This is a genomic window from Streptomyces sp. NPDC001980 (genome assembly GCF_040296885.1).
Classification (GTDB): domain Bacteria; phylum Actinomycetota; class Actinomycetes; order Streptomycetales; family Streptomycetaceae; genus Streptomyces.
Genome location: NZ_JBEOYD010000010.1, coordinates 115,344 through 173,014 on the forward strand (window position 1 = coordinate 115,344; position 57,671 = coordinate 173,014).

The 57,671-nt window shown below is 68.7% G+C and carries 38 protein-coding genes (2 of these 38 cut by a window edge); 18 read left to right on the plus strand and 20 right to left on the minus strand.

Translation table 11 applies throughout. The features are described 5' to 3' along the window. On the plus strand, nucleotides 1-94 hold the 3' portion of the coding sequence (locus ABT137_RS17740) for an McrC family protein (RefSeq protein ID WP_351709498.1). 1,166 nt of this gene lie to the left of the window's left edge; only the last 94 of its 1,260 coding nucleotides appear in the window; its start codon lies off the left edge, out of view; the stop codon is at nucleotides 92-94. 40 nt (nucleotides 95-134) lie between these two features. Next, the gene (locus tag ABT137_RS17745) at nucleotides 135-2,279 is read left to right on the plus strand and encodes a UvrD-helicase domain-containing protein (RefSeq protein ID WP_351709501.1); all 2,145 of its coding nucleotides are present in this window, start codon (nucleotides 135-137) and stop codon (nucleotides 2,277-2,279) included. Here ABT137_RS17745 and ABT137_RS17750 read toward each other — a convergent pair. The 3 genes from ABT137_RS17750 to ABT137_RS17760 form a co-directional block, all read right to left on the minus strand. Next, nucleotides 2,263-3,915 carry an N-6 DNA methylase gene (locus ABT137_RS17750; protein ID WP_351709504.1) on the minus strand — a complete coding sequence of 551 codons (1,653 nt, stop codon included), beginning with the start codon at nucleotides 3,913-3,915 and terminating at the stop codon, nucleotides 2,263-2,265. The genes ABT137_RS17745 and ABT137_RS17750 overlap by 17 nt on opposite strands. A gap of 283 nt (nucleotides 3,916-4,198) precedes the next feature. Continuing rightward, nucleotides 4,199-5,017, minus strand: coding sequence for a hypothetical protein (locus ABT137_RS17755; RefSeq protein WP_351709507.1), 819 nt, complete (start codon nucleotides 5,015-5,017; stop codon nucleotides 4,199-4,201). 399 nt (nucleotides 5,018-5,416) lie between these two features. Further along, entirely contained in the window at nucleotides 5,417-6,073 is a 657-nt protein-coding gene (locus ABT137_RS17760; RefSeq protein ID WP_351709510.1) for a TetR/AcrR family transcriptional regulator, read from the minus strand. A gap of 120 nt (nucleotides 6,074-6,193) precedes the next feature. Here ABT137_RS17760 and ABT137_RS17765 point away from each other — a divergent pair, with 120 nt between their 5' ends. After that, nucleotides 6,194-6,982, plus strand: coding sequence for an SDR family NAD(P)-dependent oxidoreductase (locus ABT137_RS17765; RefSeq protein WP_351709513.1), 789 nt, complete (start codon nucleotides 6,194-6,196; stop codon nucleotides 6,980-6,982). 174 nt (nucleotides 6,983-7,156) lie between these two features. On the opposite strand, the gene ABT137_RS17770 is transcribed toward ABT137_RS17765, so the two are convergent. The 4 genes from ABT137_RS17770 to ABT137_RS17785 form a co-directional block, all read right to left on the minus strand. Continuing rightward, nucleotides 7,157-7,588: a GlcG/HbpS family heme-binding protein gene (locus ABT137_RS17770; protein ID WP_351709516.1), complete on the minus strand. Its 432-nt coding sequence runs from the start codon at nucleotides 7,586-7,588 to the stop codon at nucleotides 7,157-7,159. 106 nt (nucleotides 7,589-7,694) lie between these two features. Then, a complete protein-coding gene (locus tag ABT137_RS17775) occupies nucleotides 7,695-8,666 on the minus strand; it encodes a hypothetical protein (protein ID WP_351709519.1) in 972 nt (323 codons plus the stop codon). A gap of 22 nt (nucleotides 8,667-8,688) precedes the next feature. Then, nucleotides 8,689-10,041 carry an MFS transporter gene (locus ABT137_RS17780; RefSeq protein WP_351709522.1) on the minus strand — a complete coding sequence of 451 codons (1,353 nt, stop codon included), beginning with the start codon at nucleotides 10,039-10,041 and terminating at the stop codon, nucleotides 8,689-8,691. An 80-nt stretch (nucleotides 10,042-10,121) separates the two neighbouring features. Then, complete coding sequence (locus tag ABT137_RS17785; RefSeq protein WP_351709525.1) at nucleotides 10,122-10,940, minus strand: FadR/GntR family transcriptional regulator; 819 nt, start codon at nucleotides 10,938-10,940, stop codon at nucleotides 10,122-10,124. A 193-nt stretch (nucleotides 10,941-11,133) separates the two neighbouring features. Here ABT137_RS17785 and ABT137_RS17790 point away from each other — a divergent pair, with 193 nt between their 5' ends. Next, on the plus strand, nucleotides 11,134-11,622 hold the full coding sequence (locus ABT137_RS17790; protein ID WP_351709527.1) for a nuclear transport factor 2 family protein: 489 nt from the start codon (nucleotides 11,134-11,136) through the stop codon (nucleotides 11,620-11,622). Nucleotides 11,623-11,631: 9 nt separating this feature from the next. Here ABT137_RS17790 and ABT137_RS17795 read toward each other — a convergent pair whose 3' ends face one another. Beyond that, entirely contained in the window at nucleotides 11,632-13,137 is a 1,506-nt protein-coding gene (locus ABT137_RS17795; protein ID WP_351709530.1) for a carboxylesterase/lipase family protein, read from the minus strand. Nucleotides 13,138-13,269: 132 nt separating this feature from the next. Then, nucleotides 13,270-14,085, minus strand: coding sequence for a FadR/GntR family transcriptional regulator (locus ABT137_RS17800; RefSeq protein WP_351709533.1), 816 nt, complete (start codon nucleotides 14,083-14,085; stop codon nucleotides 13,270-13,272). Between the two features lie 125 nt (nucleotides 14,086-14,210). Here ABT137_RS17800 and ABT137_RS17805 point away from each other — a divergent pair, with 125 nt between their 5' ends. Together ABT137_RS17805 and ABT137_RS17810 are read left to right on the plus strand one after the other, a co-directional pair. Beyond that, nucleotides 14,211-15,668 (plus strand): ADP-ribosylglycohydrolase family protein, encoded by a 1,458-nt coding sequence (locus ABT137_RS17805; RefSeq protein WP_351709536.1) that lies wholly within the window; start codon nucleotides 14,211-14,213, stop codon nucleotides 15,666-15,668. Nucleotides 15,669-15,740: 72 nt separating this feature from the next. After that, nucleotides 15,741-15,941, plus strand: coding sequence for a hypothetical protein (locus ABT137_RS17810; RefSeq protein WP_351709539.1), 201 nt, complete (start codon nucleotides 15,741-15,743; stop codon nucleotides 15,939-15,941). Between the two features lie 19 nt (nucleotides 15,942-15,960). On the opposite strand, the gene ABT137_RS17815 is transcribed toward ABT137_RS17810, so the two are convergent. Next, nucleotides 15,961-17,169: a prolyl oligopeptidase family serine peptidase gene (locus tag ABT137_RS17815; protein ID WP_351709542.1), complete on the minus strand. Its 1,209-nt coding sequence runs from the start codon at nucleotides 17,167-17,169 to the stop codon at nucleotides 15,961-15,963. A 296-nt stretch (nucleotides 17,170-17,465) separates the two neighbouring features. Between ABT137_RS17815 and ABT137_RS17820 the strand changes: the two genes are divergently transcribed. The 8 genes from ABT137_RS17820 to ABT137_RS17855 all read left to right on the plus strand — a co-directional run bounded on the left by ABT137_RS17820 (nucleotide 17,466) and on the right by ABT137_RS17855 (nucleotide 25,158). After that, the gene (locus tag ABT137_RS17820) at nucleotides 17,466-18,146 is read left to right on the plus strand and encodes a response regulator transcription factor (RefSeq protein ID WP_351709545.1); all 681 of its coding nucleotides are present in this window, start codon (nucleotides 17,466-17,468) and stop codon (nucleotides 18,144-18,146) included. Between the two features lie 10 nt (nucleotides 18,147-18,156). Next, nucleotides 18,157-19,578 (plus strand): sensor histidine kinase, encoded by a 1,422-nt coding sequence (locus ABT137_RS17825; RefSeq protein WP_351709548.1) that lies wholly within the window; start codon nucleotides 18,157-18,159, stop codon nucleotides 19,576-19,578. A 132-nt stretch (nucleotides 19,579-19,710) separates the two neighbouring features. Next, entirely contained in the window at nucleotides 19,711-20,337 is a 627-nt protein-coding gene (locus ABT137_RS17830; RefSeq protein ID WP_351709551.1) for a nucleotidyltransferase family protein, read from the plus strand. A 732-nt stretch (nucleotides 20,338-21,069) separates the two neighbouring features. Next, nucleotides 21,070-22,404, plus strand: coding sequence for a transcriptional regulator (locus tag ABT137_RS17835; protein WP_351709554.1), 1,335 nt, complete (start codon nucleotides 21,070-21,072; stop codon nucleotides 22,402-22,404). Beyond that, nucleotides 22,386-22,973 carry a helix-turn-helix domain-containing protein gene (locus ABT137_RS17840; RefSeq protein WP_351709557.1) on the plus strand — a complete coding sequence of 196 codons (588 nt, stop codon included), beginning with the start codon at nucleotides 22,386-22,388 and terminating at the stop codon, nucleotides 22,971-22,973. Before ABT137_RS17835 ends, ABT137_RS17840 begins: the two co-directional genes overlap by 19 nt. Before the next feature lie 165 nt (nucleotides 22,974-23,138). After that, nucleotides 23,139-23,855 (plus strand): ParA family protein, encoded by a 717-nt coding sequence (locus ABT137_RS17845; RefSeq protein WP_351709560.1) that lies wholly within the window; start codon nucleotides 23,139-23,141, stop codon nucleotides 23,853-23,855. Continuing rightward, nucleotides 23,852-24,721: a hypothetical protein gene (locus ABT137_RS17850; RefSeq protein ID WP_351709563.1), complete on the plus strand. Its 870-nt coding sequence runs from the start codon at nucleotides 23,852-23,854 to the stop codon at nucleotides 24,719-24,721. The genes ABT137_RS17845 and ABT137_RS17850 overlap by 4 nt, the downstream gene beginning before the upstream one ends. Before the next feature lie 125 nt (nucleotides 24,722-24,846). Beyond that, nucleotides 24,847-25,158, plus strand: a complete 312-nt coding sequence (locus ABT137_RS17855) for a hypothetical protein (RefSeq protein WP_334580665.1) — start codon at nucleotides 24,847-24,849, stop codon at nucleotides 25,156-25,158. Nucleotides 25,159-25,266: 108 nt separating this feature from the next. Here the strand turns inward: ABT137_RS17855 and ABT137_RS17860 are convergent, their stop codons facing one another. Further along, nucleotides 25,267-30,483 (minus strand): sacsin N-terminal ATP-binding-like domain-containing protein, encoded by a 5,217-nt coding sequence (locus ABT137_RS17860; protein ID WP_351709566.1) that lies wholly within the window; start codon nucleotides 30,481-30,483, stop codon nucleotides 25,267-25,269. Between the two features lie 552 nt (nucleotides 30,484-31,035). Here ABT137_RS17860 and ABT137_RS17865 point away from each other — a divergent pair. Then, nucleotides 31,036-34,206 (plus strand): DEAD/DEAH box helicase, encoded by a 3,171-nt coding sequence (locus ABT137_RS17865; RefSeq protein WP_351709569.1) that lies wholly within the window; start codon nucleotides 31,036-31,038, stop codon nucleotides 34,204-34,206. After that, nucleotides 34,184-34,369, plus strand: coding sequence for a hypothetical protein (locus ABT137_RS51030; protein WP_502984531.1), 186 nt, complete (start codon nucleotides 34,184-34,186; stop codon nucleotides 34,367-34,369). Before ABT137_RS17865 ends, ABT137_RS51030 begins: the two co-directional genes overlap by 23 nt. A 187-nt stretch (nucleotides 34,370-34,556) precedes the next feature. Here the strand turns inward: ABT137_RS51030 and ABT137_RS17875 are convergent, their stop codons facing one another. Together ABT137_RS17875 and ABT137_RS17880 are read right to left on the minus strand one after the other, a co-directional pair. Further along, entirely contained in the window at nucleotides 34,557-34,739 is a 183-nt protein-coding gene (locus tag ABT137_RS17875) for a hypothetical protein (RefSeq protein ID WP_351709572.1), read from the minus strand. A 462-nt stretch (nucleotides 34,740-35,201) separates the two neighbouring features. Then, entirely contained in the window at nucleotides 35,202-35,429 is a 228-nt protein-coding gene (locus ABT137_RS17880; protein ID WP_334580661.1) for a helix-turn-helix domain-containing protein, read from the minus strand. Nucleotides 35,430-35,652: 223 nt separating this feature from the next. Between ABT137_RS17880 and ABT137_RS17885 the strand changes: the two genes are divergently transcribed. Then, nucleotides 35,653-36,966, plus strand: a complete 1,314-nt coding sequence (locus tag ABT137_RS17885) for a tyrosine-type recombinase/integrase (RefSeq protein ID WP_351709576.1) — start codon at nucleotides 35,653-35,655, stop codon at nucleotides 36,964-36,966. A 199-nt stretch (nucleotides 36,967-37,165) separates the two neighbouring features. Here the strand turns inward: ABT137_RS17885 and ABT137_RS17890 are convergent, their stop codons facing one another. Next, nucleotides 37,166-37,828: a hypothetical protein gene (locus tag ABT137_RS17890; RefSeq protein ID WP_351709579.1), complete on the minus strand. Its 663-nt coding sequence runs from the start codon at nucleotides 37,826-37,828 to the stop codon at nucleotides 37,166-37,168. A 355-nt stretch (nucleotides 37,829-38,183) separates the two neighbouring features. Here ABT137_RS17890 and ABT137_RS17895 point away from each other — a divergent pair, with 355 nt between their 5' ends. Further along, entirely contained in the window at nucleotides 38,184-39,458 is a 1,275-nt protein-coding gene (locus ABT137_RS17895; RefSeq protein WP_351709582.1) for a hypothetical protein, read from the plus strand. 378 nt (nucleotides 39,459-39,836) lie between these two features. Here ABT137_RS17895 and ABT137_RS17900 read toward each other — a convergent pair whose 3' ends face one another. The 6 genes in view from ABT137_RS17900 to pglW are tightly spaced (at most 14 nt apart) and all read right to left on the minus strand, a layout consistent with a single transcriptional unit that may run on beyond the window. Beyond that, complete coding sequence (locus ABT137_RS17900) at nucleotides 39,837-41,969, minus strand: DEAD/DEAH box helicase (protein ID WP_351709585.1); 2,133 nt, start codon at nucleotides 41,967-41,969, stop codon at nucleotides 39,837-39,839. Then, nucleotides 41,966-43,294: a BREX system ATP-binding protein BrxD gene (brxD, locus tag ABT137_RS17905; protein ID WP_099504558.1), complete on the minus strand. Its 1,329-nt coding sequence runs from the start codon at nucleotides 43,292-43,294 to the stop codon at nucleotides 41,966-41,968. The genes ABT137_RS17900 and brxD overlap by 4 nt, the downstream gene beginning before the upstream one ends. Then, the gene (gene pglZ / locus ABT137_RS17910; RefSeq protein ID WP_351709589.1) at nucleotides 43,291-46,101 is read right to left on the minus strand and encodes a BREX-2 system phosphatase PglZ; all 2,811 of its coding nucleotides are present in this window, start codon (nucleotides 46,099-46,101) and stop codon (nucleotides 43,291-43,293) included. Before pglZ ends, brxD begins: the two co-directional genes overlap by 4 nt. Further along, nucleotides 46,101-50,039 carry a DUF6079 family protein gene (locus ABT137_RS17915; RefSeq protein ID WP_351709592.1) on the minus strand — a complete coding sequence of 1,313 codons (3,939 nt, stop codon included), beginning with the start codon at nucleotides 50,037-50,039 and terminating at the stop codon, nucleotides 46,101-46,103. The genes pglZ and ABT137_RS17915 overlap by 1 nt, the downstream gene beginning before the upstream one ends. A gap of 5 nt (nucleotides 50,040-50,044) precedes the next feature. Next, nucleotides 50,045-53,860, minus strand: coding sequence for a BREX-2 system adenine-specific DNA-methyltransferase PglX (gene pglX / locus ABT137_RS17920; protein WP_351709595.1), 3,816 nt, complete (start codon nucleotides 53,858-53,860; stop codon nucleotides 50,045-50,047). Between the two features lie 14 nt (nucleotides 53,861-53,874). Continuing rightward, nucleotides 53,875-57,671, minus strand: the 3' portion of a protein-coding gene (pglW, locus tag ABT137_RS17925) for a BREX system serine/threonine kinase PglW (protein ID WP_351709597.1). Its footprint extends 646 nt past the window's final position; 3,797 of the gene's 4,443 nt are visible here — the last part of the coding sequence; the start codon falls outside the window, past its right edge — the gene reads right to left on this strand; the stop codon is at nucleotides 53,875-53,877.

A 57,671-nucleotide genomic window follows, 5' to 3' on the forward strand; every position in this document is an offset into this window, starting at 1 on the left:
CCAGGAACCGTACGCGCTGCTCGCGGACATCGCGGCGGTGGCCAGCCGGATGACGGACACAGGCATAGGAACGGCGAACACCCCGCGCGTATGATCGACTGCGGAGTGTCCGTCCAGGGTGGGGAGTGCACCTCGTGCCGCAGCTCGCGTTCGCCAACAGCTTCTGGGAGAGCTACGACGTCCTGGAGAAGCCCGTAAAAGCCGGCGTACGCAAGGCGATGCAGAAGTTCCAGCTGCTCACCGTGTCCCAGCTGCAGGCGGACAAAGGCCTCCACCTGGAGTCCGTGCACAATGCGCAGGACACCCGGATGCGGACCATCCGTATCAACGACTTCTGGCGTGGCGTCGTCCTCGCGCCCGACGACGGCAGCGATGTGTTCCTGCTCGTGAACGTCGTGCGGCACGACGACGCGTACTCCTGGGCGGCCAAGCGGCTGTACACGACGAACTCCGCGACGCGGGCGCTCGAAGTCCGGAACGTGGTGGCCATCGAGCAGCTGACTCCAGCCCTGGAGAAGGCCGCGGAAGCCGCCGACTCCCTGCTCTTCGCCAAGTACTCGGACACCGTGCTGCGCGAACTCGGCATCGACGACCAGGTGTTGCGGGCGGTGCGGACCATCATCGACAAGGCGCAGCTCCAGGCGTTCGAGACGCTGCTGCCGGAGGACCAGTGCGAGGTGCTCCAGTACCTCGCGGAGGGATTCAGTCCCGAAGAGGTGTACCGGGACGTGGTCGCCGTACGCCGCCCGGTCGACGCGGGACCTGACCCGGACAAGAGTCTCGCCGTCGCCATCGCCAACACCGCCAGCCGTATCACCCTGGTCTCGGGCCCCGAAGAGCTGGCGGGCATCCTGGAGAAGCCGTTCGCGGCCTGGCGGGTGTTCCTGCATCCGTCGCAGCGCCGCGTCGCCTACCGGGTGTCGTACGGCGGCCCGGTCCAGGTCACGGGCGGTCCCGGCACCGGCAAGACGGTCGCGGCCCTGCACCGGGTCAAGCATCTGCTCGCGCGCTCGCCCGACACCCGGGTGCTGCTCACCACGTACACGAACGCCTTGGCCGCCGCACTGCGCGAGAACCTGTCCCTGCTTCTGGACGGCGACGACACCCTCCTCGCCCGCGTCGACGTGACCACGGTCAACGCCCATGCGCACGGTGTGGTGACCCGCCTCGACGGCAAGTCCCCCTCCCCCCTCAACGACCGGGAGGAGCGGCAGCTGTGGCAGCGGGTCGTCAAACAGCTGGGGCTGCCGTGGTCCGAGCAGTTTCTGGCTCAGGAGTACCGGCATGTCATCCTCGCCCAGGACCTGCGGACCCCCGAGGCCTATCGCACCGCCGTCCGGCGAGGCCGCGGGAGTGCTCTGCCGTCGGCGCGACGCAACGAACTGTGGACCGCCATCGAGTTGTTCGAGTCGATATTGCGTAACCAGAGAACCACCACCCACTTGAAGGTGTGCGCGCGGGCGGCCGACCTGCTGGTCGGCTCGGCGCCCACGCACGACCATGTCGTGGTCGACGAGGCCCAGGACCTGCACCCCGCCCAGTGGCGGGTCCTGCGCGCCTCGGTGGCGTCCGGCAGCGACGACCTGTTCATCACGGGCGACCCCCATCAGCGCATCTACGACTCGAAGGTCTCGCTGGGCTCCCTTGGTATCTCGGTGACCGGACGCACTCACCGTCTGCGCGTCAACTACCGTTCCACGGAGGAGATCCTCGTCTGGTCGACGGGCATCCTCAGCCCTGTGTCGGTCGACGACCTGGGTGGAGAGGGCACCGACAGCCTCGCCGGCTACCGCTCTTTGCTGCACGGCCGAAGGCCGCACACGGACGGGTACGGCTCCGAGCAGGCCGAGGTCACGGCTCTCGTCGAGCGCGTCCAGGGCTGGCTGGCCCAGGGCATCCGTCCTTCGGAGATCGGCGTGTGCGCCCGTTTCAACGTGCTGCTGGACAAGGCGTACGACAAGCTGGCCGCGGCCAAGGTGCCGGTGGTCCGGGTCAGGGACAACCCGGGGGCGGCCGTCGACGGGGTGCGGCTGGCCACCATGCACGCCATGAAGGGGCTGGAGTTCCGCTGCGTCGCCGTTCTGGGGGCGACGGCTGGTGCCGTGCCGTTCGCCCGCGAGGTGACGCCTGCCTCCGTGGACGCGCTGCAGCACGACTCGGATCTGCTGCGGGAGCGGTGCCTGCTGTTCGTGGCCTGCACGCGAGCGCGGGAGGCATTGGCAGTCTCATGGAGCGGGGCCGCCAGTCCGTTCCTGCCGGCGATCAGCTCTCGGGCTTGAGCGCCCCGTTGCCGAGACCGTCCCTGGCCAGGCTGGCCACGTCCCGGCTCAGTTCCGCCACCCTGCGCGCCCGCTCCTCGAACTCCTGGAGCGCACGAAAGGCCGCACCGTACCGGCGTTGATCGGTGATGGTCATCTGCGGAACGCGAGCACCCTTGCCGTCGACGCGAAAGGTTCCGCTGGCACTCGTGGAGCGCCGGATGTTGGCGGTACTGCGGAGAAAGCCCTGAAGATAGTCGGTGTCGAGCTGGTCGCTGACCGAGACCGGTTCCGGATCTCCGTACTGGACGAGCCCGGCGCGGGCAAGGTCGGCCACACTGACGGTGGGCGCCTCCAGGGATCCAGGGCTGTCACCGGCGGCCAATACCGGCAGCAGTTCCGCCAGGAGTTGCAGGTTCTCAGTCAACTCCCTTCGCAGCGACCGGTATTCAAGCGTGTAATCGCGATGTGACTCCTCGACATGACGGCCGGGTGTGAGATCCACTGTTTCGTCGAGCAGATCGATCAGGGGAACCTCCGCCAACTGGCCGGGGTCGGGTTCCAGGGAGCCATCCAGGTCTCCGGCCGTCAGATCGACCATGCGGACGACGGTGACGCCATCGCCCAGAGCCCGCGGGCGGCGCAGGTGCCAGAGGTGGACCGGGAGGGCGTGTGAGGCCGCGGTGCCCGGCGGAAGGGCGGTCACCTGAGTGAGGACGCCCCGTCGGACCAACTCGGCGCGGATGCGGCGGCCCGCCTTGCGGTAGGCCACCGAGGCGGGCATGACCATGAGAACGCGACCACCGGGCGCGGTGTGCGCGTAGGCGTGCTGGAGCCAAGCGAGTTCACCTTCGGCACGCGAAGGGATGCCGAATTCCCAGCGGGAATCGAGCAGCAAGTCCTCGCGCCCCCAGTCGGGTTCACTGACCGGCGGATCGCAGACGACCAGGTCGGCCCTCAGCTCCGCCCATCGGTCGTCGCGCAGCGAGTCTCCGGCGGCGACGACCACATCGATACGTCCGGTGAGATCGGCACGTCGCTGCGCGAACAGGGCGCTGCGGGCATCCGACTCCTGTCCCCGGCGTGTGAGCCCGTGCTCAGGGCCGACAGCCAACAGCAAGGTGCCGATGCCGCAGGCCGGGTCGAACAGGGTCGCGTCGGCGGCCACCTCGCCGACGAAGTGGCGTACGGCACGAACCATCCGCGGTGACGTGACCTGGTCGGATCCAGCCCTGCGCACAGAGTCGGTGAATCTCTCCGCCAGGGCATTCACCACCTCGGCCGCGCCGGTGCTCTCGGCCAGCTCAAGCGCGAGGCCCGCGACATCGGCCGGCAGCTCTGCCGACACCTCCCTCTCTGCGAGGAGACGGGCGACGTCCGCGAGCCCGCCGATCATGTCCTCACCGTAGACTCCACGCAGCGCCTGCCAGAGCTTCACGTCCACCGCGACGTCCTGCCCCTTGCGCTGCTCGTCCAGCCAGGCCTGCACCTCGGCCAGGTCGAACAGCGGACTGTTGACGCCACCGGCAGCGGGTGCCGGGAAGTCGTCGTAGCGTCGCCGCCAGTTCGAGACGGCCGCGCGGGTGACGCCCGCCAGCCTGGCGATCTCGGAACCGGTGACCAGTGGGCCAGCGGACGAGGCGGAATTCTCCGTCATGCAGGCAACCGTACACAAGAGCGATCACACCATCAACATGTACATTTGTTGACGACGTCAACGTGACTCGTCGAAAAGTAGTAGTTGCTCGTCCTCGTCGACGGGTTCCCGTGCCTCGGGTTCCTCCTCCAGTCCGGCCGCGGGATACTCCGCCGGATCAGGATCCGTAGCCGGAGTGACGTCGTCCCCCGCCTGGGCGTCCTCCTGCCCACGCGTCGGCAACACGTACTGCTGGCCATCGATCTACGCCGGCGTCCTCAGCACGGAAGGACACCCCGGTCGTTCAGCGAGCCTGGCCGGCGTCCCGCGGCACGAAGCGCGTGGTGGGATGGGCTGGATCCGCCTGGGGTTCGCCCTCGGGCAGCACCCGGGCGAGCGCGGTGAACACCCCTTCCATCACCTCGTCCGTGTACCCGGCCACCGTCTCCGAGGCTTGCAGCAGCACCCCGCCGGCTCCGAGCGGAACGACTCGGTGGAACGCCCCGGAAGCAGACAATGCCGCTGCGCCGCCCAGTCGCTGCGCCAACTCCCCAGGGCACACCGTCACCCAGGCATAGCCGCGCAGGAACTCCCGGTCCTCAGGCAGGGACTCGTCGAGGTCACGGTTGAGGACGGCCTCGATGTTGGACCAGTCCGAAAACACGTCTCGCTCAATGCGGGCGAACGCTGGATTGAGGGCGTCGAGCGCCAGCGCAAGGAATTCCACGAGTCCTGTGCAGTACGTCGGATCGGCGAGGCGCGCGGGTCCTGCCTGGAGCGCGACGACGAACTTGGACCATTCCCCCTCCACCGGGAAGTAGGAGGACTGCACCCGGCCAAGGGTGTCGTCACCGTAGAACTCCGTGACGACCCAGTCCGGGCTCTTCTCCAGTTCTTCCTTCAGTCGCGCGCGATTCCTTCCGAGGTGGGAGAGATGGAGACGCCGGCTCCCCTCGGACTGTCGAATGGAAGTCCCGGAGTGCACACCGTGTTCAGTGCGCTCCTCCTGGTACGAGAGTTCGGCGAGCGGCCCGGAAAACGCCTTCTCGAACCAATCGGCCGCAGCCGCCCCCCGTTCGGCCGCACCGAGCGGATCGAGGGTCGCCTCGACGTACACGTCCATTCGTCGTCCATCCTTCTCACACGACTTCAATCCTCCGGGGCGCCCCGCCCCATCGTCCGAAGCTCCTCAGCACCTGCCGCCCAAGACGCGGGCAGGTCCCTTGGACAGGATGTTCCCCAAGCCCACCACGATGGAAGTGAACGTCACGGCACCGTCGACCACGGCGACTTCGCCGCTGTAGTCGGTATCGAGTGACCTCGGGCCGTAGGTTCCGGTCGCAGACGGAGTGGGTTCGGACGTCGGGGTCCGCGTCGGCTTCGATGGATACCGCGCGCGCATCCGGAGCGGGGCCGAGGCATCGGGATCGACCCGGTGGTTCGCGCTTGCCGATGATCCGTGGCCTGCTGCCCGCCGAGCACAGGGTTGCAGCTCGGACCGCGGCGGGCCCGGGCGGTCGCGTCAGTGCGATCGAGGGCGCCCGTCGGCGTCGGAACCGGAGGGGCCGACTCCCATGACCGGGCCTCGCGGCAAGGTCTGCACCGGTGGCCCGAATCCGTGCAGCAGGGTGTCCAACACGCGGGCGGCCAGCTGGTCGACGGCGCCGATGTCGACCACGTCCCGCCCTTCTTCGGACGCCTCGTGGATCAGGGCGTAGTAGACCCGGCGGGCCCACTTGAGGTCGGTGTCCGCGGACAGCAGGCCGGCCTCCTGTGCGCGGCGGAGGAGCTGATCGCACTGGGCCAGGACGTCGGCATGCACGCGCGCCGCCTCGGGGTCGGACGGAGCGGTCCGGCTCATCGCGAAGCTCCAGCCGATCTTCACCTGAAGGACGTTGGCGGTCACCTGGTGCAGGGCGACCAGCGGCGGGGAGGTGAGCGGGCGGGCGGCCTCCACGGCCTGGTGGAACCGCTCGGTCGCCCAGGTCGCGAGCGCCTCGACCAGTGCCTCGCGGGTGGCGAAGCGCCGGTGCACGGTGGTGCGGGCCACCCCGGCCGCCGCTGCGATCTGCTCCATGGTCGCCGCCGGGTCGGCGGCCAGCACGCGTTCCGCCGCCTCCAGGATCGTCCGCACCGTCCGCTCCGCATCGGCACGCAGCGCGCGCCCCCTCGTCTCCATGGACCAGACAGTACATCGAGGACGCGGATCACTGACTACTTGCATCATTATGTTGCAGTTAATAGCTTTAGGGCGTCAGTGGAGTTGCGAGAAGCTCATTGTCACGACAGGAGTGCATCCATGGATCTGCAGCTGACGAACACCACCGCCGTGGTCACCGGCGCGAGCCGCGGCATCGGACTGGCCATCGTCCAAGCGCTCACCGCCGAGGGCGTTCGCGTGGCGGCCGCCGCCCGCACCATCACCCCGGAGCTGAAGGAGACCGGCGCCCTGGCCATACCGGTGGACCTGCTCGACCCGGACGCCCCTGCCCGGCTGATCGACCGCGCCACCACCGAACTCGGCGACCTCGACCTGCTCGTCAACAACGTCGGCGGCGGCGACGGCGGAGAGGGCCGGACCGGTGGCTTCCTCTCCTTCACCGACCAGCAGTGGCAGCACTCCCTCGACCTGAACTTCCTGGCCGCCGTGCGGGCCAGCCGGGCGGCGCTGCCCAGCCTGCTGCGCCGCCGCGGGACACTCATCAACATCTCCTCCAACAGCGCCCGGATGCCGCACGCCGGGCCCGTCCCCTACTCCACCGCGAAGGCCGCGCTGACCGCCTTCGGCAAGGCGCTGGCGGAGGAGTTCGGACCGCAGGGTGTGCGCGTCAACACCATCTCGCCGGGCGCGGTGCGTACCGCGATGTGGGAGAGCCCGGATGGCTACGGCGCGGAGCTGGCCCGTTCCATGGGGGTCACCCAGGAGCAGTTGCTGGTCCAGCTCCCGGCCGCGACGGGCATGACCATCGGCCGCCTGCTGGAACCGTCCGAGGTCGCCACGGCCGTCACCTACCTCGCCTCACCGCCGGCGGCCGCCATGTCCGGCACGGACCTGCTGATCGACGGCGGATCCGTCAAGACCGCCTGACACGACGTCCGGGACGGCAGCGGCGGTGTCGGGCACCGGTGGCGCGTATCCGGAACCGACTCCCCTGAGCTGCGATGTCGGCGAGCAGATTTCGTTGTCGTCGAGGCGCGATCTGTCAGGAGGAGCTCGTGCCCGACCCCCCTGTGCGTGCTGGTACGCCAAGGCGTCGCCGTCTCAGCCGGCATCGGCCACGCGCCCGGCACTCTCGATCGCGTGCACCGCACACGCCTCGTCCCGGTCGGGATGGTCCCCGCTGACGCCCACCGCGCCGATGACATGGCCCTCGCCGTCGCGGACGAGGACGCCGCCGGGGACCGGTGCGATGCGGCCGTCGGAGATGGTGGTGAGGGACTGGAAGAACGCCGGTGCCTCGGTGGCGCGGCCGGCCAGGTTGCGGCTTCCGGCGCCCATGCCGAGCGCGCCCCATGCCTTGGCCTGGGCGATCTGCGGACGGAGGATGCCGCTGTTGTCCTCGCGTTTGAGGGCGAGGAGGTGGCCGCCGGCGTCGAGGACGGCGACGGTCAGGGGGTGGCAGCCGAGTGCGCGGCCGTGTTCCAGCGCGCTGTCGACCATGTGTGAGGCGTCCTTGAGGAGCAGGGGTTCCATGTGTCCGTTTCTGGCTCGGTGGTGGTGCGTGCGGTGCGACGCGGACGTGCGCACGGCACCGTAGGGGAAGCGGTGCCGTGCGCACGGGATGACGGGCCGCGAGTTGTCAGGCCGCGGGCTGAGGTTGTTGCGGCTGTGCCGATGCCTGTTCCGCTTCCGGCTGCTCGGGCATCTCGTCCAGGTCGTACTCCGCGGACTCGGTCCGCGGCAGCACGATCGGCGGCAGGCCGATCACGAAGGCCTCCAGTGCGGAGGAGGCGGAGAGGTGGAGCGTCTCGCCGGGGTCGGCCTGGATGGCCGTCAGGGGGGCGATGCCGGTGCCCTCCGCGGAGCCGGTGCCCGTGCCCGTGCCCGTGCCCGTGCCCGTGCCGGACAGTATGACGAGCAGGCGGCGGGCCCGGTCGTCCTGGCTGGTCCACTCCGCTCCGTTCGTCATGCGGATCAGTTCGATCCAGACGCCGCGTTCGGAGAAGGCGCCCATGAACTTGCGCTCGACGCCGTCGGCGCCCTGCACCGGCAGCCAGTTGAACCGCTTCGGGTCGGCGATCTGGACGTTCTTGTAGCGCGGCCTGGGGTACTTCAGATGCTCGCCGAAGACATGCTCCCAGATGGTGTTGAGGCCCCACTGCACCTTGCCGTTGTCGAAGTGGTAGTAGGGCCCGACGAATGTGCCGTGCTCCAGGAGTTCGTCCCAGGCCTTGCGGCGCTGTTCGATGCTCATGAAGCCGTATCCGGAGGCGCCGCCGAACTGCAGGACCAGCTGGAGGCGTTCGCCGGGCGCAGCCTTGCCGAGCGGGTCGTCCTGGGGGCCGTAGGAGAGGCCTTCGGGGAAGTAGCCGATCTGTCCCTCCCCCAGGACCAGACCGCGGCCGAGGTTCATGTCGCCCTTGACCGGGAGCCTTATCTGCTCGAAGTTGTGGCGATGCCGCGGCATGTGGAAGTCGGCGTCCTGCCGGCCCAGGGTGTACATGAAGTTCTCGGGCGTGCCGGGTTCGCCCTTGAGCATGTGCTGGAACAGCACGGCTCCGGTGGGGTGGTCCTTCGTCCAGTTGGTGTCGTCGAAGGGGACGATCTTCATTGCTGTTCTCCAGACGTTCGGTTCAGGAGGTGACGACCCTGTTGTCGAGGGACGCCGGGGCGGGGGCCCGGCCGTCGGCATGGCGTCGCACCAGGCTGAGGGCGAAGAGCACCAGGCCTGTTGCCGCGGCGGCCGCTCCGGCGAGGAGGAAGAGGGTGGGGACGGTGACCCCGGCGCCGATGAGCGCACCGCCCGTCGTCGGACCGAGGATGCCGCCGATCCGGCCCGCCCCGATGCCCCAGCCGACGCCGGTGGCGCGCAGCCGGGTCTCGTAGAGCGTGGCGCCGAGGGCGACCGAGCACAGTTGCGCGCCCACGGCGAACAGGCCGCCGACGAAGGTGGCGACGAGCAGCGTCGTGCCGGACGATCCGGCCCTGCCGATGAGGGCGACGGCGATCGCTCCCAGCACGTAGGCGCCGGCGATCACGCGGGCCGCGTTGTACCGGTCGGCGAGCCGGCCGATCAGCACGCAGCCGATCACGCCGCCGAGGTTGAGGGTGGACACGGCCAACAGGGCGTTGCGCATGCCGGCGCCGGTGGCGAGGCTGGGCAGCCAGGTGGTGAGGAAGTAGGCCATGAGCAGGGTGAGGAAACTCGCCAGCCACAGCAGCAGCGTGGTGGCGGCCCGGCCCTGCCGGAACAGGTCCGCCACCGGGGAGCGTGCGGAGTCCGTGCCCGCCTGCGGGCCGCTGTCCTCGGCCTGGACGCCCAGCCTTGCGAGGGTCCTCGACGCGGCCGTCGTGTCACCGCGCACCTGGAGGAAGCGGGCGGACTCCGGGAGGCGGAACCAGAGGAGCAGCACCACCAGGAGGGGGACCACGCCGCCGACGTAGAACAGGCTCTGCCAGCCGTGGTCGGGGATCAGCCAGGCGGCGAGGACGCCGCCGATCACCGCGCCCATCGGGAAGCCGCACCACATCAGGCCCACCACCGAGGCCCGGGACTTCGCGGGTGTGTACTCGCTGGTGATCGCGATGATGCCCGGCACGGCGGCGCCCAGCCCCAGACCGGTGAAGAGCCGCAGCACCTCCAGCGAGCCGATCGACGTCGCCAGCGCCGGTGTCAGAAGGGTGAGGACGGCGAACTCCAGGACCCCGGCGAGCACCAGCGGCCGGCGCCCGACGCGGTCACTGATGACACCGGCCACGACGGCCCCGATCAGACCGCCGAAGAGTCCGATGCCGAAGACGGTGCCGAAGACCGACGGCTCCTGCTGCCAGGCGGCGCCGATGTCCGGGGCCGCGAGGGAGATGGCCTGGGTGTCGAATCCGTCCAGCAGCGCGACCAGCGCGCACAGGACGATGACGAACATGACGGGGCGCGGCATGCGTCCCGTGGGGAGAGCGGAATCGTCGTTGATTCTCTGCTGGTTCATGGGTCTCCTCATGACCTGGACGTGCGGGGTTGTACCGGCCGGCGCTCCTCAATGGACGGGAGAACGGGGAAGGGGACGTGTTACCGCGGCCCGGCGGCGGGCTGTGTGTGGAGGAGGGACGCGATGACCTGGGAGTAGCGCAGGTCGGCGATGCGGATCTGCTCGGCCTGCGGGGCGGCCGTGACCAGTTCCAGGGCGCGCTGGTGATACGTCTTCACCAGCTCCGCCGCCCGGTCGCCGTCCCTGGCCTCGATGGCCTCCACGACGGCGAGACGGTGTGCGTAGAGGGCGCCCGCGATGCGCCGCCACTCGCTCAGCTTCCGTCCGCCCGAGATGGCGATGCCGAGTTCCACCTGGATCTCGTCGAAGAACTTGCACAGCGTCGCCAGCAGCGCGTTGTGGGAGATCTCGGAGAGCAGGTGGAGGAACCGCTTGAGGGCGTGGACGGACTCGTCCACGGAGTCGATGGACGCCAGCTGTTCGGCGGCCGCGCGCAGTGCGGCGATCTCCTCGTCCGTGGCGTGGACGGCGGCGGCCTGGGCGGCGTGGGCGTTCAACGTGCCCAGGATGTCGAGGACTTCGGCGGCGCCGACGTTCTTCAGCTGGATCGCGGAGGCGATGGACACGGCGATCATCCGGTCCGCCGAGGCCGTCACGAACGATCCGCTGCCGTGCCGGACGCTGACCAGTCCCATCGCGGTCAGGGCGCGTACGGCCTCGCGCACGGTGGCCCCGCTGACCCCGTACTGCTCGGCGAGGTCCCGTTCCGCCGGCAGGCGGGATCCGTCGGGCAGCGCTCCGCGCAGGATCTGGTCCCGGAGGTCCTCCATGATGCGGTCGGCGACCCGACCGCGCTCGAACTTGCGGAACGCCGGGTCGCTGTGTGGGGCATCCGTCATGACGTGCATCCTCGACGCTTGGGGAGCGTACGGCCGTGAGCCGGAGGCTTCGTCCGGCATTGGTTCGCGGGCTCTCGGGCGGTAACCTACTGGGACAGTAAGTCACTAGGTGACTAGGGGTCAACGGTCGGGACGGCACCTTCTGCGGCGACCCGCTGACGCCCCGTCAGCTGTTCGAGAGAGGACGACCGGCATGGTTTCCACGTCTCCCAGCCCCCGGCCCACCGCTCCCCCGCCGCTCACCGGCGGCCCCGTGCACGAGGGCGTCGCCACCCTGCTCACCCGGTTCGGCGCCGCGATCGACGCCGGGCGCGCGGACGGCGTCGCCGAGTTGTTCACCGCCGACTGCGCCTTCGTGCCGCCCACCGGCGAGGTCCTGCGGAACCCGGCGGCGGTCGAGGCGTTCTACCGGGCGAGGTTCGCCGACACCCGGCGGCGGACCTGTCACCAGTGGGCCAACCTGCAGGTGTTTCCCGACGGGGAGCGCGGCGCCGGAGCCGAGGCGGTCATGACCACCTACGCGTTCGAGCCGGCGGTGTCCGAGACCCACACGCAGCTGCGGGTGGGCCGGGTCCACGCCCGGTGCGAGAGCGGCGCGGACGGGGTGTGGCGCTTCGCCGAGCACCGGTTCGAGATGGCCTTTCCGCTCAGCGTTCCGCTGCGCACCGAGGGCCGGACATGACAGAGAGACTCACTCGGCAGAGGCTCCGCTCCGCAGGGAGTTGAGCAGTTCGGTGACCGGGCCGGCGGCCGGCGGACCGCTGTGCGCCTTGTCGTCGATGACCGTCACCTGGGGCGCCGTCCCGTCGGCGGCGGGCCAGGGTGTGCCGTCGGGGCTGCTCGGTACGCCGGTGCGGGCGAACTCCGTCCAGGCGTGTGCGAGGGTGTCGGACACCTGGGCGTCCACCTCGTCGTAGTCCTCGTCCCCGGCCGGGGTGAGGTGGCCGAACACGTACGGGATCTCGGCGCAGTGGAAGGCGAGCATGCCGGTCCGGCGGTGGCCGGGTGAGACACGATCGAACCGGTACGAGTAGGCCGTGCGGCCCAGTTCGGTGAAGCGCCGGTACGAGGCCAGCGCCGGCTCGGCCCAGATCGCGGCGGTGAACAGCTCCGCCAGCGCCTCGTAGGGGCTGCCCGTGAGCTCGGCGGCGATGAGCGCGGCGCGGTTCCCGCCGAGCGCGGTGGTCATGTTCGCCAGGGTCTCGGGGGTGTAGATCAGGGCCGGATCCGCCGCCGCCCGCGGGGCTCCGTACGTACCGCCCGGCCTCACGAAGAAGCGCGCCTCGTCGGCGGTGTGGCCGAACAGCACCGGAACGTCCTCCGGCCAGCAGGACAGATCCGCGCCGACCACCTGCCCGTCCTCGGTGGGGCGCCAGACCAAGTTGGCCGGGGTGTGCACCTCGCCGGGGGCCGGCCTGGTGCCCGACAGCAGGCGCGACGCCCCGAGCACCTGCTCCGCCGGCGCCCGGCGCAGCAGTTCGAGGTCGCTGCCGCCCAGCTGCTCGAACAGCCGGGCGCCGGCCTCGACGACCCCCTCGTGCCCCGTGTCGGCAACGGCCGCGGGAGGTTCGAAGCCCGCGCTCTGCAGGATGACACGGTGGAACAGCCCCCGGGCGCTCGGGGTGGAGAGCAGGGTCCGCCCCGCGACCGCGCCGGCGGACTGGCCGAAGACCGTGACGTTGCCGGGGTCGCCGCCGAACGCGGTGATGTTGCGGGACACCCAGTCGAGCGCGGCGACCCAGTCCTGGACCGCGGCGTTGCCGCCCGCCTCGGGGTGGTGGAGGAAGCCGAACGCACCGAGCCGGTAGTTGACCGACACATAGGTCACGCCGCGCAGGGCGAGCGCCGTGCCGTGGTAGTCCGCCATGGACGCGGCCCCGTTGAGGAAGCCGCCGCCGTGGATCCAGACCATGACGGGCTGCCGGGCCTGCGGGTCGACGGTCCCGGTCCAGACGTTGAGGTAGAGACAGTCCTCGCTCTGCCCGGCCCCGAGGTCCGCGCCGTTGTCGGCGGTCTGCAGCGCGGCGGGGCCGAAGGCCGTCGCGTCGCGTACCCCGTCCCATGCCGCGGGCGGACGCGGTGCGGCCCAGCGCAGCTCCCCCACCGGCGGGGCCGCGTAGGGGATGCCCCGGAAGCGGAACGCGCCCCGCTTCCGGTTGCCTTCCAGGATGCCCTGTTCCACGCGGACTTGACTCATGGCGTCTCCTGTTCCACGCACGCGGCGGACGGTGTCCGGCGTCGGCGCTCAGGTGTCCGTCGGCGGCGGAGGGCTGCCCCTCGCCGACGGTCAGATGTCCGTCGGCGGCGGACGGCCGCCCCGCGCCGACGGTCAGGTGTCCGTCGCACCGAGCCTGGTGTTGAGCAGGCCGGCCAGCAGGTGGGTGTAGCCGGGATCCGAGATCTGGATCTTCTTCGCCCGCGGCCCCGAAAGGATCAGGCCCGCCGCGCGCGCGGAGTGCGCGTCGACGGCCTCGGCCGCCCGCCGCGCGGACCGGCTCGCCACGGCCTCGACGATCGCGAGCCGGTCCTCGTGCAGTCCTCCCGTGACCCGCCGCCATTCCGACAGCTTGCCGCCGCTCATCGCGAAGGCCAGCTCCACCTGGACATCGACGAGAAGCCGGCACACGGCGGTCAGCAACGCGTCGTGGGAGATCTCCGACAGGCGCCGCATGAAGGTCCTGAGATCCTCCAGCGCCCGGTCGGGGGCGTCGATCACGGCCAGCCTCTCGGCGGCCTCCCGGAACGACGCGATCTCGTCGTCGCTCGCCTGCTCGGCGGCGAGCTGCGCCGCGTGCCGGTTCAGGGCTGCGAGCATGCCGAGCACCTCGCGGGCGCCGACGCTCTCCAGGCGCACCAGCGACGCGATGGACATCCCCATCATGGTGTCGGACTCGGCGGTGACGAAGGTGCCGGCGCCGTGGCGGACGCTGATCAGCCCGACGGTGGCCAGCACGCGCACCGCCTCACGGACCGTAGAGCCGCTGACGCCGTACTGCTCGGCCAGGTCCCGCTCGGCCGGCAGCCGCGAGCCGTTCGGGAGTTCCCCGCTGAGGATGCGCTCCCGCAGGTCGTCGACGATCCGGTCGGCGACCCGGCCGCGTCCGATCCTGCGGTCGGCCGCGGTTCCCGCTGAGTCCTGCGCCATGCCCTCGACGCTAGATCACCGAGCGGCGAGCGTCAACGGGTCACCGAGACACTGGGTGACTTGATGTTTCGGTGTTAGCCTGCCGAGAGCTTGCGCAGGGTCGCAGAACTCGCCGAGGAGCCGCCGTGGAGTACCTGCTCAAGGGCCAGCAGCCGAGCCCCATCAGCCAGGAGCCGTGGGCGCTGGCCCGCAACGAGTTGCAGCAGGCCGCCGAGAGCGGCCATGACGTGGCGGACCTGCGGCCCCGCCTGGAGTCGCTGCCGCCCGAGGACGAGGCCGGGCTGCTCGACCTCCACCGGGAGATCCTCGCCAGGCCACGGGCGGCGGACTGGCCGTACACCGAGACCTCGGCGCTCGCGGAGATCGTGGCGACGCTCCCGCCGGACGAGGACGAGGACGGGGACGAGGACGAGGACAGGGACGGGGACGGGGCGCCGCAGGCGGCGGCCGCCGACCGGATCCACGGTGCACAGCCGGTGGCCGCCGACCGGATCCACGGTGCGTGGACGGGCCGGATCATCGGCAACATGATGGGCAAGCCCTTCGAGATCGGGCCCACCCGGGAGTCGATCCGCGCGTATCTGCGGTCGAAGGGCGCCTATCCGCTCACGGGATACGTGCCGTTCGACGACCCCGGCGAGCGCGACCGGCTCGGCCGCTGGGGCTTCGAGGGGCTGACGGCGGGCCGGGTCCACGGGTCGGTCCGCGACGACGACATCGACTACACGGTGCTGGCCCTGCACCTGCTGGAGACCTACGGCCGTACCTACACCGCCCGCGACGTGGCGGCCGAGTGGCTGTCCCGTTTCCCCGCGTACCAGCTCTTCACCGCCGAACGAGCGGCCTACCAGAACCTCATCCGCGGGGTGCCGCTGGACCGGGTGGGGGAACACGACAACCCGTACCGGGAGTGGATCGGCGCGCTGATCCGTGCCGACGTCTTCGGTTTCGTCGCGCCGGGACAGCCGCGCCGCGCCGCCCTGTTGTCGTACCAGGACGCCTCGCTCAGCCATCGGGCCAACGGGATCTACGGCGAGATGTGGGCCGCCGCCCTGATCTCCTCGGCGTTCACCGCCGCCACCCCGGAGGAGTCCGTCGGGGAGTCGCTGCGGCACGTGCCCCCGCACTCCCGGCTCGGCATCGAGATCCGGACCGTGCTCGACCAGTTCCGGCAGGGCCTGACCTGGGAGAAGTGCCTGGACGACCTGCACGCGCGGCACACCGGCATGAGCTGGGTGCACACCGTCAACAACGCCGGCGCCCTGACCGCGGCCCTGCTGTGGGGGGAGGGGCGGTTCGGCGAGACGGTCGGCCTCGCCGTGCAGGCCGGGCTGGACACCGACTCGATCGGGGCGACCGCGGGCGCGTGGGCGGGAGCCTTCCTGGGCCTGAGCGCCCTTCCCGACGCCCTCGTGGCCCCTCTCGAAGACCTGTGCCGCAGCGGGGTGTTCGGCTTCGGGGACCTCGCCGTCTCCTCCCTGGCCGAACGCACCCTCACCCTCTCCGCCCGCCGGTATGGAGCTCCGGTGAACACCGACCAGTCGCCCTCGGTTACGACGTCACCCAGTCGCCCTCGGCCATGACGTCAGCGGGCGCAGTACTACGACGGGATCGCCCAGCTGCTCGGCCTTGGGCCCACCCCCGAGGCCGAGGCCGTGTCCGAGCAGTTCCGTACCGCCTGGGCGGCCTTCGCCACCGACGGCTCCCCCGGCCGGCCCGCCTACGACCCCGACCGCCGCCTGGTCCAGGTCATGCACCCGGAGCCCGCGGTCACGGCCTACCCGGGGGAGACCTCACGCCGGCTGTGGCAGCACCACACCTTCGACACGCTTCCCCTGCTGGGCGCGGGCGGCTGAACCCGCCCTCAGCACCGGGTCAGGAACCCAGGTGATCGTCGAGGAAGCCGACCAGCTGGTCGACGACCTTCCGGGTGGTCCAGGGCTCGGTCATCGAGGCAGGCATCCCGACGGCCCCGTCGCCGTGACCGGCACCCGTGATGATGTAGCGGGTGCTGTCGACGCCCTTGGCCAGGAGCGTGTTGTTCAGCGCGAGGGTCTGGCTGGGCGAGACCAGGCGGTCCTGGTCACCGTGGTAGAGGAGGAAGGCCGGGTCGTCCGCGTCCGCGTACGTGGCCGGGTCGGCGGCCTTGACCTGGTCCGTGTACGCGGCGACGGACTTCTTCGTGTCCGGACCGTAGACCCACTTGGCCGTCATGTTGCCGGCGGTGAGGTTCGCCTGCTCGGTCTTGTCGTCGAAGTCCGCGCCGATCCTGGAAAGGTTCGCCGGCCCGAAGTCGTCGATGACGGCCTGGACCTTGCTGCTCTGGTCGAGGTTGTCGCCGACGTCGAACTTCTTGACCCCGCCGGTGGTGCCGGCCATGGCGGCGAGGTAGCCGCCGGCGGAGTCGCCCCACACGGCGACCTGGTCGGGATCGATGTGGTACTCGTCGGCGTGGGCGCGCAGGTAGCGGATCGCGGACTTCACGTCGGCGAGGCCATCGACGTAGGTGGCCCCGTCCGTGGTGGTGCGGTAGTGGACGCTGGCGACGACGTAGTCCTGTTCGGCGATGTACGTACGCCGGTTCAGGCCCTGTTCCTTCTGGGCCGTCAGGAAGCCGCCGCCGGGGATGTAGACGACCAGCGGCTTCGCGCCGTCGGTCTTCGGGACGGTGAGGTCCAGTTTCAGCTCGGTCTTCTTCCCGTTCGTGCTCGGCGTCGAGTACACGATGTCGTTGTGCGTCTCCACCTCGGTCCCGCCGCACTCGATCTGTGGCCCCGTGGCCGAGATCACCTTACTGTTGGTGGTGTGGGGCTTGGCCACGGTCGAGGCGATCGGAAGCTGGTTGCCGGCGCCCGCACCGCCGGGCGCGCCGGAGGGGGCTCCGGAGGGCATGCCCGAGGGGGCTCCGGCGCCTGCGCCCGCGGCGCCCTGCGGGGCGGGGGTCGTGGGGCAGTTGCTCGGCCGGGCACTGGCACTGGCCTCGCCGGACGCCGTGGTCTCACTGTCGTCGGTGGAGCAGGCGGTGAGAGCGAGTCCCAGGGCCGCCACTCCGACAAGTGTCCTGCCCAGCATGAACTTGGCCATGACGTTCCTCTTTCACATGTTCGACAGCGTGACGGGCCCGGCCTGCGAGACCGGGCCCGCCGGGCGGGAGCGCGGCATTTCTCCGGGCCGCAGCCGCATTCCGCCGGGCCTCAGGAGACGGCTACGGCTCTCTCGCCCTCGGTAGCCGGTGACGGCCGGGCGCTTCCCGGCCGCCACCGAGCATGGACGAGCCGTAAGAGGCGAGTGTTCGCGGATTGTTCGGGCAACGTAAGGATCGGCCGACCGGCCCCTGCCAGGCCGGGGCGCGGACGCCACGACCGCTAGGCTCGGTGCACATGCCCCAGGACAAGGGCCTCGTCCTGATCGTGGAGGACGAGGCGCACATCGCCGACCTGCAGCGGCTCTACCTGACCAGGGACGGCTTCGGCGTGCACGTGGAGAGCGACGGCCGCGCCGGCCTGGCGGCGGCCCGGCGGCTCCGCCCGGTGGCCATCGTGCTCGACCTCACCCTCCCCGGCCTCGACGGCGTCGAGTTCTGCCGCCTGCTGCGGGACAGCGGCGACTGGACGCCGGTGGTGATGGTCACCGCACGGGACGAGGAGGCAGACCGGATCATCGGCCTGGAGCTCGGCGCGGACGACTATGTGACCAAGCCGTTCTCGCCGCGCGAGCTCGTCGCCCGGATCAGGACGGTGCTGCGCCGGGCCGCCGGGCCGCCGGTCGAGCCGGTGCTGACCCTGGGCACACTCACCCTCGATCCGGCCCGCCGGACCGTCCACCACGAGGGCCGGCCAGTCGACCTGACCACGACCGAGTTCAACCTGCTCGCCTACCTGATGCGCCGGCCCGGCCAGGTCTTCACCCGCGCGCAGCTGCTGTCCCACGTCTGGGGATACGCCGACTACCGCGACGGCCGGGTCGTCGACGTCTACGTCTCCCAGCTGCGCGGCAAGCTCGGTGACGCCGGCCCCATCCGCACCGTTCGCGGGGTCGGCTACAGCGTCGGCCCGGCGTGAGGAATCCGGCATGCGCAAGGCGGCACGGCACCCCATCGGCTCGCGGCCCAGGCACCGGCTCAGGCCCCGGTGGCCGCTGCGCGGCACACTCGCCGGTGCCATCGTCCTGCTGGCGACACTGGTGGCGGCGCTCGCGGTCATGCTGACCGGGATCGTGGCCGGAGAGACGGCCCATTCGAATGCCGAGGCCCAGGAGCGCGACCAGCTCGCCCGCCAGGCCGCGGTCCTCAGCCGCGTCCCGGCGCCCGACTCGCTCCTCCTCGAAAGCGAGCGGCGGCTGGCCGGATCCAATGGCGTGCAGCTCGCCGTCGTCGCCCCGGACGGCGGGGTCGCGGGACCCGCCGCCCCGGCACTCACCGACGCCGACCGCGACCGGCTGCTGTCCGGTCGTCCCGTGTCCGCCACCGCCACCCTGGGCGGCCGGAACTTCATGGTCGAGGCGCACCCGGCCCGGGGCGGCGGTGCCGTCGTGCTCGCCCAGCCGATGACCGACGTACGGCAGGCCGCCACCCGGATGCAACACAGCCTGCTGCTGCCGATGGCCACCGGACTGGTGGGCGCCGCACTGGCCGGGGCGCTGCTGGCCCGCCGCATCGCCCGGCCGCTGACCTCGGCCGCGGCCGTCGCGCACCGGCTGGCCGCGGGCGAGCGCGGACTGCGCGGCCCGGTGGACGGACCCACGGAAGCAGTCGAACTGGGCAGCTCGCTGACCGTGCTCGACCAGGCGCTGACGCGCAGCGAGAACCGCCAGCGGGAGTTCCTGCTGTCGATTTCCCACGAGATCCGCACCCCTCTCACCGTCGTGAAGGGCTACGCGGAGGCCCTCGACGACGGCGTCGTGCCCGCCGGGGAACTGCCGGCCGTCGGACGCACCCTGCTGACCGAGACCCGGCGACTCGACGGTTTCGTCAGCGACCTGCTGCGGCTCGCCCGCCTCGAAGCGGACGACTTCCACCTCGACATCCGGCGCACCGACCTGGCCGCCCTGGTCGAGGAGGCCGCGGAGACCTGGTCGCGGCTGTGCGCACGCCACCACGTCGACTTCCGTCTCGAGCACCCGAACTCCCCGGTCCTCGCCGACACGGACGGCTCCCGCGTACGGCAGATCGCCGACGGACTGCTGGAGAACGCCCTGCGCGTCACCCCGGAAGGCAGCCCCCTCGTCCTGGCGCTGCGCACCGAAGGCGGCCACGCCGTCATCCAGGTCCGCGACGGCGGCCCCGGCCTGTCCGACGACGACGCCGCGGTCGCGTTCGAGCGCGGCGTGCTCCGCGACCGCTACCGGGACATCCGCCCCGTCGGCAGCGGCCTCGGCCTGGCCATCGCCCACCGCCTCACCACCCGTCTGGGCGGCACCATCACCGCGAGCGGCCAGGGCCCCGAGGGCGGCGCCTGCTTCACCGTCACACTGCCGGGCGGCGCGGCGGGCTGATCGGGGCGCGTGCGGAGACGACGGACCGCGCCTCGCCGAGTTGCCGGCACGCCGAAGTCCTCGAAACAGCCGGCAGTGACTTTGCAAGGTGGACCGCCCCTGCCCCAGGGCGAGTTGTGGTACGCAGTGACGGTGATCAGCCGACTCCCTCTCGACGAGCAACTCGAGTCCCTGCGTGCGGTGCTGTCGCGGAACACCGTGCTGACGGAGGTGCTGGCGCGGACTGCGACATTGGATCTGCCGGGGTGGTATCTGACGGCGGGATGCCTGTTCCAGACCGTGTGGAACGTGGTCACGGACAGACCGCCGACCAACGGCATCAAGGACTACGACGTCTTCTACTTCGACGCCGACCAGCTGTCCTGGGAAGCGGAGGACGCCGTGATCAGGACCGGCCGGGAGGTGTTCGCCGGCCTTCCGGCAGAGGTCGAGATCCGGAACGAGGCACGGGTTCACCTCTGGTACGAGGACAAGTTCGGAGTGGCGTGTCCGCCGTACGACTCCACCGAGGCGGCGATCGACAGCTTCGCCGCGACGACGTGCTGTCTGGGAGTACGGCTGGAGACCGACGGCCGCTGGCGCGTGTACGCGCCGCACGGCCTCTCGGACGTGTTCAACCTCGTCGTCCGGCCGAACCCCGTGCTCGCCCCTCGCTCGGTCTATGAGACCAAAACAGCGCGGTGGCAAGAACAATGGCCCGAGCTCACCGTGCTGGACTGGCCCGCAGAGAGTGCCACAACGTCCCGGTCCGGCAGCTGACCTCGGCTGCGGAGGCGCCTCGGTCTCGGGCGGCGGCTGCAGCTCGCCCGTACAGCCCGCAATCGACCCGAAGGGCTTGCTCAGCACCGGAATACGGGCCCTGGCCTGCGAAAATACCAAGCGGCAGACGAGTCGGGCTGTACGCCGGGTATTCCTGAGCACCCTTGTGACCTGCGCTTTTACGAGCCGTATCGGTTGTGGCCTGCTAGGACGGGTTGCAGAGGCGATCGGAGGCAGTCAGAGGAAACCGCTCTGATTCGACCCGGGTTCGACCCGAGCTGCTCGGAGCCAGCCAGAGGCAATCGCCCTCTGCTTGGCCCCGAATCAGCCGAGGTCAGGACCGTGTCGAACCGGTGAGGACTCCTCTGGCGGCCCTCCGAGTCGTTCTCGGTCGAGCCGCGATGGGGACGCCTGCCTCTGATGCGGGGCCAGGCATACGAAGGCCTCCAGGACGGCAATCCTGGAGGCTTCGCTTGGCACCGATTGGAGGTCGGTTCCGGACCCCACCCGTGGTTTTAGCGGGCCTGAGTGGCGTCCACGTCCTTGCGAGACGACCCCACAGTGCCACACCACACCGACCAGGCAGACCCATCCCAACGACCCATTCAGCCAAGCGAGCGACTGGGGCTTCACCGGCTGTCTCCGGCTGCGGCTGACCTGGTTCTGCTCGGAGACCTCACCGGCCGCTACGCGGCGGGAAGCTACAGCAGGCTCGGCTCCGACCGCCGGAGCGTGGTCCTGCGCGCGGACCGTCAGGGCGCGGCCGAGCACGGTCACCGGATCACCTCGGCCATCGCCTGCCACGTAGCCCGTGCCGGCGGCACCGTCGACCAGCTCACGCAGCTCCTGCTGCACCCCGACCACGAAGGCGGACGGCACACCCGGCACATCGCGCTGCGATCCGGGCAGTCGCGCACCCTGGACTACATCCGCCGGGTGTGGGCCAGCGCCTCGGACGCAATCAGCAGCACCATCGCGCTGGGCTCCCGGCACGAGGCGTACGAAGTCCTCGCCGCACTGCGCGACCGGATCGAGACGACACCGTGGCACGGGGAGCGGGGACGGACCGCGCTGCGGGTGCTGCGGGCGCACCTGAACTTCGCCGAGATCGCCGGCGGGCCCCTGCACCACGCCAGTGAGCGGCAGACCGCGGAGGAAGCCGGGGTCTCCCGTACAACACTGCGGGTCGTCTACGAGACCGTCCTGAAGCCGGGAGGCTGGCTGCGGCGTCCGCGGGTGGGTCATGGCCGGGAGGGCTCGACCTGGTACCTGGGCGACGGCAATATCCCCGGTCGCGGTGGCCCGGCTCTGGTGTCTCGTTTCCGGTCCACTCAGTTCCCCCCCGACCCGGCACTTGAGGAGTGGACCACCCCTGAGACGGCCACGACGGCCGACATCGACTCCACCGTCCTCAGCCATCTCATGGGCCACGACGCCTTCGCCCACCACGGCCTCGGCAGCTCCGCCCTCATGATCATCGGCGCGTTGCACGCCCGACCCGCCCAGACCATCGGCGAGCTCGTCGGCTCAGCATCGGTATCCCGGGCCACCGCCTACCGGACCTTGCGACGCATGGCCGACCACGGCCTGGTGCACCACAGCGGAGAGACCTGGAGCCTCGCGCCTCGCGCCCTGGAGGGCTTCGGTGCCGGCCTGCCGGATACGGTTCCCGGCCCGACCGCGTACCCGGCACAGGGCTGGGACGAGGTCGCCCAGCAGTACGGCACCGCGGGCATCGCGGCCCGGCGCAAGGCGCTGCACGCTGCCGAGCGCGCCGCGTACCGGGAGGCACTGGAGCGGCTGTCGGAGCACCGCAGCAAGGCTGTGGTGATCGTCCGCGACGGCCACCAGATCCTCGTCCCGGCGCCCCGCCCAGAGGAGATCCCCTCCGCCTGGCACGCCCCCAGTGGGCGCGTCCTCGACCCGGTCACCGGTCGCGCCGCTCCCGACTGGCGGATCGCCACCGATGGACGACTGATCCTCATCACCCCTGCTGACCAGCGCAGTTACGACGAGCTGGCCGCCGCCCATGCCGAAGCCCTCAGCGAATGGGAGTCCGCAGCATGAACCCAGAACCCCCAGTCACCTCCGATACGAGCGAGGCGGTGACACCCGAATCCCTGCGCAAGCAGTACGAGTCCGGAGCCACCGTCGACGAACTCGTCGCCGCCAGTGGGCTGTCGTACGGCACGGTTCTCAACCGGCTGCACGAGGCCGGGACCGAGATGCGCACGTCGTGGCAGACCCGCAGGATGCGCCAGGATCCACAGGCGCGCCGACGGCTCGCGGCCCACCTGCGCGCCCTCTACGAGCGGCACAGCGCGACGCTCACCGAGCTCGCCGCGGCGGGGGCTGGGACGAGGCGTGCTGCCCGGCGCCTGCTGATCGAGGCCGGCGGCACCGTGCGTACCCCGCAGCAGACGCTGCAGATGCGCGCCGCAGCGCGGGCAGCCGAGCGTCAGAAGCTCGCGCTGTCTTTGCGGGCACGGTACGAGGCCGGCGCCACGGTCCCGGACCTCGCCAGAGAGCACAGCTACTCCATCGCCACCGTCTACCGACTCCTGCACCAAGCAGGCACCCGCATGCGGCCCCAGCACCACCACGGACCGGCCCGCGACACGAGGAAACGGCCATGAGCCCCCACGTTCTCGCAGGTGTCCCCGGCGGCACCTGGCAGATCAAGCAGGCGGTCGTGCGCCATTCCGGCCGCGACAAGGCAGCACGAGCACCGCCGTCGTCGGCCCGCTCGCCGACGCGCGCACAAAACGACACCCCTTCCCCATTCAGGAGATCAAGCACACGTGAACGAGAACACCCACCACAAGACCCTGGCCGCGGCCACTGAAAGCGCCTGGGACGCCTTCGTCATCGTCGTCGGCATGCTCAAGGGCGGCACCGGCAAGACCACCTCGGCCTGGTTCATCGCCCTCTACTACGCCGTCGTCCTCGACCTGCCCACCCTGCTGCTGGACGCGGACGCCACCAGCCAGTCCGCCTACGACTGGTTCAAGGTCGCCCAGGCCGCCGGCTTCGAGGTTCCCGAGAACCTGGTGGTCGAGCGGTACCCGTTCGACGACATCGCAGAGTACATCCGGGCCAAGCGCGCCGAGTTCGGCGCGATCGTGGTCGACGCCGGCGGCGGCAGCGCCCGCATCTTCCACGAGGCTGTTACCGAGGCGAACCTGCTGCTCGTGCCGGTCGCCCCCACCAAGATCGAGCGCCGCAAGCTCGTGGCCACCTTCGACGAGGCCGAACGCGCCGCCGCACGCAACGAGCACGGCGTCACCGCCCACGTCGTCATGGTCAAGGCCGATGACCGCACCAGCCTGCCCAGTCGGGCAAAGGACCAGCTCCTCGACCCCGCCCAGGGCGAGGGCATCGGCCCGGACCGCGACGAGGCGTTCCCGCTCGCCGAGACCACCATCCATTCCTGGGTGCACTACATGGAGGCCTTCGGCGAGATCCCAACCGAGCTGAGCGAGTACGCCGAGCTGATGAAGGAGCTGACCGCAGCATGACCGAACGTATGAAGCCCCCGGCCCGCCGCACGGGCGGCCGTACCTTGGGCGGAACCAAGAAGACCACCCCTCCGCCTCCTCCCCCGACCGCCGAGCTCACCCCCGAGCAGTACGCCGCTGAACAGGCCACCCCCAAGGACCCAGGCCGTCCCACCACCGAACCGCCGAAAGGTGAGCCTGCTCCTTCCACCGTCCTCGACGAGGCCTCGAAGCAGGGCCGGATCGCAGCAGCGCCCGAAGAGACACAGACCTCCACCCAGCCGACCATCGAGGTGGTATCGAGCGGCAGCCCGGTGCGGGAGCCGGTCACCAGTCAGCCGGTGCGCACCGCCTTCGTCGCCCCCGAGGTCGGGATGGAAACCGCTGAGGAGCGGGTGGAGCGACAAGCGCAGCATGAGCCTCCGGCTGCCGAACCTGCAGCTCCAGCGGTGCGGCCCGCGCAGCCGACCGAACCCGCTGCGCGAAACGGCCACTCCCCCATCACGTCCGCGGCTCCTGACAGGCCCCCGGCCGCAGAGGTGGCAGTCCGTCCGGCAGCTTCTCCGGTCGCGGGCGGTACCGCGTTCCCGGTGCGGAGCGATGGTCCGGGATCTCACCAGGAGCAGTACGTGCGACCGGAGGAAGCACGGAGCGAGGGAACGCCGTGGGCTCACGGCCCCGGCCGCCCGAAGGACATCCCCGCGACGGCCGTGATCCTCAACCAGCGCATCATCACGCGCGAGAGCCTCGACTCGTCCGTCCCCGCGGCGCTGAAGCTGAAGAAGCGGCTCAAGCGCTTCGCGCTGGACAACGAACTCGACCACCTGCCCATGGGCGACATCGTCTCCGTCGCGCTGGACGAGTGGCTCACCACCCGCGGATTTTGACGCAGCGTGCATCGCCTGGGGTGGCCGCCCCTCGTAGGGAGTGGGCGGCCACCTGCACGCCCGACTATTCGACTAATCCAATAGGCGGCTAGCTATCCGCCTATCCGGACCAACCGGAGCAGCTCGTGCCCGACCTCGCCTATCAAGCCCGACGACTGCGTGAGCTGGCCGACGCCTTGGAAGCGCAGTCCCAGCCCGCCGACGACCCCTTCACGCCCCACCCGAACACGCTAGAGATCATCAGCAATCGCCGTACCCATCGCGGACAGCTCAACTACGCCGTTCCCGATGTACTTCAGCTCCAAAAACGCATCCGCCGCTACAACGCCGACCACGACGTGCCCCACGGCGACATCGTCGCCCTCGCCCTCGACACCTGGCTCCGTGCCAAGGGCTACCCACCCGACCTCACGTCGCCCAACGCCGAGGCCCGGTGATCCCTTGGGTGACCCAACTGCCACGTCACGGGGCTCATTGCCCGTTGTCGCCAGGGATCAGACAACACGGGCGCAACTCGACCTCGTTCGCCTACGGGATGGTCCCGGTCACCCCGGCGGCAGTTCGAACCGCAGACGCATGGCCGTGCCGACGAGGCGGTAGCCGGCGAGACCGGGGGCGCTGAACGGGTTGGGGAGAGGGGTGATGCGTCGGTGGGTGCCGTCGAGGACGTGGGAGACGTAGACGATGGTGTACGTCTCATCCGGGCGAAGGCGACTTGCTCGTTCTACTTCGGACTCGCCGAGTTCGAACTCGCCCCTGTCCCCGGTCGAGGCCTTCACCTCGTACAGGAGGGTGCGATCCCCGTCGTAGATGAGGAAGTCGTAGCCGAGGCTGTCGTCGCCCGAGCCGTCGGCGAAGACGTATTGGCGTAGCCCGGACTTCCAGGATTCCTCGCGGGGGACGCCGTACTGCCGCTGCAACCAAGCGGCCACTGCCACCTCTCCTGCGAGTCCGACGGCCCTGTCCTTCTGCGGGTCCCGGGGGACGGCCCGGTATACCCCGCCGCGACCGGCGACCGCGGAGGTGGTTCGTTGTCTCGGGAGTGCAGGTGCCGACGGTGTGCCGGGATGCGGGGAGGCGGCGAGTTGGTCGGGGGTGAGGTCGGCGGCGATCTGCCGTGCGAGATCACGCAGGTTGTCCGGGCCGATCGGGAGCGCGCGGCCGTTGAGGAGGAGCGATGGACCCGGGGTGGGCCGGAGAAGGGTGCTGCCGCTGGGTTGGACCGGTCTGAGGGGTGGGGGGTCGTTGAGGCCCAGGTCGGCCGCCCGGTCCGTGGCGGGCATGCCCTCGGGCCAGTGACCATGGGTCTGGAGCCAAGCGATCAGCGTACGGACGCCGATCGGCTCGAAGTCGAGCCGGCCCTCGGCGTCCATCGCCGACGCGACCTCAGTGGCCGACGGCAGCGAGGGACCTTCGTGGCCCTGACGGTTGAGCCATGCCTCCATCCTTGCGCGCAGGCGGGGAAGGAGCGTGTGGACGGTGTCGACGCACCCCTCGTGGACCTCGGCCACCGGACGCGGCGAGTGCTGCCGGGCTGGCGCCGGAGGCAGGTGGGTGGCGGCCCATGCCTCGGCCTGGGCGTCGAGCAGGTCGGTGGTGAGATCCCAGTGGGCGAGTCCCCACTGGGGGTCCGGCTCCAGTCCGGGGAACGAGCGGAGCCGTACGTACTCTGTGAGGGGGCTGCCCGCCTTGTGGGTCGTCACGTACGCGTCACGAACTCTGTCGGCCAGTCGGGCCCGGTTCTGCTGCAACCAGGCCTGGAACTGTCGTTGGTGGGTCTCCGAGTTGTCGACCGTCGGCAGGCCCAGTGCCTGCCAGGCCCTGTTGGCCTCGACCAGGGGCACACCCAGGGCGGATAGCTTCCGCTGCCAGTCATTCTCGTCCACGAGCGCTAGCAGGTGGTCGGCGCGGTCGAGATCGAGTCGCGCCACGAGCCAGTCGTGGAGTTCTTCGCGGTCGTGCAGGTCCTCCTGTCCGCGCCGCAGTTCGTCGGCGAGGTCGGGGGCGACGCAGGCGAGCAGGGGGACGAGACGGGCGCTGCCGGAGCGGATAGAGGCACGGTCGGCGAGGACGGCCTCCAACCGCTGCGGTGAGATGCCGACCACGGCGGCGATGTCCGAGTCGATGACGTCCGTGACGGAACGGTCACGGCGCTCCAGTTCGATGAGTGCCAGCCGTACCGACGTGGCCAGATACGGGGCGCCGATCAGGGTACTCAGGGCGGTGGAGGCGGTCTGGAGCACGTGCCAGTCGGAGGACGGCTGCGCGCACACGACAACGAGGCAGGGTTCCTCCGGATCGTCGTGCAGGAGGGAGCGGTCGGCGCCGGGGCCTTCGAGGGTGTGTCCGGCTATGTGTGTGACGGTGGTGCGGGCGGACACGGCACCGCAGGTCTCCAGCCGTCGTCGTACATGGGGTGCGGTGGGTGGGTCGGGGCGGGAAGACCGGTCATCGTCGAATTCCACCAGCGCGGCCAGGAGGGTGTGCAGCCAGGGTCCGGCCAGGGTGAGCAGCGGAGTGCGAGGTGCGTCGGCGATCGGCAGCAGATCCACGCGGATGTCGATCTCCGCCTCGCTCGTCCCGCGGACCGGGTGGCGTCCCTGTGCCACCAAGTGGGCGTGAACACGTCGGCCCAGAGCCCGGTCGTCGACGGGGAGGACAGGCACAGGCACCTGGTCGAGCAGTCTGCGGTTCTGAGTTCCCGCCACATCGGGCACGTAGACCGGTTCGGCCTCGCATTCGGCCGGGAGGACGTCCAGCATCCCTGCCCTGCTCACGAGGAGTTCGGGCAGGTGCCCGGCGTGCCAGCCTGGGCCGGTCTGGTGCGGGGGCAGCAGATCGGCCCAGGCCTGTTCGTAGGCCCTGCCCAGAAGGTGTCCGAGGCGACCCTGCCTAAGCCGGGGCATGCGGCGCAGCAGGGTGGGCAGGTGGCGCAGCCGGTCACCGGCGGTCTCCGGGCCGTCCCAGCGGCGTACTCCGAGCAGGCGCAGGCGCCTGAGGACGCGGTCCGACTGTCGTCTGCGCAGCGCAGCGGAAGCAACGGTGAGGAAGGCGGGCGGTGCCTCCGCCGCGGCCCACCACCACGCCAGGCCGGCCGTGGTGAAATCGGGGGCGTCCTCGTCGTCGCCCGTCTGGGGCATCCACGGCACTCGGCTCAGGAAGGCTGCCAGCGGGGTGGGCCACGGTGTGCCCTGCCGGTCCGAGCCGCCCGCGAAACGCAACTCAAGGGCGTCGGCAGGCCAGGTGTCCAGACCGTGGACGATCAGCTCGGCGTAGAGTCGGCGGCTCTCCTCGTCGAATGCGGCGTACTCTCGCTGGCCGGGGAGCATGGCCACTCTCTTGCGGGTCGGGCGGTACTCGACAGTCAGGTAGAGGTCGTCGCGGCGCTTGGGCCAGCGCTCGGCGGTCGACCGCCATTGGGCCCGCTCGTCCTGGCTCAGGCTCAGTGCCCACAGTCCGGGAAAGACGGAGGGGTGGTTGAGATACTGACCCTTCACCGCCTGTGACGTTGCCACGTAGGTCGGTAGCAGGCCGTGGCGGACACCCTGCTGTTCGAGGAAGCGCCGTAGGGTCTGTGCGTCGGTCCGGGTGCCGGCGCAGACGCCCTCAGCAGGACGGACAACCCGGTCGGTGGCGGCGGCCAGAGCACGGGAAACTCCCTCGGTACGGTCGAGAAAGCGGGTCAGCGTCTGGTCGATCCCGCTGTGTCCTCCTGTCCAGCCGTCGCCGAACATGGCCTCCGTCGCGGGCACCCAGCCCTTGCGGCCCGGCACCAGCAACCCTTTGATCACAGGCCCCTTGCCGTGCCCATCCAGGGAGGACGCCCACAGAGCGCAGGCGAACAGAAGGTGCTCGCGCAGGGCCTCGTCGTCCTCACGGTCCTTGCGCATGGCTTCGCCCAGCACGTCCAGGAGGGCTTGCGGACTGTAGTCGCGTACCAGCCCCTGTTCCTCCAGCCAGGTGCGGCCGCGGGAGCGCCGGCTCGTCCTCCGTCCCATCCAGGCGATCTCCGCGTGGACGAAGGAGATGCTGTTCGCGAGTCCAGGCGGAAGATCGGGCAGCACTGCGGACGGACCGTCCGAGCGGCGGAAGAACAGCCCGGGATCGCCAGCCGGAGCCAACTTCCCATCGGTCGTGAGGACGATCTTCCCGCCCTTCAGCTCCTCGCCGGTGCGGGCGAAGCAGACCGAGAGGTCGTGGTAATAGTCCGCCCACTTCCCCGCATCGAACTCCCTCTGGGCGAGGGCCGATGCGACGCTCTCCGCCCAGCGGGCGAGCACGGAGGCAGGCGGGAGGAGCCACAGCCCACGCGCCGTACCCAGCGCAACCAGCCGCTCGGCGCGCAGGGGGTGGAGCTGAGGGTCGATCACCTGCCGCACCCCGGCGGCGGCCACGGCCTGCGGTGTGAACACGCGGGCCTGGTCGAGGCCGTGCCACAGGTAGCCATGGCGGTACGAAGTGCGGGCCCCCGTGGGGTGCAATACCGGCATGAACGGGAGGTCGTCGAACTCACGGTCCTGTGCCTTGAAGGCCAGCTCCAGGCGCCGAGCCTGGTCGTGCTCCCAGCACATCAGGTCGATCAGAGCACCTGCGGGCAGGGCGACGTGTCCCTCGTCGACCAGCACGGCCGCCTGTGCGCAGGCCTCGGCCACGGTGTCGAGCAGCAAGTCGTTCCACTGCGTGGACTCCGCCATGGTGCGTCGGCTCACGTCCGTGTGGAAAGGAGCGTTGAGGAACCCGCGCACCGGGCAGGTCGGCTGTGCCCCCATGGGCAGGAAGGTATAGAGCCTGCCGCGCTCCAGCGGCTCGCCCGCGGGCACTGCCACGCTGACCACAGCCGAGTCACCCAGCGCCTGCCAGCCGTCCGTCAGCGGTCCTGATTCGCGGCCTACGGCAATGGCCTCGTGCGCGCGTTCACGGTGCACGGCGGCCGTCACCATGATCAGGCGCATGCGGCGGCGCAGGGTGATCTGCTGGATCTTCAGGCCGGGAGCGGTGAAGAGGGGGTCTACCTTGCGTGTGTAGACGCTGGGGCGCCCCCGGCCACCCACCCGGTGTGTCACGGTCACTTTGCCAAGACGGTCCAGGAAGAGTTCGAACGGCGCCCCGTCATCTGTCAGTTCACGCAGCTGGCGTGACGCTTCCTGCCTCGCGTCGGCGTTCCGGAGCGGGAGTCGGACCACGGTCACCAGCCCCCGTCTGCGGAAGGACACCACCGCGGCCGGGACATCGTCCACCGGCACCGGGACCTTCAACGACGAGAGATTTGCGCGCAGTTGGCCAGCGGCCTCCGGGCGGCCGGGCGCGGCCTGGTCCGCCAGCCATTCGAAGTCGTCATCCCGGGCAAAGCGGAAACAGAACCCGTCGAAGGCCTTGGAGGTGGATCCCACGACGCTGTACAACTCGGGGGCGGAGCTGAGTTGCAGGACGCTCTTGAATCCGACGCCCTTGTGGCCGATGCCCTCGTCGGGGCGCTTACTCGACAGGCCAATGCTGCACAGCGCCTCGAAGTTCTTGTACCCGAGGGGCCTGCCGCCGTTCGCCACGTACAGAACGCCGTGCTCGCCCTCGTCCTCATCGAGCACGATCTCGACGCGACCCCCGCCGTCCCGGGCGGGGTGCGCGTCATGTGCGTTCTGGAGCAGTTCGACGAGCACGCGCCCCTTGTACTCGGGCGAGAGCATCCGCTCGGTGATCTCCTTGATTTCGAGAGCGGCACGACGTCCGCGCTTCAGGTCGGCGAGACATCCCTCGGCCTCCATCACCGCCGTCGCTACAACCCGCTTACGCCTGGCCGAGCCGCCGGAGCCCGTGGACCTCCTCGCTCGCCTCTGTCCGTCGGTCACCGTTCCCCCTGGGTCCTCCTGAAAGTACTGATGCCGACGATAGGGGTGACGACTGACATTCGGATGCACAACCCGAGGCACCGTGGTCGGCGAGGGCTCATCACTCCGTCGACCGGTACGGACCGCCCTCGAAGACCTTCTCCTCCGCCCGATCGGCAAAGGCATCGTTCCATCCTCAAACACGCCCTGCCGAGCACTCGAATCGCCTCCCACTACGCCTACTACGTGAAGAGGTAAGAGCGCCTTCTATCGCCTATGCGGTCTTGGCGACGTCTCCGCAGTGCCCCGGTGAGGGCCCAGTCTCACTAGGGGCTGGAAGCAGGTCACCCGGCATATGGGGTGCGATGGCCGACTCATGGGTGTATATCGGTTGAATCCCTGCTGACGCGTTGTAAGGGGCGCGGTGGTTGGTGAGGGCACTGGGGCGACTGGGCTGCCAGTCCGGACTGGTGAGGAACAGGAGCACGTGTGCACGTCGTGACCACCAAAGTGTGGGCCCAGCAGATCGTCTTCGGTCGCAATGTGGTGCGCCAACTACTGGTGCCCTCGGGCACTTTGGATGTGGTGGAGGCAGCCACCGAGCTGGAAGTAGCCAGCGTCCAGGGCAGGTGGCCTGCGATACGAGCCGGAGGCGGGGAGCCTGTGCAGCTGACGGCTGTCATACCCACCGTCAGAACGGGCGGGCGGGTGGGGTGGATTGGCGACACGGTACTTCGCTCGCCGCAGACGGTACTGGCCTCGTTTGTTGACGGCATCGGGTTCCGCGACCACGCCGAACCGCACGCCCTGCGACGTCCCCAGATCGGTGCCCTGCACTCGGTGATCGGCTACTGGGCCTCCGGGGTGACGGCTCCGGGAATCGTGGTGATGCCCACTGGAACGGGCAAAACAGAGACGATGCTCGCACTGCTTGTGGCCGCCCGACCTGAGCGTCTGCTGGTGCTGGTGCCGACGGCGGCACTGCGTGATCAAATTGCGGCGAAGTTCGAGTCACTCGGCATCCTGCACACGCACCAGATTGTCACTCCGAGCGTGATGCGCCCCGTGGTGGGAAAACTCCAGCACGGCTTCCACGACGCCTCCAACGCTGCAGCGTTCGCCTCTGCCTGCAACGTGGTGGTCGCAACCCCGCATGCACTTCAGGCCTGCGAGCCGGGGGCTCGCAACGCCCTGCTGGCCGCGTTCAGTCACCTGGTGGTCGATGAGGCCCACCATGCGCCGGCGCCCAGCTGGTCACGCATTGTCGACGCCTTCGCCGATCGGCGTGTCCTGCTGTTCACCGCCACCCCGTTCAGAGAGGACGGGCGGCCCGTGCCCGGGCGGACGATCTTTCGGTTCCCGCTACGGGAGGCCCAACGGGACGGGTACTTCACCCCCATCAACTACCGGGCCGTGCTCAGTCTGGAGGATACTGACCGAGAGCTCTCGAAGCTGGCGGTAGGACAGTTGCGCGAGGACCGGGCTGCAGGGCTGGATCACATCGTGATGGTGAGGGCGAGAAGCATCGCGCGGGCCAAGGAACTCGGCGAGCTCTATCAGGCACTCGCGCCGGACCTGAATCCGACGGTTCTGCACGAGAGGGTGGCGGCCAGAGCGCGGCGTGCGGCGTTGGCCGCTCTGGCAGATCGGTCGTGCCGGATCGTGGTCTGCGTCGACATGCTCGGTGAGGGCTTCGACTTGCCGGCCCTGAAGATCGCCGCACTGCACGACGTGAAGAAGAGCCTGAGCCCGATGATCCAGTTCATCGGGCGGTTCACCCGGTCCACTTCCGCGGGCTCGACGATCGGAACGGCCTCGGTGTTCGTGGCCCGTGATCCGTCGGTGGCGCTGTCGCCGCTGCGTGAACTGCTGCGCGAGGATGCTGACTGGGACACGATCCTGCATGACATCACCGAACGGGCCACGGCGAGCGTGGAGGAGATCAGCGGCTTCGAGGCGTCCTTCACCGATGCCCCGGAAGAGGTGTCAGTCGCGGTACTGGAACCCAAGATGAGCGCCATCGCTCACAGAGCTCCTGGCCATGCTTGGACTCCCGAACGGGCGTTGGAGGTCTACGGCGACGATCGGGTCCTGGACAGCACCATCGCGGTCAACACGGCTTCCACCGTTGCCTGGTTCGTGGTGGAGAACCGCAGCGAAGTGCGCTGGGGAGCCCCTCAGGCCCTGGAGCAGGTCACCTACGAGCTGATCGTCATGTACTTCAGCCGTGACCGAGGCCTGCTCTACATCCATGGCTCGAACAACACCGGCGACTACCGGGAACTCGCCCAAGCCGTCCTGGGCATGGACTCCCAACCGGTCACCGGTATGCCGACCTTCAGGGTGCTGGGTCACATGGAGCGCCTGATCCCCACCAACGTGGGCCTGCTGGATTCACGGGACCACTTCAACCGGTTCTCCATGCATGTGGGTAGCGACGTCTACGAGGCGCTGACCACCGCCGACCGGCAGGGCAAGAGCCAGACCCACATTGCCGCCTCCGGATATCGCAACGGAGAGAAGACCACCATCAGCGCCGCCTTGTCGGGACGGTTCTGGTCGATGCAGACCGCCCCCAACCTCAAAGCCTGGACCGACTGGTGTAACGAGCAGGGGGCCAAGCTCACCGACTCCAGCATCGACCTGGCCACCGTCATGGACGGGTTCATCTTCCCCGAAGACCTCACCGAACGCCCCGAGGGTGTACTCATCGCTGCCGAATGGCCCTGGCCGCTGTTCACCGGCAACGGACCCGGCCCGCAGATCTCCCACGCCGGCACCGCCTACCCCGCCGTGGACGTCGCCCTGGAAGTGGCCGACCACTCCCCTACCGGCCCCTTCCGGATCCGCCTGACCACTCCTGCCTGGCAGATCGCCTACGGTGCCGACTTCACCGACACCGGTCTGACCTACGCCCCCGACGAGTTGGACGGGCGTGTCCGCTCCGGAATCCACGAGTATTCGCTTGAGGAATGGATCAATCGGAACAAGCCCACTCTGTTCCTGGCGGGCGACAAGATGATCACCGCCGAGGACCGGCTGCTCGCCCCTCGCAAAGATCTCGATCCCTTCGACCGCAGACGATTGACCGTCCTGAGCTGGGCCGGGGTAGACATCCAGAAGGAGTCTCAGACTGCCACGCGCGAACCTGACTCCATCCAGGCCTACATATCCGCCCACCTGCAGCAGTCGCAGGAGTTCGACGTCCTTATCGACGACGACCGCGCTCGCGAGGCAGCCGACCTGGTCGGAATGAAGATCGACGGTGACGAACTCGTCGTCGCCCTGGTCCACTGCAAGTACTCCTCGGAACCAACCCCTGGTGGCCGGGTGGCCGACCTGTATGAACTGTGCGGCCAGGCCGTCCGTGGCGCGAAGTGGCGGCAGAACCACCTGGGCCCGCTCCTGAACCATCTGGACCGACGCGCCAGAAGCTCCCGGGCCCGCACCGGCGTCTCACCCTTCGAGGTCGGCAGTATCGAGGAGCTCTACCGGATCCGTGAACTCGCCCCGCATCTGCGTGCACCGAGGAACACCTGCGGCTACTGGCCGGCGCCGAGACGTACGTCCACGCCCTCACCCGGGGCACGTTCACCGTGTACTGCAGCACCTGAACGCATTCGACGAGCCGACACCCGTGCCGCATCCGCACGAGCGTGACCGGGACCGGCCCGTACGCCTGCACATCATCAACGTCGGCGGCGACACCGCCTACCGCATAGAGCTCGGCGGCCACCAGCTGACCATCACCCACGCCGACGGCCAACGCAGGGCCAATGGCGCTCGCCACAAGAAGCAATGCACGGCGGCGGGACCCAACTAGGACGATTTTCGGGTGCCATGGGGATGAGCCTCGCTGGAGGGCATCGTCGTGCGTAACGTAGTTTCGTCGAGAGACCCCCCGCTTGGCATGTCTCGCGCGGACGGCGGTACCGAAACGACGAACTCAGCAACAGGCGCCTCATGTCGGCATCGGTTAACGATCAAGCGAGATGAGGACTGGAGCGCACCTAAATACAACTTCCCTTCTGCTGATGAATATCGGTAATGTCCGCGAGCCACAGACGGTTCGGTCCGGCCGCATTGGAGTCACACTGAACGAGGTCATCCTGCACCGGCAGGTCGGCCTTCTTGATCCGGCCTCGCCTCTTGCCGAACCGCTCCACCAGCGGTTGTCCCGGCAGATCCGCCACACGGTTGGGTCCGCCATTCCGGCCTCTGCGGCACGGACCTCGTCGGCCAGGAACCGGTAGCCGAACTCCGGGTCGTCACGGTGGGCATCGAACAGGACGTTCCCGCCATCGCTGCCACCTGATACGCCAACGGCAGCTTCAGCCATGTCACGCCTGAGGTGCTCCAGCTCTCGCACCGGCCCGCCGTTACCACGCTGACCTACCGCGCGGAGTCATCGTGGTACCGGCTCTCGACAGCTTGCCCCGTACGGAGGGCCGCCCTCTCGACCTCAAACCCGCGAGACCGGAAGGGGGATCGAAGGGGAGCGCCCACAGTCGGCACCACAACAGGCCGTCCGCGTACGGCAGTGCAGCAAGACAGGTTCCCGCACATCACATGCGCGGACCTCAGGACGAACCACGAGACAGCATGGACAGTCCACGCCCCCAGGGCGCCTGACGAAAATCACGATCCTCGGATTGTCACCTCGTACCATCAGTGGCAGATTTACCAGATTCTTCCTGGGCGATGTGATTAACAAGTTCCCCCGGTTCCACATCGAGCCCTGAAGCGATGTCCAAGAGCGTAAGAACGCTGGGGTTGCGCTGTCCATGCTCGATATAGATGAGGCCGCGGAAGCTCAGCCCGCTGCGTTCTGCGAGTTCTTCTAGGCTGTATCCCCGCTCCTCTCTGAGGCGACGGATTTGCATACCCAGGGACAGGAGTCGCGGGTCCGGTGACGGTTCACGTGCTGGCACACGGCGACTCGACCGTCACACCTTTGCATACACCATGAACAGCTGTGCATAACTACTGGTTGTAGCGGACAGCATCGCCTGGCGGGCGGAGACAAGCCGTCGCGCACGTCGCCAAGCCAGTGCGAAAGGCGCGGTGACAGGTCCAGCACGCAACTCCATTTTTCAGGGCAGGGGCATGAGCAAGCCAATCGAGCCGTTCGATCGCTGGCACAGGAGATATCCAAAACCAGAGCGCGGTGACGTACCGTGCCGATGCGGCACGCCACAGCAGCCTCTGTACCCGTCTGCGGACCACGGCCGCGGCCATCGCTGGCAGGCCCGGTACATCGACTGCTCAGGAAAGGAGAAACGACCGGCCTTTGCCACCTGGCAGGAAGCCCGCGACTGCCTCGACAAGGTGCTCACGAAAGCCGAAAGGCAGGCGTCGCGCGACAACAATCCGGGCAGCCTGCAGGTTGAATACTTCGCAACCGAGATGATGATAAGGAGGCGTAAGCGGAAGAAGAATTCCAATACATGCGACACCTACGAAAGCCATCTCCGCAGCCACATCCTGCCCTTCGCCGGCCACCGCACCGCAGACAGCCTGCGCCGCCCCGATTCCATGGCCTTCGTCGACTACCTCCTCGACAAGCAAGGCATCGACTCGGCCTGCACCGTCGTCCAGATCTTCAAGACCTGGCGCATCCTCGTGCATTACATGCTGGACGAGGACATCCCACTCCCTCCCAACATCGTGGCAAGGATCGAACTCCCGGACGTCACCCCCCGCATCAAGGTCGCGCTGTCACCTGGACAGGTCGCAGCAGTCGCAGCGGCGATGCAGAAGGTCGCGCCGCGCTACGAGGTCCTGATCTGGCTCGGAGCCTGCGCCGGACTGCGCCAGGGCGAGGCCTTCGGGCTGAAGCGAAGTCAGGTGGCCTGGAACCACGACCTGCTACACGTCGAAGAGCAACGGCAGCGCGGCAAGGCCGTCCGCCTCAAGACCAAGGCCAGTTACGCAACTCTGCCGGTGGATCACTTCCTGATCGAGCGGCTGCTACACCACGTGACACGGTTCTCCGAGCCGGAGCCCGTCTCGCATGCCGCACAACGCCGCCGCCGGGCGCGCGGCTACGCCGAGCCGCCGGACGAGGGACTGATCGTCACGAACCGTTATGGCCGGCCCGTACTAATCAGCGACTTCCATCAGAAATGGCGAAAGGCAGTGAAACAAGCCGGGCTTCCGGACAGAACCCGCTTCCACGACCTCAAGCACTTCTACACCACCACGCTCGGCGGCTCCGGCAAACACGACCCGAAAACCGTGCAAGCCCTATCCCGGCACGCGAAATTCTCCGAGACCTGGGACACCTACGCCCACCCGCCCCTCGCCGTGGAGGAGGTCATGGTCACTGTGTTCGGAACCGCGTTCTCGCACATCGACGCTCCGACGACATCGTTGCCGAACGGGTCTACCTTCGTGGCTTGCGCGTCGTCCGCGTCCTGAGCCTCTGCCCTCTCCTGCCTCCAACTCCGCATCCTGCAGCGGCCTCAGCCGCACCTTGTTTCGATGACCGTCTCAGCAGATTTGACCGCCCCTCCCTCTGTAGCCCTCACAGTGATCCAGCCAATGCGCAGCGGTACACGGTTGCTCCCCGTTCGAGCCTTCGACCGGGGTTCGGCTCTGGCGTGGCCCCATAGATCTCTCACCACCAAGCGTGCTGTGCCAGTTCTGCGTAGTAGTCGGCCTGTAGGTCGGCGTGGCTGTCGAGGTGGCCTCCTACGCCGCCGTACAGCATCCAGCCTGCGTCGTGCAGGCGGCGGCAGTCGGCGTCGAAGTCGATGTTCTGCTGGTTCGGCCGGGCCCGGACCACTCCCGCACGCTTACCGCCCCTGACGGTGCTGTATCGGAAGGTCTGCCCGTTCTCGTCGAGCTGATGAAGCCAGTCGAGGGTCTCCTGTGTCTCCTCGGGGATACGGTCGTTCGGGGCGTCCAGGAGCTGGCTGAGGTACTGGTTCAGTCGGTTCGCCAGGTGCCCGATCACATGCGAGGCGTTGACGAGCTTGTCGGGCTCGCCAGGCGGGAGTTCGCTGCCGTCGCGGCGCAGACAGCCCGCTGCCACGCGAATGCACCCCTTCAGGGACAGCTCGATGCCATGCCGGTAGTTGTAGTAGATCGGGACAGGCAGCGCATCGTTCGTGCCGTTGCAGATCCAATGGCTCGCGAGGATGTCGGCTGCCTGCAGGTAGCCGAGGGCTATGTCGAAATCGTCCTCGTGGGGGCTGCCGATGACGGCGACGCTGTGCCAGTCCGAGCGCCGTGGGGGCAGGCGGGTCGGGTCGTCGGGGTCGTCCAGTGTTTCGCTCACAGTCCCAGGGTGGCGGGCTCACTGGTTGTCGCGCGCGTATTTTTCGCGTGCGACGAACTGGTGAACGAGGGGGCAGCCGAGCTATAGCCGAAAGGGACAGCGGCGCGATCGTGGGCGGGTGACCGGTTCCCTTTGTGTACCCATCGGTGGGGTCCTCCGGTGTCACGGAGGTTGCGTATGGAGGGGTTGTGGTTGATGGCCGGTGCCTGACGGATCGCTCCGAGGACGGTGGCGGGCAGGAGGTCCGGCCAGTCGTCGGCTTCGATGAGGTGGTGCGGGCCTGCAAACCACACGTTGGCGAGGCGAGATTGGGATCAGGGCCCACTGTTCATCCCAAGGTCATTAGAGTTGACACATGCCGAACGCTGCCATCATCACCCTGGTCGCCCTAGCAGCCGCGAGCAGTGCAGCGTTGGCAACACTCTGGATCCTCCGTCGGCGTCGGTTCGACGTCATCACGGCACCCGCGGACGAGAGCCTTCAACCGAAGGCACCGTCGGGCATGACCGGCATGGTGTCGACGGAGTCGAGACCATCGCCCGTCCCCGTCGTTGACTCCCAGGTCTTGGTCGTGCCGGGAGCCAGCAACGATGAGATGTACGTGTTCGGCGCGCCCGAGAATCTGGACGTGTTCGGCACGACGGTGATCCAAACGCCAGTGCAGCTCGGATCATGGGCCACTCGGACCAAGGCTGCCGTGGACGGCGTACAGACGTACCAGCAGATGGTCGGACGCCTCATGCTGGTCGACCCGGAGATGGCGGCAGCAATTCGCGCGGGCAGCGCGGCGAAGGACAAGGCGGGCGAGGTCCTCGCCCTCGTTCGAGACAGCAAGGGCAGGTTCCAGCATGTTGCGCGCCTCAAGGGGGTAGGTGGGCTCGCCGCAGCAGCGTCGATGACAAACGCTCTTTCCGCGATGGCGCTCCAGGCTCAGCTCGATCGGATCGAGAAGCAGCTCACGACCATTTCCGAACAGGTGGGAAGCGTCCAGCGACAGCAGCTCCGCGAATGGCATGCGGAAGCTCGCGCCGCGCAGGACCAACTTGCGGAGGTCTACCGAACTGCGAGGAGCGTCGAGACCCTCTCGGACAATAACTGGGGACAGATCGAGTCGAGCGGGATTCTGCTCCGGACACATCTGCTCCACGACATCGAAAGACTTCGCGAGGCGATCACGACACTTGAGGACGTAGCGCGCGATCGAACTCTGCGAGGTCGTGAACGGAGATTGGCCGACTCAGTTGAGTTCCTTCTCGCTTCGGGCGCAGCACTTGAGATCTCATCGCGGTCCTGGGTCCAGTTCTCTACTCTGCGGTTGTGGCGGATGACCGTTGTCGACGATCCAACGGTGGAGCCTTACCGCGAGGAGTTGGCAGCGTACATCGCCCGGCAGGCTACGACCCTCGACCCGCTGATCGCGCGGGCCGATGCCGCGATAAGCCAGGTCGCGGACTTCCGATGGTGGCATCTCGCGCGGAATCCGATCGCCGGTCGGCGACTGCCGGCCAAGGTCGAGGCCGCGTTGGCCACGGTGAGAGGCGTCGACTGGGCACCGCTTCGCCTGGAACAACCACACCGGAGGCTCGAAACTCCGCGGCGTGCCCTTGACGCCTCAGCCAGCGAGGTCTGACAGCACAGTTGAGCACGCCCATCAGGCGAGACGGACACAACTTCCGCCAGTCCTCAGCAGGGCCCTACTATCCCTTTCGGCCGTATCGCGGCTGCCCCGAAAAGGACGGATCGCCCCAGTACACCGTAGGCGGCTCGCCAGCCGTCGCGGTGGTCAGGCGTTGGCGATCTCCGAATGAGGTCGAGTTTCTGCTGCGGCAGCAGTGCCTGGTGGCAGCCGGCCACCAGGCCGTCGAGGGTGGCGAAGACGTCGTGGCCCTTGGGCTGAGACATCGCGGTGAAGACCTGGGCGCGAGTGCTCCCGTCCAAGACGTAGACCCACAGCCGCTGTTCCTTGCGCGGCTCCGTGTTGATCGTCGGCCGCAGCTTCCGTGACCCGTCAGTAGCCCATTTCCGTGAATCTCGACGGCTCCCGCAGGATGGCCGCCGCGCCGTACAGATCCGCGAGACGAACGGCGAGTGTGGCCTCCGCGAGCCGAGGCGGGAGCGCAGCGCTGAACTTTAGACCATTGAGTGCTCGGGCATCCACGGCGGGCAGGCACAACTGATTGGTCGCCTCGGTAACCGCCTTACTCCATTCCGCGACGGTCACGTCCTCGCGGAGCCGCAGATAGGCATCAGTAGGCCGTTGCAGCGGGTCAGCGACCGTGGTGAGGGTCGCGGCCAGCGTGGCGTTGGCCCGGTAGCCGGCCCAGGTCCACCAGCGCACATTGGTATCTCGGCCACCTCGTACGATCACTGTCCCGTCAGTGTGCACCACCTCGGCGCTGTGGTCGCGTGCTTCTGCGAGGGCGGTCTGGGCGCGTCGGGTCAGGACGACGGGCGGGTCGGCGCCGAGCAGTACTTCCCGGGCCGCACGTGCGAGTTCGTACGATGCGGCCCGGACGAGGCCAGCTCCTCCCCACCGGGCGCGGCCACCGCTGTCCACCGGCTCGACGAAGCAGCGGCGCCGTGACCAGTCGATGTGGGTCACCTGCCAGCTGCGGCCCGCAAGGAGCAGGCGGCGCGGACCGGCGATCTCGTCCGTGAGCAGTGCCGGGTCGGTCGTACCGATCTCACTGCGGCCTGCAAGCACCGTGAACTCTGGGGCCGCAGTGAATACGGCCGTGAGATCCATAAAATGCCGGTATCCGAAGCGGCGTTCGGCTTCGGGGCCGATGAATAGCATTCCGCCGTCCTGATCCAGATACCCCTCCTGGACGAGGTGCCGCAGGATCGGCTCGGCGGATGGCCCGAAGGGGCCGAGCCCACCCCACCACTCTTTCCACAGCTGGTCGCCGACTCGGTGTTCCTGCAGGCAGAGCGCAAGGATCTGCTGTGCGGCGATGTGCCGGGGCTCGGGCGGAGCCACCACCGGTTCGACCCAGCCGCGTGACCACAGCAGGAGCAGGGCGGACGCACTGAGCAGACCACTTTCATCCAGGGCGAGGAAGAGGCAGTTGCGGGCCGAGCCAGGTCGGCGGCCCGTCCGCCCAAGGCGTTGCAGGAACGACGCTACGGTTCCGGGTGCGTCGACCTGGATGACCCGGTCCAAGTCCCCGACGTCGATGCCGAGTTCGAGGGTGCTGGTGGAGACGATCACGCAGTCGCGGGCCTCGGCGAAGGCCTCCTCGGCCTTCCTGCGCTCGTCCACGGACAGCGAGGCGTGGGACAAGAAGGTGGTGACTCCCTTGGCACGCAGGGCAGCCCCGAGCTCCTCGACCTGTCTGCGTGCTTCGCAGAACACCAGGCGCTTCTCGCCTCGGTGCAGGGATGCGATCACCGTCGCGGCGTTCGCCAGCGAGCCGACGAAGTCGAGCTGGATGTCGCCGGGCGGCGGCAGCGCGGGGGACTCTTCGCGGAGATGGGGGGCGACGACCTGTGCCGCACGCTTCCCGGCGCCGGAACCCTGCAGCCAGTTCAGCAGTTGCTCCGGGTTGCCGACGGTTGCCGAGAGCCCCACACGTTGCACCGGCCGCTCCACCACGCGCTCCAGCCGTTCCAGAACGGCCAACAGATGCCAGCCGCGGTCGTCGCCGGCGAAGGCGTGGACTTCGTCGACGACGATCGCCTGCAGTCCCGAGAGGAAGGCACGGTGGTCGACGTTCACACTGACCAACATCGCTTCGAGGGATTCCGGCGTGGTCAGCAGAATGTCCGGGCGCTCGCGCAGGATGCGTTTGCGTCGCGTGTGCGGCACATCGCCGTGCCATAGCGCGGCCGTACGGCCCAGCCAGGCGGTGTAAGTCTCAAGACGGGGCAAGAGGTTGTTGAGGAGGGCCTTGAGCGGACAGACATAAAGCACCGAGGTACCCGTCCACCCCTCCTGAGCCATCTTCGACAGCAGGGGGAAGGTCGCGGCCTCGGTCTTGCCGCCAGCGGTCGGCGCGAGCAGGACGGCGTCAGAGCCGTCGAGGAGCGGCGTAATCGCCTCCTCCTGGAGAGGACGGAGCGCGGGCCAGCCAAGAGAGTTGACGATGTGGTGGATCAGACCGGGGTGGAGGTAGTCGAGTGGTTCGGGAGCTCCGGTCACGGCAACTCCAGCTCGATGTCGTCGGCGGTGTCGGCTGCTGCGTTGCGCTCGATCTCGCTCAGTTCGGCCGTGTTCACCGTCAGGGCATAATCCCTGCGAGGATCGAAGTCCTCGAACTCGTCGACCCTGTCCAGCACGTCTGCGACGAGTTTGCGAAGGAACAGACGGGGCGCAATGCCCGCCCGTCCACCGAGCCTGCTCGTCATAGCCGTGGCCAGCTCGGAGACGTACGCGTCGTCGACCAGCGATGCGATCCTGTCCGGGTTCCGAGCTGCCCCTGCGTACAGGTCCCTCACCGAACGGCCGAGTTCTCCCAGACGCTGTAGGTCGAAGCCGCTGAGCCGCAGCTGTACGGCCCGCGGGTTGTCGAAGCGCGGATCGGTGGTGAAGTCGGTGGCCAGGCGCTGAGCGAGCGGCGGAAGCCGCTGGACCCCCTGCTGCCCGTCATAAAAGGCAGGCGTGCCTGTGATGACCAGGAAGAGGCCAGGAAAGCGTCCTGTATCGATCTCGTCCAGAAGCTGACGCAGCGCGTTGAGACCCTTCTCGCGTACGTCGCCGCGCACACGCTGCAGCGTTTCGATCTCGTCGAGAACGATCAGCAGGCCCGGGTGACCGCAGTCCTTCAGCACGGTCAGGAGTCCCTGCAGGAAACCGAGTGCGGCGAAGTGGTCCAAATCGCCTCGCACACCGGCGGCACGCCGTGCCGACGCAGCCACCGACTTCTGGCCGCCGAGCCAGGCGATGAGCGCCTCAGCAGTGGCCGCGTCCCCATCCATGGTGGCCCTGCGATATCCGCGCAGCGCGGCCGAAAAGGCGGGGGTGGTCCGTGCCACCGTCCGCAGACGTTCTTCCATCAGCGCGTCGACCGCTGCCTCCAGGCCCGCGCTGTCGTCTGCGAGGTCGGGACGAGTCTCGCTGGCATCCTCTTCGAGGGCGTAGAACCAGCCGTCGATCACGGACCGCAGGGCGCTGGGCGGCTGGGTCGCAGTCGTCAGCCGCTCCGTCAGCCGCCGGTACACCGTCTCCAGTTTGTGCAACGGGGTTTCGGTCTCCGAGATCTGGATCTCGGCGGTGGCGAGACCGGCCCTTTTGGCGCGTTCCGCGAGCCAGCGGGCGAAGAACGTCTTGCCGGATCCGTACTCGCCGCGGATGGCGTGGAAGGCGGCACCACCGGTAGTGGTCGTCAAGATGCGTTCATCCAGCGCCGGGGCGAACCTGTCCAGGCCGACAGCGAAAAGATCGAGGCCGGTCTGGGGTACGGTCCCGCGCCGCAGTGCGTCGATGACCTCGCGGCGGCGGGCCGCGCTCACGAGCGGAGTACTCATGCCACTCCGCCTTCCGCCTGGGTCAGCTCGAACTGCTGGATCAGCTGGTCGCGGTTGAGTCGCACTCTGGTCCGTGTATCGATCAGGTTGATGACGTCGTAGCCCTCCACGTTGAGCAGGCGGGTCAGGACGGTGACGATCCCCTCGGGACGGCTGGGTGCTCGGCCGCCCGATCCGGTGACGGCGGCGACCACCGCCGCCAGCGAGAGCGTGCCGCCTGCCGCGTCGAGGGCGTCGACGACGGCCGCGACGACCTTGCGGTCCGGTGCCCTGCGTACGAAGGCCTTCTGGTGGTCGTAGATCTTGGTGGAGACGACGCGCCAGCCCAGAGACTGCTCAGGTTCAGGTGCTTTCTCCATCGGTGGATTCTGCGCGGTGGGCGCCTTGGCCGTTTCGTCGTCGACGGGTGCATCGCTCGTTGCCACCGCCTTCGGACGCAGGCCGGTTTTCCTGGCCAGCTTCTTCGTCAGCTTCGGCTCCACTGCGGGAACGAACGGTGAGACCGGTTCCGCCGACCGCTCCCACCAGGAAGGCTCGACCGATTCCCGGGGCACTGTCGCCCAGCCTTCCGGGGCCACCTCGTCGGTGGGTGCCAGTACGAGCACCGGCACGGCCATCTCAGCGAGGGCAGCGCCTCCGCGGTATCCGGCTTTGCCGGGCGTGTAGTGGATGTCCTCAGACCAGGCCGCCGTGATCCGGCCACCGTTCTCCAGGACGCGTGGCCCGTCCAGGGCGACTTCGCCGTCACCTGCCGGTCCGGTACGCCAACGCGCCGCCTCCACGTCCTCGGCCAGGGCCGGCGTCGCCGAGCTGCTGTCCCGGTCCTGGACATGCCCATGAGCGGACACCAGCACCACCGGACGCCCTTGCGCACGTGCCGTGTTCAGCAGCTCGGGCAGGTACGTCACGCTGTCCACGGTCCACGGGCCGCCCGGACTCTGCCGACCGTGGTCGAGGCTTTCGTCGATCGTGTCGAGGATGACACCGACCACCTCGTCCATGGCGATCGCCGAGATGAGCTGGTCACGGAGCCGATGCCCCACTTCAGCCGGTATGCCGCTCTTGTGAAAAAGGGACGCCGTGTGGTCGTGCTCTTCCCAGAACGCGATGAAGTTCTCCTTCTCCTCCTCCGGTCCTCCCAGGACAGGGCGACCGCTGAGAAGTGAGGCACGGCAGACGGCCGTCACCGAGGGCATCAGTGCGACCGCCGCCCTTCGCAGCCCTCCTTCGCCGAGTTCGATCCACCGGCCCGTGCTGGTCAGTTCCTCGCCCAACTCGGCAGCGACAGCACCGGTCATGCCCGTCAGGACGACCACCAGCGGAGGATGCGCCGCGTCCGCCAGCGGCCGGGCCACCTCGTTCAGGACGTTCTCGATGAGCAGGTCTCCGCCCGGCCGGTTCGGACGGGCGTCCTGCGTCCACCGGACCAGACAGCTCGCGAAAGCCTCGTCGAGGAGGTGCCGCCGTTGGCGCGCGGCGTCGTGCAGTTTTCCATACGCCTCGTCGACTACAGGATCCGCGACGGTGTCCCCCTGCCACAGCTGGGTGAGCGCTCGGTCCGCCCATCCCCAGTTCGTGACGTGTGCCTGAACGGCTTGCCCAACCGAGGACACCCCGGGGACGTCCTGGTCCAGCCAGCGCCTCAACCTCACTGCCATGCGGGCGAGTTCGACTCGCTCGGGGTAGAACGACGGCGCCAGCTGGTGCTCCCGTACGAACTCCCACGCGGCTTGTGCGGCGTCGGCACTCTCGGACAGGGCCTCGGCCAGGCGGCGCAGCCGCTCCTGGAAACCGGACGGCAGGAACGGGTTGTCCGCCAGCACGCCGGTCAGATGGACGCTCTCGGCCAGCTGGTCGGCCTGCCGCACCACGTCGAGCACCCGGTGGCGAGCCTGCTCACTCTGCGTCCCCCGTCCGGCGGCCTCGCCGATCCATCGGGTCAGCGTGCCCTCCACCGCGCTGGTGAAGGCACGAAGTTCGGACGGCCTGAAGCGAACGCCGTTGAGCAGCGAGCCAAGAGCCAAGGCAGCGTCCGCCGAAGAGGGGTCCCCGCTTTCGGACAGCACGGAGGAGAGCAGCCCCAGTGCCGTGGCCCGGGGGCCGAGGCCGCTCACGGCAAGCCGCAGCAGCAGTGGCGCGGCTTCGCCCGCACGCTGTTCCAGCCAGTCGGCGATTCCCTGTTGCTCGGCCTCGGGCAACACGGCGAAGCGGTCAGGGCCGCCGGGCTGCTGGGACCAGGCAAGGAGGGCATCGACGTCCACGGATGCTCCGCCCTCGAACACTCCCTCAAGGCCCAGCCGTACGCCGACCAGGGCGCGCATCGCCGCGTCCAGCGTGAGCACGGTCCCTCGTTGCGGCCATCCCTCCCGCGGCTCGGCCGCGATCAGCGCGGCCGGCAGCCACAGCCACGGATCGCGTCGCATACGGGGGTCGAGGTCGGCGGCTCCGAAGAGCTGCTTGACGATGTCCGCCTCGTCCACGGTGATCGTGCGCGAGCGCATCATCTCGCCGAGCAGGTCGACGCCGACCCGCTCGTCGGCCACGTCCGTCGTGACCACGAGGAGGTCGGAGCCGTGCTGGGCCCGGTGTTCCTGCCAGGCGTCGGTGATGCCGAGCACTGAGGTCGCGTGTGCGACATGGACGCTGCGCCGATCGCCCTCGCCGTCCGACACTGTGAACACCTTGGCCGCCGTCTCGGCGTACCGCCCGTGCACCAGCATCAACTGTCTGCCCTTCGCACGCGGAAGGTGCGTGGCGAGCAGTCCGGTGATGACACGCTGGTCGAGTTCGGGCACGATCGCCCCCATCAGTCGTCCTCGTGGCCCGCCGAGGCGTGCCGGCTCTCGTGGTCGGGCTGCACCACCTGCCAGTTGATCTCGATCTTGGCACCGGGATGGGCGGCGGCATAGCTCTGGATCTGTTCACGGACATCGGCGAGCGCACTGCCGAGTGCCGTTTCCAAGGTGCTGTCACCTGCGACGACGACCCGTCGTGCCTGCGGGGCGGCGGGGGACGAGGGTGCCGACGGCTGAGAAGGCGCTTTGGGACCCGTGGTCCCTGGCGTGGACTGCGGGAATTCGTCAGGCTCCGCCGGCTGGGCAGGCCCTTGCTGCGTGGGCGCCGGCGGCTGCGGGGGAACCGGTGGCGCGACCGTGCTCAGCCGCGCGGCCTCGTTGATCAGCTCCACCGCCTTGCTGCGCGCCAGCTTCAGCACCGGGGCGAGTGCGGTGTCGTACTCGTCCTTCGAAGCCGCCTCGGCGATCTGGGCGAGCAGCCGCTCCGAGCGGTCGGCGAGACCGTCACCGCGGTCGATGTACTTCCGGACGCTCTCGATGAGTTCCCAGTCGGTGTTGTCCAGCGCTTCCAGGACGGCTTTCGCAGAAGAAACGGTCTTGCCCAGGACCAAGTCGGTCGTCGCGTACGCTGCTGCCGCAAGGTCGCGGGCCAGTCCCGTCGCGTCATGGTTCTGCTTGATCCGGGCCAGCAGGTCAGCCGCGTCCCGCACCGCCTGCTCCCGAGCCGTCAGTGCCTCACCCGAAACACCCAGTGCGGCACGATGCTTGGCAAGCGAGTGCCGCAGCCCGATGATGTCGTTCTCGTGCTCCGCGGCCTTCTCCCGGACCGCGGTCGCCAACGCATTGACGTTCCGGGCGTAGGGCAGCGCAGGCACGTCCGTCACCAGCAGCAGCGCTGCCTTGGTGTGCGCGGCGGCGAACTCCTCCTTGCTGGGCAGCTCCTGCGCGCGGAGCGCCCAGCCGGAGCCGATCTGGTCCAGCGCGGGTGCCGTGGGCTCCGGCTTGCCGTTGAGGACCCAAGACCGGTCGGACAGCAGCGCGTACGTCGCGATCACCAGGTTCGAGACGATGGTGTCCAGCCCTGTCCAGCCCAGCTCGGCGATCCAGACCCGGATGTCCTCGACGGAGTAGTCGCCCTTCGCCCCATGATGGTCGGCCTGCCGGTTGACCTCGCGCATCCAGTCGACGCCGATGGTCAGCGGTCCGTCGTGCACCTCGCCGAGTTCCAGCGCATGCACCACCCGCGCGACGTCAGCGATCTCCTTGCCGTCAACGACGACCCGGCCACCGGCGTCCATGGCCTTCGCAATCCAGCCGTACACCATCTTGAACTTCGCTGTGGTGATCGGCTTGCGACTCTCCCCTCGGTCGAAGTTCGGGTGTTTCGGGTACTTCGCGTCGAACAGCCCGTCGGCCAGCTTCAGCAAGTTGTACTCAAAGCTGCCGCCGCCCTGAAGCTGTGGTGTGTGCCCCGCGAACAGCGCGTGCACGTGCTTCCCGTCGGTGACCTCGGAGCTGAAGTCGGCCTCGTTCGCCTTGGCGAGCCCGTACGCCTGGTGCAGCACCCGGGAGAGTTCTCCGTTGAGGGTGTCGCGCTGCGCCTCCAGCTGGTGCCTGACCCGTACCTGGTCGTCCGAGGACAGATGCGTCGCGAAGTCCCTCAGGTGATCGCGGTCCAGAAGGTAGTTGATCTTCAACAGGCGGCCGAGCTGCTTTCCACGCTGACTGGACAGGAACGACGGCAGCCACACCACCGTCGCTGCGTCCGGATTCTCGCGCTGCAGGCGGAAGACCCGGATCTCATCAGCGGTGATCTTCGCGTCCGGGTTGCCAGGGTAGCCGAGGACGAAGCGGATCCGGTCCGGGGAGCCCGGCTCGAACTGTCCGTCCGGCAGGACGTTCTTCTCGGAAACGTCCTCGAAGACGAACTCGGCGGTGCGACGGGTGCCGTGCCAGACGATCTCCCGCTCACTGACCAGCTCACCCTCGTCCGGAACCCTCAGCTCCCGCCACAGCCACTCCTGCACCCACCTCTTGCGAGCACCGGTGGAGTCCTTCTCCCCCACGCTGTCCAGGATCGGCTCCACGTCGAGGTCCGACAGGTGGAGGGTGAAGACCGGATCAGCCTCGTTTCCGTCGCTGCGCAGCTCACCGGGGAACGCCGCCTGCAGTTCCCGCATCCGTGTGATCGCCAGGCTGTCCGTCTGACCGGTGCGGGAGCGGATCGACCCGTGGTTCAGAGCCGCCAGCCGCGGGCCCGTGAGCCGCGTCAGCGCGGGCACCTCCGGGGCGAGATAGGCAAGCAGCATCGTCTTGATGAACCGGTCGTCAGCCTTGTACTTCTCGCTGTCCGCCGGCTTGCCGTCCGCCGACTTGTACTTCTGCTCCAGGTGCGCCTGCACCCTGCCGTAGAAGCGGATCGCTGCGTCGGCATCGCTGCGCAGCCGGTCGGTGAACGCCTCGCCCATTCCGTCGACCAGTACGTCCCACAGGTCGCCCAGGGGAACGAGCTGGCCGACCTTCATGTCCGCGCGCCGCCGGTTGAGCACCTGCTGCAGCAGCTTCAGACCGGTGCGTTCGCGCTGCAACGCGCTCGACAACGCCACGAGCACGTTGAGGAGCACCGGGGAGACCGGGTAGAGGGCCTTGAAGTCAGCCCAGTCCGCGTGCGTGATGCCGTTCGCGTCCAGCAGCACGTCCCGCACGGACTGGTTGGAGGTCTCGAGCCGGGAGAAGGCCGTGTCCAGGGCAGCGCGTGCCGCGGCGTTCTTGGGCTTGAGGACGCGCTCCTTGATGATCTCCGGGAGGTTCTTGTCCTCCACGGTGATCGTGTCGATGCGTCCGGAGAGGTAGTTGACCCGGCTCTCCAGGTTCTTGACATCGGCTCCGACCGCGTTCGCGCCAATCAGCTCGGCCAGGTCGCGCTGGCGGGAGATGAACGACACCACGGGCAGGGGGCGGCCACTCACCCCGGACTCGATCAGCTTGACCAGTTTGTCGATCTCGCTGTTGACGAAGGACTGCTCATTGAGATGTGCCTGGAGCCAGAGGATCAGTTCGTCGATGAACAGGATCAGGCCGTCGTAGCCGAGCGCCTTGGCGTGTCGGCTGATGATGTCCAGGCCGTTCTCCAACGGCACGAACGCGTCCTTGGCGCCGAGCGCGCCCTGGGAGTACGACGCGAACGGGCCGGAGAGCAGAGCCGAGGCCAGCCAGTCCCGGTGCCTGTCGCCGGAGGCGGCGGCGAACGCCCGGTCGAGCAGGTCACTGGTCCACACCGAGGGGGCCTCGGCGGCGTCGAGGTCTTCGAGGTCGTCCTCGTCGTCCGTCGCCGCGTTCCGGACGTTCCCGGCTCTCTCCCTCGGTAGGTCGGGGTTGCCCAGCCAGCGGATGAACTCGGCGTCGTCACCGGTGAAGTCACGCTGGCGACGCGCGTCGGCGAACATGGCGTCCACCCGGTAGACGGGCGGCACCGGAGCATCCGGATGAAGCCTGGTCACCGCGGTGACGTAACCGCCCAGGAGCGCCGAGTCCAGGTCGGTCGAGCCGACCAAGTGGTAGGGCACCATGAGGAACTTCCGGTCCCGCAGCCATACATCGTGCTCCGCGATGACCGGCTGGAGCCGCGGCTTCGCACGCGCGGCCGGGTTGCCGGACAGGATGGCGTGCAGCACGGTCATGAAGTGGCTCTTACCGGAGCCGTACGAGCCGTGCAGATACGCCGCGTTGGAGTCCCCGCCCTGCACGGAGTCCTGTACGACCTTCAGTGCCCGGCGCAGCGCCAGCTCCAACTGGTCGGTGACCACGTACTCGTTGACGCGCTCCGTTGCCTGGTCGAAGCCGTCGGACAGCTCGACCTTGAACTTCCCCGCCAGCACGGACTCGGGCATGTCGAGTACGTCGCGAAGGTAGAGCTGCTCGTCACTGCCAGTGCTGCTACTGCTGCCCATCGTGGTCAGTCCTGTTCCCCGTTGCCGTCGTTGATGCCATTGTCATCAATAGTGGTCTGCTGTGCCTCGATCGTGGCGTCGGCCCCTGCTCTGCGGCCGCGGCTCTTCTTGGCCGGGCGCCAGTCGGAGAGAGCGCTCGGGGCGATCCCGCGGCCGGTCAGTTGCGCGTCCAGGAAGCTCTGGATCTCCTTGGCGGCCGACTCCTCGCCCCACTCCTCGTCCACGTCTCCGAACCACTGCCGCAGCCACGGCATCAGCTCCGCGAGTCCGGCGAGCAGCGGCACGAACCGCTCCTCGGGCCACGCCTCGTTACGGCCGCGGTTCCTGACGACGTTCAGCAGCGCCATGGCCTGGTCCCGTTGGTCCCATCCCGCCCAGCCGAGCAGCAGCGTCGGGTCGGAGCCGGGACTCGCGTCTGGGTAGGAGATGAACCGCTCCTTCGGCACGTCGAGCTTTCCGCGGTTCGACCAGTAGGACTGCCGGACGAAGTCCGCGCCTGTGTACTTAGGTGGTACGGGGATGCTGAGCCGTACACCGTCACGGTCCTCCTCGCGCTGCAGCTCCCAGACCCCCTCCCACTGCCGGCGCTTGCGCAGCCCGCTGTCCTTGTAGCGGTAGGCGGACAGGTACGGAACATGCTCGGCGTCGACCACGTCGACGAGCACGTGCTCCAGGCCGAGGTTCGGCTTGCCGAGGTGGGTCGCATAGAGCCCGGCAACCGCGTCGACCTCTTCGGCGTCGGACCGCTTGCCGAGCTCGTCGGCGAGCTGCCCGACGGTCAGAGTGCGCGGCTGCTCGAAGTCGTCCACGACATGGAACCAGAGGCTCCGCTCCTCGCACCGGTCGAGCAACCAGGCCCGCAGGGCGGCTTTCTCTCGTTTGTTCCACGGGTCGGCGGCCCAACGGCGCTTGTACTCGGGGCGCTCGACGAGGGCGATGTCCGGGCGGCTCTCGATCGTGTCGATGCGGGCTTGAACGATGTCGCGGTACCAGTCGGGCCAGCGCGAGGGGATCTCGGTGGCCGGGGTTGAACCGTGGCGGTCGAACCACGCCGTCTCGACCTCTCCGGCAGCCTGTCGGCGAGCCAGCACGATCTCGAACGCCCGCTCACCGAGCTTGACTTGGGGAACATCGGCGGGCGTGGGCGAGAGGGCGATGAGGCGGGCCTTCTCGGCGTCCGTGAGGAGGCCGTAGGAGTGGTAGACCTCCCAGTCCAGCTCTTCCTGGATGGCGATCATGTGCTCGCGGGTGCGGGTCCAGGTGGTGCGGGCGGTGTCGAGGCGGGGGCGGGTGGGAGGCTCGATTCTGGTGCAGATGACGGAAGGCTCGTGGGTGGCGAGGCCTTCGGCGAGGCTGTCGAGGGTGCGACTCAGGGACAGAGGGAGATCAGCGGGGAGGGGGAATTCGTGGAGTTTGGTGCCGGTGAACTCGTAGCGCTCTTCCCAATCCTCGTCCTGGAGACCACGGCCGAGACCGCTTCCGCCCTTGCCTTGGCTCACCTGCTTGAGCCAGAAACACGCCGTCGATGAGTTGAGCACACCCAGCAACGCCAAGTGTTCCTCTAGACTTGCCCCTTCGGGAAGCTTGATGGCTGGAGCCGTACGGTTGAATACGCTTCCACCTCGGTCCAGTACGAAGTGGTTGTGCGTCGCCACGAATGGGAAAGCAATACCGAACGGCACAATGAACCGCTCCGGATGCCACCGACTCCATTCATACCAAGTGAGTCCGATTTCCTCGTGAATTCCCCCAGGCTCACGGCGAAGCCGCAAATGTGACCGGTGGAGCCACAGATGGCGGTGAGTGGCAGTGTCGCCGCTATCCGCCTTGAGGTCGTTGCCGTACGGGAACAATGAATCCGTTTCGGGTTGCAGATCCCAGTCCCGGATCACTGTGCCCTCAACGACCGGCACGACATGCTCCCTGAAGACTCCCTTGCGGCTCCAAGTCCCCGGCGCAGCAAAGTACGCCTCGTCCGATCCTGTATGCGCCGTACGCCCAATCAGCTGCACTCGCTTGCGAAGGCACGACTCGCTACCCGCCTCAAGGCGAGACATCAGGTCATGCGCTCCGCCGCCTTGAAGCGACCATGGAAAGTCCCGAAAACGCTCCCGTGGCGCATCGAGCGACGCGACCCAGTCCGACTCGCTGAGCCTTTGCTTGACCTGGTCCTTGATTGCCTGCCACACGTACCCCTTGGCCGGGTCATCCGGCAGCTCGGGTTCCCCTCGAACCCCCAAAACAGCCCGAACAGGATCCGACTGCCGAGCCATCTGATTCCGCCCCGCAAGAATCACCGTGGGCGTCCCATGTCCAGGGATATACGCCCCGGACGTATCGACGATATGCGTCAGTTCAACGCCGTCAAATCGACCCTTCCGCGTCCGCCCCTTGGCATCCCTGTACGTGTACTCGCGCCCTCCATGGAAGAACGCCTCGATCAGCGTCTTCCCGAACTCCCGCTTCATGAAGGAGTTTGCAGTGATCTGCCCGGTGAAGCCTCCATCACGATTACTGCCGCCAGCCCTGCAGGCAAGCTCGAAGATCCGCTGAGCGAACGGCACGGACAAGGCATAGTTACCGGAGCAAGCGAAGTACGCCCGGGCGTAATTCTCCTTCTCCTTCTTGTCCTTGACCGTGATGTACGGCGGATTGCCCACCACCACGTGGTACGAGTATCGGCCGAGCAGATCGCAGCGCTCGACGAAGCCGTCGATGTCCTCCGTCCGGTACAGGAACTGCTCCCGGCTGGAGAACAGGTCATCGTCCACGGCCCCGGCGTCCCGGCCATGCAGCAGCGAGTCCCCGACCGCCACGTTGATGGGGAAGTCCGGCAGAGTGTCCAGCCTCTTCGCGCCGGATGCCTTCAGCACCGCCACCACCAGCCGGAACCGGGCGATCGCCACGGCGAACGGGTTCTTGTCGCACCCGTGCACCGACTCCAGCGCCCGCCGGATCAGCGCCCAGTCGTCCGTACCCTTCTCTGCGTCCCGCCACTTCGCCAGCAGGCGATCGAACAGGCCGAGCAGGAAGTGCCCCGACCCGCACGCGGGGTCGATGGTCCGCAGCCCCGGAGGCAGCTCCCGCTTGTTGCCATGGCCGTCGACGATCTCGACGATCGGTTCGAGGCCGAACTCCTCCACCGCGGGTTCGAGTGTCAGGTCGAGGATGAACTCCTCGACGAACACGGGGGTTTGCAACAGCGCGTATGTCTTGCGGGCGTGCTCGCTCAGCTCCTGATACAGGTCGCCCAGGAAGCGTGTACTCAGCTCGGGATCCACAAAGCTGTGGACGATCTCCCCGTCGCGGTCCACCCGCCGCCAGAACTTCAGCAGGTCCCGTGCCGCCTCGTACGAGGGCTCGATCTCCCACAGCGGGTTGTGCGCCTCGTCGAACAGGCCGGCCACCGTCCGGTTTGTGCCAGCGAGATGCCGGAAGGACTCGTACAGCCAGTCACGGTCGTTCATCGCCGGATTGGCCGCGAAGAAGGCCTGATCGTGGTCGATCGCCTCCTTCAGACGGTCGCCGACTCCCGCGATCCACGGCCGCTCAAAAAGCTCGTTGTCCTCGCAGAAGCGCACGAACACGCAGGCCAGCACCCACGCCGCCGCGACCTGCGTGACCCGTTCGTCACGCCAGGTCTCATACGGCGCTGAGGTGCGGTCAGCGTCGTACGCCAGCCGGTACTCGTCGTGCAACCGCTTGCGGTACTTCTCGACCGACTCACTGCGCGCTCGCAGATCGTCCTCCAGGGCCGAAACCTGCTTGCGCAGGTCCTTCAGCAGCACATCCTGGTTTTCGTTTCCGCCCTGCGCGCTCACGGTTAGCGTTCCTCTCATCTCTCACCGGCAGCGGCCGGCACGGCGGCCAGTTCTCTCAGGAAGTCCCCGCTCAGGACCACACGCTCGGCGTCGCCGCCGGTCACTTCCACCGTGTGGCCGTCCAGTTCCGGGATTCCGCGGGGGTTGTGCGAGGGGACGAGCAGCCAGAGTCCGTGCGGCTGCCGGCCCGGCCTGCGTGCCTCCCGCTGCAGGTCGACGAGGAGCTGGTGCCCGCCAGCTTCGTAGTAGTGGGAGAGCAGTCCGGCGGTGTGGACGAACAGCACCGCTTCCGGATCCTGGGTCGTGATCCGGTCAAGGCGTGTCCTGACCCGCGGCCATACGCGGGCCACGAAGGACCGCAGGCCGTTGGGCAGTTGGCCGCTTCTGGTGTAGCGGGTGTCCGCGGCCAGTACCTTCGGCCAGTCCGTGCCGTGCTCCGAGGCGAGCGCGCGGAACTCCTCGATGAAGAGCTCCGCGAGGTTCACCTGATGTACGGGAAAGTGTTCCGCCACCGCGTTCGCCGCGCCCGGCAGGCGCTTGACGGCCACGTTGAGGGCGAGGAAGCCACCCTCTTGTACGGCTGTGCCGAGCTTGGCCGCCAGCAGGGCGGACGGGTCGCGGCCGGCTGCCGCGCGTGCCTCTTGTACGGTCATCGACGCCAGCACGCTGCTCGTCGTCGACGCGGACGACGACGTTCCGCCCGAGAGGGCCGCCCCGGCCGGCGCGGGCGGGCGGAACCGGCTGTCCGTCGTGTCGTACTTCAGCGGAAAGCCGGCTTCCGCGAGCGCGTCCTCGACCTCGACGTAAGTGGGCCGCCCCAGCTCCATCTCGGGGAAGCGGGACCGCAGCCGCGCCAGCAGGCCGTCCGTGCTGATGCCGACCTCGCGGCGCACTCCCGCTGCTGCCTGTGAGATCTTCAGCGCCCGCGCCATGCTGAGGGACCGGGGGTACAGCTCCAGCCGAGGGGACGCGGCGGCGTTCGACGACGTGGCCGCAGCCAGGGTCACCAGCCGGGTGTCCGGCAACGGGTCCGTGCCTTCCGGAGGGGAGACCGCCCGCAGAAGACGCAGGACCGCCGTAGGATCGGGCAGGGCGTCGGCGGCCGCGAGTGTGTCCGCCTTGTCCCCCAGCTCCATGGCATACGCGGACAGCTCGTCGTCGGTCGGGTCGTCGGAGCCGTCCGTAGACGTCATGGCGACCAGCAGCCGCCCACGGCGCCGGACCTGGGTGAAGCGGGGCTCGTAGTTCTCGTCCTGCTGGTCCTTGAGCACGTTCTCAGCGGTCAGGGCAGCTCGTTCGACCGCGAGGGCCGCGATCAGCGCCTCGCTTGCCGTGTCGGCCTCCCCACCGTGCCGTACTAGCAGTTCACGGGCGAGTTCCTGGGCCGTCATGATGCGCCCGGCGGCCTGCAGAATGTCGGCCAGTTCCTCACGCAGCTGCGTCAGCCACGACTGCCCGGCCCAGTGCTCCGCCGCCGCAGTGAGGTGCTTGGAGACGGTGAATTCGGAGATCCCGAGTGCTGTTGCCACCTCTCGGTTGGTCGGCCAGGAGCCAGGCGCGCTCGTACCGTCCAGCCCGAGCCAGGCGGCGACGACCTGGGGGCGCTTGTTGTCCCGGCGACCGGGCGGGACCGGGTTGAGCAGGGCGGCGAGCCGGTTGACGCTCTGCCGGGCGTCAGGCTCCGCGCTGAGCTGATCGTCGGCAGCGCCCGTAGCCACGGACTTGGGGGACGGAGCCCCGGGGTCTCGCTTCCGGGACTTCTTCGGGCGCAGCGCATCGGTCCACTGGCGGTGCCGCCGGGTGAGTTCCTTGCGGACGGCCGGGCCGATCCCGCGCTGCCGGAATCGGGTCAGGGGGAGGTCCAGCAGTTGCTCGACAGTGTCCGCACCAAGTTCTCCGGCCGCGTCCGCTGCCCGTTCGGTGAGCCCGGCCTGCGTCAGCGACGTGTCGAGCCCGGCTTTGGCAGCGTGCAGGTCGCGGATCTCGTCCTGCGACAGGCCTTGCGTGCCCGTGAGCCCGGCCACGCCCTTCGCCGGTGGGGCCGGGGTCCGATCGGCCTCGATGAAGATCCTTCGCCAGGCGTCCCGCATCTGCCGCAGCGACTCGAAGCGCTGGTCGGTATCGCGGTGCAGGGCCTGCTTGAAGAAGTCCTCCAGCCCCGGTCCGAGCCGCTGCTGGAAGGCCTCGATGGCGAGGACAGGCGTCTCGTCCGTCATGCCGGTGAGCGGATCGCGGGAGCCGTCGCCCCATACCGGACGTTCGCCGGAGGCCATCTCGTGGAGAACGACCGCGGTGGCGTACCGCTCGGCGTGCTCGTCGTAGATGGGGCGACGTGCCGAACCGAGGAAGGGATCGAGGTAGCCCCGCGTACCCGCCTTGATGTCCCGGTCGGGGACCCCAGCGAGGGAGAAGTCGAAGAGCATCAGCTGCTCCTCGCCGTCCTCCCGGAGCGTGATGCCGAGGTTGTCGGGCTTCAGGTCACGGTGGAGCATCCCCTTGGCCGCGAGGTCGTCCAACGCCGTGAACAGGTCGTTGCTGAAGGACTCCAGCTTGGAATAGAGCAGCCGGCCCTCGCTGCGCAGCCGCTCCCCCAGCGTCTCGGCACCGGCGTACTCAAGGGTGAGGACGCGGCGTCCGCCGATGGTCCGTGGGCCGTTGCCGTACAGCTTGACGATGCGGCTGCTGCTCACCTGCTCCAACGCGCGGGCCTCGGACTCGAGCCGCTCGTTCTTGTCCGCGTCTAGGGCGACCTTGAGGACACGTCTGTCCTCCGTCACGCGGCCATGGTCGTCCTCGGTGACCCGGGTCACGTACAGCGCACGGGCAGTGGCGCCCGAGCCGAGCACCCGCTCCACACTCCAGTCGCCGTCGACGGTCTGGCCGGGAGTGGCGGTGAGGGGGTCGGCCTCGACGGCGACGGCCTGAGCGGCGGTGGCCTGCTCCGCCTCGTCCAGCTGGTCCAGGAACGCCTCGGCGGACTCCAGCCGGTCGTCGACGCTGCGGCGTGTGGCGGCGTACACCAGCTCTTCGAGACCGGGGTCGACGGCGTCGTCGACCGCGTACATGTGCAGTCCGCCCTCCGCGGTCAGCCTCTCCTTGAGGGCCGTACGCGTCAGCGCGGGCGGTGTGCCCGTGAGGATGTGGTAGGCGACGGCCCCGAGGCCGAAGACGTCCAGCTGACCCGGCTCAGGGTGGTCGGCGTCCGTCTCCGGCGCCAGGTAGCACAGCGCCGCGTCCTCGACATGCTGCTGAGTGAGCGAGCTGTTGCCGACGGAGGCGTGCGAGGTGGTGGAGTCGAAATGACGGGCTGAAGCCTGCCAGTCGATAATCCGCAGCGTCGGGTGCGCGCCGTTGTCCTTCGCGCTGACATACACCGAGCGGGCCGCGAGGGCGCGATGGTAGAGCGAGCGGCGGTGGGCGTAGCGCACGGCCTCGGCCAGCTGGCGCACAAGGTCGCGGCGCACAGTTTCGGTCAGCTTCTCGCCATGCACGGCGAGGTACTGATCCAGACGGAGATCGCTCACCCGGTGCCGGAAGAGGATCGCCGGACCGCCCTGGTGCTGGCGGAAGTCGACGGCCTGCGCGATGCCACGGTGATTGATGCCCTGGAGCACCTTGAACTCGCGCTCGGCGGCGCGCGTGGTCGAGCGTCGCCTCTCATCGGTCGCCTGCTGCTCGACGAGATAGATGCGGACCCGGCCCTCCTGGCGCAACGGATCCTGACGCTCGGCAATCCGGTCCTCCCACGTGGGGCCGGCATCCAGCGGGCGCGGATCCAGACGCCAGTCGCCGAAGTCAAGGTGCGCCGTGG

Coding starts and splice junctions, on each gene's coding strand:
- brxD (WP_099504558.1), bottom strand. CDS start 43,294: ATGAGTACTCCGCTCGTGAGCGCGGCCCGCCGCCGCGAGGTCATCGAC.
- ABT137_RS17770 (WP_351709516.1), bottom strand. CDS start 7,588: ATGGAACCCCTGCTCCTCAAGGACGCCTCACACATGGTCGACAGCGCG.
- ABT137_RS17765 (WP_351709513.1), top strand. CDS start 6,194: ATGGATCTGCAGCTGACGAACACCACCGCCGTGGTCACCGGCGCGAGC.
- ABT137_RS17895 (WP_351709582.1), top strand. CDS start 38,184: ATGCCGAACGCTGCCATCATCACCCTGGTCGCCCTAGCAGCCGCGAGC.
- ABT137_RS17840 (WP_351709557.1), top strand. CDS start 22,386: ATGGGAGTCCGCAGCATGAACCCAGAACCCCCAGTCACCTCCGATACG.
- ABT137_RS17800 (WP_351709533.1), bottom strand. CDS start 14,085: ATGGCGCAGGACTCAGCGGGAACCGCGGCCGACCGCAGGATCGGACGC.
- ABT137_RS17790 (WP_351709527.1), top strand. CDS start 11,134: ATGGTTTCCACGTCTCCCAGCCCCCGGCCCACCGCTCCCCCGCCGCTC.
- ABT137_RS17815 (WP_351709542.1), bottom strand. CDS start 17,169: ATGGCCAAGTTCATGCTGGGCAGGACACTTGTCGGAGTGGCGGCCCTG.
- ABT137_RS17750 (WP_351709504.1), bottom strand. CDS start 3,915: ATGACGGAGAATTCCGCCTCGTCCGCTGGCCCACTGGTCACCGGTTCC.
- ABT137_RS17825 (WP_351709548.1), top strand. CDS start 18,157: ATGCGCAAGGCGGCACGGCACCCCATCGGCTCGCGGCCCAGGCACCGG.
- ABT137_RS17850 (WP_351709563.1), top strand. CDS start 23,852: ATGACCGAACGTATGAAGCCCCCGGCCCGCCGCACGGGCGGCCGTACC.
- ABT137_RS17880 (WP_334580661.1), bottom strand. CDS start 35,429: ATGCAAATCCGTCGCCTCAGAGAGGAGCGGGGATACAGCCTAGAAGAA.
- ABT137_RS17785 (WP_351709525.1), bottom strand. CDS start 10,940: ATGACGGATGCCCCACACAGCGACCCGGCGTTCCGCAAGTTCGAGCGC.
- ABT137_RS17775 (WP_351709519.1), bottom strand. CDS start 8,666: ATGAAGATCGTCCCCTTCGACGACACCAACTGGACGAAGGACCACCCC.
- ABT137_RS17760 (WP_351709510.1), bottom strand. CDS start 6,073: ATGGAGACGAGGGGGCGCGCGCTGCGTGCCGATGCGGAGCGGACGGTG.
- ABT137_RS17860 (WP_351709566.1), bottom strand. CDS start 30,483: ATGGAGGCCGAGGGATGTCTCGCCGACCTGAAGCGCGGACGTCGTGCC.
- ABT137_RS17915 (WP_351709592.1), bottom strand. CDS start 50,039: ATGGGCAGCAGTAGCAGCACTGGCAGTGACGAGCAGCTCTACCTTCGC.
- ABT137_RS17885 (WP_351709576.1), top strand. CDS start 35,653: ATGAGCAAGCCAATCGAGCCGTTCGATCGCTGGCACAGGAGATATCCA.
- ABT137_RS17755 (WP_351709507.1), bottom strand. CDS start 5,017: ATGGACGTGTACGTCGAGGCGACCCTCGATCCGCTCGGTGCGGCCGAA.
- ABT137_RS17820 (WP_351709545.1), top strand. CDS start 17,466: ATGCCCCAGGACAAGGGCCTCGTCCTGATCGTGGAGGACGAGGCGCAC.
- pglZ (WP_351709589.1), bottom strand. CDS start 46,101: ATGGGGGCGATCGTGCCCGAACTCGACCAGCGTGTCATCACCGGACTG.
- ABT137_RS17780 (WP_351709522.1), bottom strand. CDS start 10,041: ATGAACCAGCAGAGAATCAACGACGATTCCGCTCTCCCCACGGGACGC.
- ABT137_RS17795 (WP_351709530.1), bottom strand. CDS start 13,137: ATGAGTCAAGTCCGCGTGGAACAGGGCATCCTGGAAGGCAACCGGAAG.